This is a genomic window from Sphaerisporangium rufum (assembly GCF_016863395.1).
In the GTDB taxonomy this organism is placed as follows: domain Bacteria; phylum Actinomycetota; class Actinomycetes; order Streptosporangiales; family Streptosporangiaceae; genus Sphaerisporangium; species Sphaerisporangium rufum.
The window spans coordinates 1-55,991 of the sequence record NZ_BOOU01000059.1 but is presented as its reverse complement, the minus strand read 5'-3'; the positions used below and the strand labels follow the sequence as shown (position 1 = coordinate 55,991).

Below are 55,991 nucleotides of genomic sequence, written 5' to 3'. Positions count from 1 at the left end.
CGCCCGCGGTGGCCGGGCACCTGCGCGGCGCGGACGCCATCCTGCACGCCGGGGACGTGTGCACGGCCGGGGTGATCGAGGAACTGGCCGGCTACGCGCCGGTGCACGTGGTGAAGGGCAACAACGACGGCCCGGACGTGACCGCCCCGGAGACCCTGGAGCTGGACATCGGCGGGCTCAGGGTGGCCATGATCCATGACAGCGGCCCGCGGACGGGCCGGTGGGCCCGGCTGCGCCGCCGCTTCCCGGAGGCGGACCTGGTGGTCTTCGGGCACTCGCACATCCCGCTGGACCACCACGAGGACGGATTGCGCATCTTCAACCCCGGCTCGCCGACCGACCGGCGCCGGCAGCCGCAGGGCACCGTCGGCGTGCTGCGGATCGCCGGTGGCCGGCTGCTGTCCGCGGAGATCGTCCCGGTGACCTGACGCCCGGCCGTTCCGAGGCGGGGGTGACGCGGATTCGGGCTCCGCCTCCCGGGGCTGAGCGGATCGGCCCGGCCGGCCTTTCTTGCGCGCGGACGCGGGGGCGGCGCCGGCCGGTCCATTGCCGGGGCCGATAAGCGCTATCGCCTCACCCGGGTTTTCCGGTAGCGGGGTGGAAGCGAGGCGATAGGGGGCGGATAGCAACCCCTAATAGCTTTGTCATCAGCAGCAGGAACACGGCACGGAAACGGGCCGCCGGCGAATGACAGGGGACAGGGAAATGTCGAAGAACATCAAGTCCGCCACCGCCAGGATCGCCCTTTTCGCCATCATCGCCACCGGCGGCGGCCTGGCCCTGGCCGGTGCGGCGACGGCCGACTCCGTGCCGGCGAACCCCGTGGTCAGCGGCGTCCCAACGCCGACCCCCACGCCCACCCAGGACTCCAACACCCCTTGGGGCTGACGGTACGGGCCGGTGGCCCGCCGCACGGCCGGAGGCGACCGCCTCCGGCCGTGCGGCATTTTCGTGGTCCTTTTCCATTCACCTTGACGGCCTTTTTTTGTTGTGCCGGTCCAATCGCCGTCCGGCCGGCCGGACGGAACTCCGATCACCGAGGATTGGCCGATGATGAAAAGCGAACGCGGCCGGGGCCTTTCGGCCACGACCGCGTTCCGCGTGTCTTCGGGTATCAGCCCCAGGGGGTGTTGCCGTACATCGTCGCGGCGGAGCCGGCGCTGACGCGGATGGCGGTCGCGGGGGCCGAGTCGGCCTGCGCGGTGGTGCCGAGGACGATGCCGCCCACGGCGAAGATCGCCATGATGGTGAACCGAGTGGCGATCTGGATGCGCTTCGTCATTGCCGAGCCCCTCGCTCTTCTGGCCGGTGCCAATGCCCGGGCCGTACTGAAAAAGCTAGAAGGCACCGCTATCCGCTCTCTATCGGTGGACATTCCCTGGTGATCTGCCTGGTCAGAGGCCTGCAGCGTGGCCGGATGCGGCCACCGGAGCGCGTGCGGCCCCCGGAGCGGCCGGCGGCGGCGCGGCGGGGGACGGCCGTCACCGTACCTTCCGCCGGGCCGGAATGGGTGCGATCATGCGGGTGCCCGGCGGGATCGGCGGCACGCGGCGGGCCCTCGCGGCCGCCCGGGTCGTGGCGCGTCGGGCGCCACCGCCACCGCCCGGGCGGCGCGGTCTCCCCGGCCCCCCGCGCGCGAGGAGGAACGATGGCACGCCTCCCATCCCCGGACGGCACCCCGGGGGACCGATCGCCCTGGCGGACGATCGGGGTCCTCTACCTGGCCGGCGTGGTCGGGGCGATGAACCTCGGCAAGTACGCCCCGGTGGGCCCGGCGGTCGCGGCCGATCTCGGGCTCTCGCTGGCCCGGCTCGGCTGGATCATCTCGGCGGCGCTCGCGGTGGGCGCCGTCGTGGGACTGCCGGCCGGATACGCCGTCCGCCGGATCGGCGCCGAGCGCTCGCTGGTGATCGGCCTGGTCCTCACCGCGCTGGCCGGCGCGGCCGCCCTGCCGGCCGGCGGCTTCGGCTGGGCGCTGGCCGCCCGGGTGGTGGAGGGCGCCGGCTTCCTGCTGATCATCGTCGCCTGCCCGGCGCTGATGATCCGGCTCGCGCACGGCCGGGACCGCGGGGTCGCGATGTCGCTGTGGGCGACGTACGTCCCGACCGGCATCGGCCTGAGCACGCTGGCCGGCGGCCTGCTCGGCGAGGCGCTGGGCTGGCGTGGCTGGATCGGGGTGATGGCCGCGCTGTCCCTGCTGGCGGCGGTCGCGGCCCGGCCGATGCTGCCGCCCCCGGCGGCGGACGGCGGCCTGACCCCGGCCGCCCGGCCGGGGGCCGCGGACCTGCGCGGGCCGGTGTTGCTGTCCGCCGGGTTCTGCCTGATGGTGCTGATCGCCGCCCCGGTGGTGGCGCTGCTGCCGACCTACCTGATCGAGGAGCACGGGTGGGCGGCCGGGCCGGCCGGGGCGGCCACGTCGATCATCTCGCTGTTCGGGGTGCCCGGCGGCCTGGCCGCGGGCGTGCTGCTGCGCCGGGGCGTGCGGCCCGCCGCGCTGGTCGCAGCTGGAGTGATCATGCTGCCGGCGGCCTGGCCCGCCTACGGCATCGCGGGCTCGGCGGCCGCCTCGATCACCGGGGCGGCGGTCATCTCGCTGGCGAGCGGCCTGCTCGGGGCGGTGGTCTTCGCCGTGCTGCCCATGTTGCTGGCCCGGCTGGACCACGCGGACGTGGGCAACGGGGTGGTGGCCCAGATGGGCAGCCTGGGCTCGCTGCTGGGCGCGCCGCTGTTCGGCCTGGTCGCGAACTCCTACGGCTGGCCGGCGCTGGTGCCGGTCAGCGTGCTGTGCCTGGCGGCGGCGCTGGCGTTGCTGTTCCCGCTCGCCCGCCGGGCCTCCTGACGCGGGCCACCGCCTCAGCGCGGGCCGGGCGGCGAGCCGGGCAGCCGGGCGGCCCGGGCGTGCAGGTAGCGCTGGACCGGAAGGCTGGTCGCCCGCCGCGCCGCCGCCAGGTAGGCGTCCCGGGCGCCGGCCGGGTCGCCCGCCATCTCCAGCAGGTGCGCCCGGACCGCGGACAGCCGGTGGTCCCCGGAGATCCGCCGATCGGCCGCCAGGCCGCCGACCAGGTCGAGCCCGGCCCGCGGTCCGTGCACCATGGCGGCCGCCACCGCGTGGTTGAGCGCGACCACCGGATTGTCCGAGATCTTCAGCAGCAGCCCGTACAGCGCCAGGATCTGCGGCCAGTCGGTCGCCCCGGCGCTCGGCGCCTCGTCGTGCACCGCCGCGATGGCCGCCTGCAGCTGGTAGGGCCCGGTCGGGCCGCGGGGCAGCGTCTCGGTGATCAGCGCCACGCCCTCGGCGATCCGGCCGGCGTCCCACCGGCCGCGGTCCTGCTCGGCCATCGGCACCAGCGCACCGTCGGCGCCGGTGCGCGCCGGCCGGCGGGCGTCGGTGAGCAGCATCAGCGCCAGCAGGCCCGCCACCTCGCCGTCGCCGGGCAGCAGCCGGTGCACGATCCTGGCCAGCCGGATCGCCTCGGCGGCCAGCTCGGCCCGCTGCAGGCTCGGCCCGGACGTCGCGGCGTAGCCCTCGTTGAAGATCAGGTAGAGCACGTGCAGCACCGCGCCCAGCCGCTCGGCGCGCTCGGCGCCGGTGGGCAGCCGGAACGGCTCCCGGCTGTCCTTGACGCGCTGCTTGGCGCGGGTGATCCGCCGGGCCATGGTCTCCTCGGTGACCAGGAACGCGCGGGCGATCTCCGCGGTGGTCAGCCCGCCCACCGCGCGCAGCGTGAGGGCGATCTGCGCTGCGGGGGCCAGCGAGGGATGGCAGCACATGAACAGCAGGACCAGCGTGTCGTCGGATCCGGCGGCCGGCGCGTCCGCGGCCGGCGCCGCCCACTCCCGCGGCAGCCGCCACCGCGCGACGGTGTCCTCCCGGCGCCGGCGCGCCTGCTCGGCGCGCAGCAGGTCGGTCAGCCGGCGGGCGGCCACCGTGATCAGCCAGGCCCGCGGGTCGTCCGGCACGCCGCCGGCCGGCCACTGCGCGGCGGCGGCGAGCAGCGCCTCCTGGACCGCGTCTTCGGCGAGGTCGAAGTTGCCGTAGCGCCGGACGACCGCGCCGAGGACCCGCGGCGCCAGCTCGCGCAGCAGGTCCTCGGGAACGGGGGTGGCGCCGGTCACATGCCCAGGTCGGCGGCCTCGTCGGCGATCGGCCGCACGTCGGCCACCGCCGTGCTGGTGATCTCGGCCGGGCCGGGGCACCCGGCGAGCCGGCCGGCGATCTCGGTCGCCCGATCGAAGTCGGCGCACTCCACGATCCAGTAGCCGGCCAGCACCTCCTGGGTCTCGGCGTAGGGCCCGTCGGTGACCACCGGGACGCCGTCCCGGTTGCCCACCCGGCGGGTGTGCACCGGGGCGGCCAGGCCGCGGGTCTCCACCAGCTCGCCGGACTCGGCCAGCTCCTGGTTGAGGGTGGTCATGAACTCGTGCATGGCCGCGAAGTCCTCGGCCGACCAGGGGGTGCCCTCCGGGTCGCCGGCCATGGCGTCGTAGTCGCGCTGCGAGGCATAGGTCAAGATCATGTACTTCACGGGTCTCTCCCTCCGGCGGCGCCCCGGTGGTGCCGCACATCCGCGACGTCGAAACCGGCCGGCGGATCCGGACGGCCATCCCGGCGGCTTTCTCAGATTAGGACAACGTTTACCCGGATATATGCGGACACCAAGGTCGAAATGGCCATTCGGTCGGCATGCTGGCTTTACTTGGTGCTTCACCGGCAGTCGCGAAGAGCGCTCAGGTTCAGGGCGTAGGCCGCCTCCGACGCCTGAGGAGACTCGCATGTTCCGACGATCCGGCCTGACGGCACCGATGCTGCCGGCCATGGCCCTGGCGGCCGGCGCGGCCATCATGGCCATCGCGGCGCTGCCGTTCCCGGCGGCCCGGGCCGCCGGCCCGGCCGCCCGCGCGCCGGCCGCCGCCGCGCCCCTGGCGACCGGCACATACCCGGTCGCCGCCACGTCCCCGGTTGCCCCCACCTCCCCGGTTGCACCCACGTCGCCGGTCGCCGTCGCGTCGCCGGTCGCCGTCGCGTCGACGGTCGCCGTCGCGTCGACGGTCGCCGTCGCGTCGCCGGCCGCCGTCGCGTCGACGGCCGCCGCGCGGCGGGCGGCCGTCATCGTGGCGCATCGCGGCGCCTCGGCGTACGCCCCGGAGAACACCATCGCGGCGTTCCGGCTGGCGGCGCGGCAGGGCGCCGACCGGTTCGAGCTGGACGTCCGGCAGACCAGGGACGGCAGGCTGGTCCTGATGCACGACGCGACGCTGACCCGCACCACGAACGCCGAGCGCGTCCTGCCCGGCCGGGCGCCCTGGCGGGTCCGCGACCTGACGCTCGCCCAGATCCGCAAGGTGGACGCCGGCTCCTGGTTCGCCGCCAGGTACCGGGGCGAGCGGGTGCCCACGCTCGGCGAGGTGCTGCGCGCGATGCGCGGCCGGGGGATGGGGCTGCTGCTGGAGATCAAGGATCCGGCCCGGCAGCCGGGCATCGAGGCCCGGGTCGCCGCCGAGCTGCGGCGTGACCCCTTCTGGCTGGCGCCCGGCCGGCTCACCGTGCAGTCGTTCGACTGGGTTTCGATGCGCCGGTTCCACCGGCTGCTGCCCCGCGTGCCCATCGGCCTGCTCGGCACCCCGGCGCCCGCCCGGCTGGCCGGTCTGGCCCGCTTCGCCGACCAGATCAACGTGCCCTACCGCCACCTCGGCGCGGCGTACGTCCGCCGGGTGCACCGCCTGCACATGCAGGTCCTGGCCTGGACGGTGGACGACCCGCGGGCGATCCGCCGCCTGCTGTCCTACCGGGTGGACGGCATCATCACCAACCGGCCCCGGGCCGGGATCGCCGCCGCACGATGGGGCCGGGCCTCGGCAATGGTCCGCGGAGGGAGACCGGTAGGCGGGTCCCGGCAAGGAGGTCGGCCCCCGGGGACTGAGACGGGCGGGCCGGTTCCCCGGGGGCCGAGACCGGCGGGCCGGTTCCCCCGGGGGGAAGGAGCCGGCCCGCCGGAGCGCGGGCGCCGGTCGGCCATCCAGCCGAAATGACCGTGCGTAGCCAATGATTACACAAAGTCACGGCCAGGGTGCGGGAAAGCGGCACCTGGCCGGGCCGGCGGATGGCCGTTTCCGGCCGGCCCGGCCGGCCGCCGGGCGCCATCCGGCCAGGACCGGCCAGGACCGGCCAAGACCAGGCCGGTCCGGTCCGGGCCGGCCCGGACCGGATCCGTACCCCCGTTCCCGACCCCGGGCGAAGAGTTCACCGTCCCGTTGCGCGGCGATGCCGCCACCCGGAACGTCCATCGCTCAACCTGGCGAATGTCCGTACCTCTGCCCGTACCTCGTACCAACCAGCAAGGAGGCACCGTGCCCGCACCGCGACGCCCCCGCCCCTCGTGGCCGGTCCGGCTCATCACCCTGCTCACCGCGCTCAGCACCCTGACCGGCTTCGGGGGGATCACCCCCGCGCGGGCGGCGGTGTACGACACCTGCTCGCTGTCCCGGTGCGCCGACGCGCGCTACGCCGACAGCGTCTGGGCCGGCAAGGGATACCCGACCGGTGCCGGCTGGTACTCGTGGCCGGACGGCCGGTACAACTACACCGGAGGCCGCTTCTACAACCGGGAGGGACAGCTGCCGGCCGGCCGCACCTACTACGAGTACGACGTGTACTCGCGAGCCAAGGGCGCCGCGCGGGACGCCTACCGGATCGTGGTGGACCGCGCCGCCGGCGTGACCTGGTTCTCGCCGAACCACTACACCGACTTCTACCGCCTGTGAGGATCCGCCGATGACCACGGCCGCGCGCCCGTCGCCGTCCTGGCTGACCGTGTCCACCGGCCCGGTGCCGGTGGTCCTGGACGGGCGCGCGTGCCGCACCCGCGCCGCCTTCTTCACCGAGGCGGCGCGGGCGCTCCGCCTCCCCGGCTACTTCGGCCACAACTGGGACGCCCTCACCGACGCGCTGCGCGATGTCGCCGCCGGCCAGGGCGTTCACCTGGTCGTCGCGCACGCCGAGGAACTGCTGGCCGCCGAGCCCGCCGACCGGTTCGCGATGCTCCTGGACGTCCTCGGCGGCGCGGGCCTGCCGGTGACGCTGCGCACCGACTCCGCCCACGAGCCCGCGCTGCGCGCCCGCGTCACCGCCGCCCTCGGCTGATCCCGCGCCCGGGACCCCGGGCGCCCGTCCGGCGATCCACCGCTCGCCGCACCGGCTGACGTCCGTCCCCGGGGCAGGTCGATGGCGGCTGAATCGAGTGCCGTATATCGAGTGTCGTGCCCGGTTCCCGCGCTCATTGCGGTGCCGCGGACGCCTGGGTTACGGTTGTCCCGGCGCCGTCCCGCGCCTCACCTCCATTCCGGTGCTCACGCCACCGGCGCAGCGGAGGCAAAGGGAGCCGCGAGCTCTCGGGACGCCGGCACACACGACCTTTCCGGCGGGGTCGACGGGAGCGTGGGTCCCGCGGCCGTGCCATAAGGGAAAGCCGTGATGACGAGCCGAAAGTCGTTCAAGTCCCGGGTCCGGGCGCGTGCCGCGAAGACCGGCGAGAGTTACACCACGGCCCGCCGCCGGCTGCTGGCCGACGGCGGTGCGCCACCCGTCCGTCCGGCCGGAGCCGAGGTCAGGCGGAGCAAGGTGTCGGAGGCCACCATCCGGGCGCGGACCTCGCGCGGCTGGGACGAATGGTTCGCGCTGCTGGACGCCTGGGGCGCCACCGGACACTCGCACACCGAGATCGCGCGCCGGCTGCGCGAGGAGCACCAGGTCGACAGCTGGTCGTCGCAGAACATAACGGTGGCCTACGAGCAAGAGCGCGGCATGCGCGTGCCCGGCCAGAACGCCGCCGGTCACTACGGTGTCTCCGCCGGTAAGACGATCCACGTCCCGGTGGAGGTCCTCTACCGGGCGTTCGCCGACCCCGAGATCCGCGCGCGGTGGCTGCCCGTCGACGTCGACGTCCGAACCGCCACCGCCGCCAAGACGTTCCGGGCCGGCTGGCCGGACGGCTCGACCCGGGTCGTCGCCGGTTTCACCGCCAAGGGCGAGTCCAAGGCCGTGGTCGCGGTGGCGCACGAGAAGGTGACCGATCCGGCGGACGCCGCCCGGCTCGCCGCCTTCTGGCGCGAACGCCTCGCCGCCCTGAAGGCGCTGCTCACCCCCTGAGCACCCGCGCCCGCCGCCTCCCCGGCCGGACCTGGCGCGGACGACCTGACGCGGAAGACATGACGCGGAGGACGTTCGCGAGGGTGCCGGCGCGGCGGGTCCTCACTTGGCCGAGAGCCGCCTGCCCGCCTGGAAGCGGGCGGGACGAGATGGCCGGCCGCCTCTTACCGGCCCGGCCCGGGCGCCCCGCCGCGGCGACCTCAGGCGGTGCCTTCATCTCACCCGGCGATCCGCCGGGCACTCATCCCTGCGAACTATGGAGACAGATCTCATGGACATCGCCCCCTGGGCCCTGGCCGCGGCCGTCGCCGCCGCCTTCCTGATCAGCGCGACCTGGTACGCCGTTCTCGACCGGCCCGCCACCGGCGGCGAGGCGAGCACCGGTGCCGCCATGCCGATCTGGAAGGTGGGCGCCGAGCTGGGACGGGGCCTGGTCGTCGCCCTGGTGATCGCCTGGCTGGCCACCCGGCTGCAGATCACCGAGTGGCGCGCCGCCGTACTGCTCGGCCTGGTGCTGTGGGCCGGGTTTCCGCTCGTGCTCATCACCGGCTCGGTGCTCTGGGACGACGCGCCCAAGCGGCGCGCCGTCCTGCACGCCGGCGACTGGCTGCTGAAGCTGGTCGCCGTGGCGCTGATCACCGCGCTCTGGCGCTGACGCCGCCCTGGCCGCACCGGAGAGGCGGCCGGTCACGGCTGATCCCGCACCCGGGTCCGGGTGCGGGAGGCCGGAGCCGGGGCCGGGCGTTCCCCCTGCCCCCGGCCGCGGGTCTCAGACGGTGATGACGATCTTGCCGGCCGGGTGGCCCTCGGCCAGGTGGTGCAGCGCCGCCGGCGCCTCGGCCAGCGGATGGACCCGGCCCACCGCCGGGGTGACGTGGCCGGACTCGATCAGCCGGGTCAGCTCCGCCAGCACCTCGGAACGCTCCAGGGCCATCAGCATGCGCAGCCGGTGGCGGGTGAAAGGGCTGAGCAGCAGCGCCCGCAGGCCGCGCTCCATGCCGCCGAGCAGGGGGCCGGTGGCGTGCCCGCCGCCCACCAGCACCAGCGTGCCGCCCGGTGCCATGGCCCGGCGTAGCGTCGACAGCGGGCGGCAGCCGGCGGTGTCGACGACCACGTCGTAGACCGGCCCCTCGCCGTCCACCTCCTGCCGGGTGTAGTCGACGACGCGGGCGGCGCCCAGGGAGCGGACCAGGTCCGCCTTGTCCGGGCCGCACACCGCGGTGACCGTCGCGCCGTACGCCCTGGCGATCTGCACGGCGAACGATCCGACGCCGCCGGCCGCCCCGATCACCAGCACCCGCTGCCCCTCCCGGACCCGGGCGACGTCGCGCAGGGCCTGCACCGCGGTCTGGCCGGAGACCGGCGCCGCCGCGGCCTGCTCGAACGTCAGGCCGGCCGGCTTGGGCGCCAGCCGGTCCGCCCGGGCCACCGCGTACTCGGCGTACGCGCCCCTGGTGGTGGTGCCGTACACCTCGTCGCCGGGCCGGAAGCGGGTGACGCCGGCGCCCACCGCCGTCACCACCCCGGCGACGTCCCGGCCGCGTACCCGCACCCGGGGCCGGCGCAGCCCGAGGCCGGCGCGCACGATGTAGGGCCGGCCGGTCATGAAGACCCACACGCCCGGGTCGACGCCGGCGGCCCGCACCTGGACGAGCACCTCGCCGTCCCCGGGCACCGGCCGGTCGATGTCCCGCAGCCGTAAGACCTCGGCCGCGCCGTACCTGTCCTGGACGATCGCTTTCATTTCTCCCCCTCCGGGGTCTCGGGATACTGGAACACGTCGTCGAGCGGCACGCCGAACACCCGGGCGATGCGGAAGGCCATCTCCAGCGAGGGGGAGTACCGGCCCTGCTCGATCGCGATGATGGTCTGCCGGGTCACCCCGATGTGGTCGGCGAGTTCCGCCTGGGTCATCTCGCCCTGCCCGAAGCGCAGCGCGCGGATGCGGTTGGTGACCCGCGTCGGCTTCACCACTGCGGGACGCTCCTGCGGTAGAGGACGACCTTCGTGACCGAGCCGAGGATCGACGCCAGCACGAAGCACAGGTAGACCACGTTGGCGATCCAGAACCGGTCCCAGCCGGCCACCGCCATGAGCATGGCGGCGACCGCGCCGATGACCACGAACGACTGGCCCACGTGCTCGCCGTACCGCCCGATCTCCCGGTCGCGCACGTCCACCGCGCGGGACGCCCGCGGCTGGATCACCGCCATCCCGATCTCGGCCGCCATCGACGCGACGATGGCGCCGCCGATCGTCCACAGCAGGGCGGCCGCGTACGGGACCTCGGGTAACGGGCGCCCCTCGGCGCGGCCGGTGACGACGATCACGTAGCCGGTGTACGCCAGCACCGTGACGACCAGATGGATCCACGAGCGCTTCTCTTCATGCGTCATGACGAGCCCTTCGATGTACAGAATCCTTTACATCAGCAATGTAACCCATCCTTGACCCGATGTACAGATTCTTTTACATCGCCGCCATCGAGGAGGCCGCTCGTGGGGGAGCGCCCGAATAACCGGCGGGGTGCGGTGGTTGCACGGAAGGCGCCGTCCGGCGCGTACCCGCAGCGAAAGGCCGGTTCCCCATGGCTCCCGCACTGTCCATCCTCGATCTGGCCGTCATCGGGCCCGGAGAGACGGCGGGGGACAGCCTCCAGGCCAGCGTGGCCCTGGCCCGCCGCGCCGAGGAGCTCGGCTACCGGCGCGTCTGGTACGCCGAGCACCACAACATGGACGGCATCGCCTCCTCGGCGACCAGCGTGCTCATCGCTCACGTGGCGGCACACACCCGGACGATCCGGCTGGGCGCCGGCGGCGTCATGCTGCCCAACCACGCCCCGCTGACCATCGCCGAGCAGTTCGGCACCCTTGCGACGCTGCACCCCGGGCGCATCGACCTCGGCCTCGGCCGGGCGCCGGGCAGCGACCAGCAGACCATGCGCGCGCTGCGCCGCGATCCCGCCGCCGCCGACACCTTCCCGCAGGACGTCCTGGAACTGCAGGGCTATCTGACCGGCGAGACCCGGATCCCCGGGGTGAACGCCACCCTGGGCAACGGTACCGGCGTGCCGCTGTACATCCTCGGCTCCTCGCTGTTCGGCGCCCGGCTCGCCGCCGCGCTCGGCCTCCCGTACGCCTTCGCCTCGCACTTCGCGCCGGACGCGCTGGAGGAGGCCGTCGACCTCTACCGGCGCGAGTTCCGCCCGTCCGCGCAGCTGGACCGGCCGTACGTCATCGCCGGCGTCAACGTCATCGCCGCCGACAGCGCCGAGGAGGCGCAGGAGCAGTTCCTGGCGGCCAAGCGGCTGCGGGTGAGTCGGTTCATCGGCCGGGGGCGGACCTTCACCCCCGAGGAGGCCGACATGATCCTAAAGTCGCCGGCCGGCCGGCAGATCGCCGCGATGACCAGGCACTCCGCTGTCGGCACCCCGCCGGAGGTCAAGGAGCATCTCGACCGGTTCGCCGAGCTGGCCCGGGCGGACGAGCTGATCGTCGCCTTCATGGCGCCGGACCGCAAGGTCTGGTTCCGCTCCGTCGAGCTGCTGGCCGGCGTCGCCCTGCCCCGCCCCTCCTGACCGGCCCGGCCGGGATTTACGGAAGGGGGTGCAAACTCATGCAGGGTTGTGTATACAATTGAGACGTGTCCAAGGTGCTCACCTCTCTTCCGGTCGGTGAACGTGTCGGCATCGCCTTCTCCGGCGGCCTCGACACCTCGGTGGCGGTCGCGTGGATGCGCGAGAAGGGTGCCGTGCCGTGCACCTACACCGCCGACGTCGGCCAGTACGACGAACCCGACATCGCCTCGGTCCCCGGGCGCGCCACCGCGTACGGCGCGGAGATCGCCCGGCTGGTCGACTGCCGCGACGCCCTGGTCGAGGAAGGGCTGACCGCCCTGGCCTGCGGGGCGTTCCACATCCGGTCCGGCGGCCGCGCCTACTTCAACACCACCCCGCTCGGGCGGGCGGTCACCGGCACCCTGCTGGTCCGCGCCATGCTCGAGGACGACGTGCAGATCTGGGGCGACGGCTCCACCTTCAAGGGCAACGACATCGAGCGGTTCTACCGGTACGGCCTGCTCGCCAACCCCTCCCTGCGGATCTACAAGCCGTGGCTGGACGCCGACTTCGTCAGCGAGCTCGGCGGCCGCAAGGAGATGTCGGAGTGGCTGCTCGCCCACGACCTGCCCTACCGGGACAGCACCGAGAAGGCGTACTCCACCGACGCCAACATCTGGGGCGCGACCCACGAGGCCAAGTCGCTGGAGCACCTGGACACCGGCATCGAGATCGTCGAGCCGATCATGGGCGTCCGGTTCTGGGACCCGGCCGTCGAGATCGCCGCCGAGGACGTCACGGTCGGCTTCGAGCGCGGCCGGCCGGTGACGATCAACGGCAAGGAGTTCGCCTCCCCGGTCGACCTGGTGCTGGAGGCCAACGCGATCGGCGGCCGGCACGGCCTCGGCATGTCCGACCAGATCGAGAACCGCATCATCGAGGCCAAGAGCCGGGGCGTGTACGAGGCGCCGGGCATGGCCCTGCTGCACGCGGCCTACGAGCGGCTGGTCAACGCGATCCACAACGAGGACACCCTGGCCACCTACCACGACCAGGGCCGCCGGCTGGGCCGGCTCATGTACGAGGGCCGCTGGCTGGACCCGCAGGCGCTCATGATCCGCGAGTCGCTGCAGCGCTGGGTGGGCACGGCGGTCACCGGCGAGGTGACGCTGCGGCTGCGGCGCGGCGAGGACTACTCCATCCTGGACACCTCCGGGCCGGCGTTCAGCTACCACCCCGACAAGCTGTCCATGGAGCGCACCGAGGACTCCGCCTTCGGGCCGGTCGACCGCATCGGCCAGCTCACCATGCGCAACCTCGACATCGCCGACTCCCGGGCCAAGCTGGAGCAGTACGCCAAGGTCGGCATGGTCGGCCACCCGGCTCCCGCGCTGCTGGAGGCGGCCCAGGTGCCCTCGACCGCGCTGATCGGCGAGCTGCCCGAGGGCGGGGCCGAGGCGATCGCCTCCAGCGGGCAGGTCCCCGGCGAGGACGACCAGCTGCTCGACCACGCGGCGATCGAGTCCGGCACCGACTGAGCGCCCGCCCCGCCGGCCGGCCGGACCCGGCGGGCCCGGGTCAGCGCCGGGGCGGCTCGCCCGCCTCGCTGAGCCGGTCGAGGCCGGTGGCGGGCCCGGCAATAGGCCCGGCAATAGGCCCGGCGGTGGGCCCGGTGGCGAGTGCGGCGGCGGGCCCGGCGGTCCGCGGCCGGCCCGCCCGGCCGCGGCGGATGAGGAACTCGGCGGTGCCCAGCGCGGCCGCGCCGAGCAGCACCTCGCCGATCGTGCAGACCAGCCGGCTGGCCAGCGCCACCACCGCGGCCGCCGGGGCGGGCAGCACCAGGCTGAGCGCGGCGGTCAGCACCGCCTCCCGGACGCCGATGCCGTCCGGGACGAACACGCTGGCGATGCCGGCCGAGGTGGCCAGGGTGAACGCGCCGACGCACAGCGCCAGCGAGCGGGACGGCGGCGCGCCGACCGCGACGGCCAGCGGCCACAGGTGCAGCCCGGTGACCACCCACGACAGGGTCTGCCAGCCGATCGCCAGCCGCACCCCGCGCACCGAGGCGGCCCGCTCCGCGGTGGGGCGGCGCAGCAGCCGCAGCAGCAGGGCCGAGCTGCGGTTGATCACCTGCGGGCGCACCAGGACCACCACGATCAGCACCGCGGCGCCGGCCAGCCACACCGACCGGGCGCCCAGCATCTGCACGCCCGCCAGCAGCCCGACGGTGAACCCGCTGAGCAGCACCAGGCTCATGACGAGCGCCGCCGTGCTCATCAGTCGGCCGAAGCCGACGCCGTTGGCCGCGGCGACCCGGGTGATGGCGATCATGCCGGGCACCCGCCCGGGGACGTACTTGGCCAGGAAGCCGACGAAGAAGATCCGCACCAGCCGCGGCTCGCTGACCGGCGGGCCGGTCTCCAGGAGCACCACCCGCCAGGACAGGAACCCGAACGACAGCCCCGCCATGCCGGCCAGCAGCGCGCCGCCCAGCAGCAGGGCCATCCGCCCGGGGTCGGACCGGGCGAACAGGACCGGCAGCACCGACCAGTCCAGCCGGGACAGCGTCAGCGCGATCGCCGCCACCACGGCCAGGGCGAACGCGGCGGCCAGCGCCCGCCGCACCGGCCGCGGCAGCCGGGGGAGCCGGACGGCCCGCAGCCGCCGGACGGCCCTCACTCGCCGGCCCGGCCGGCCGACGGCACCGGGGACATGCCGGTCCGCACCGGCTCGCCCCGCCCGCGGCCCAGCGTCCAGGCGGCCCGCACCAGCCCCACGCAGGCGCCGGTGAAGAAGGCGGTGTGGAAGCAGAGCTGCATCCAGGCGACCCATGACGCGAACCCGGCGCCCCGGTGCCGGCGGGCGAACCCCAGGAACCCGCGGTTCTTCCACAGGAACACCCCGAGCGTCGCCGCCGGCACGGCCGACAGCCAGGGGGAGGCGAGCACGAGCGGCAGGGTCAGGAAGGTGGCGGTCGCCGACGCCGAGGAGACCCGGGGCGGTTTGCGGCGCCGGTGCTGGCCGGTCCCGATCATGTGGAGCTGGAAGCCCACCTTCCCCTCCTCGCGGAGCCGGCGGGCCCGCACCATGATCACCGGAAGCGTGGTGGACCGGACGAACCGCTCGGCCAGGCACCCCCAGAACCGGTCCTCGTCGTCGGCCCTGGTGACGACCGCGGTGGACACCACCAGCCGGTAGCGGGCCGGGACGCGGGTGCCGAACTCGAAGTCCTCGCCGTCGCGCAGCCGCTCGTCCAGCCCGCCCGCCTCCTGGAAGACCCGCCGCGGGACCAGCGTGCAGGACAGGAACGTCGCGGTGGTCCGGCTGCGCTCGTAGTGCTCGCACAGCACCCGGTACCGCTCGACCGGGCCGTCGTCGTACAGCGGCTCGGCGGCGTAGATGCCCTGCACCATGCCGCAGTCCGGCGTCGCGCGGTACTCCCGGACCGCGTTGGCGATCGCGTCCGGCGCCAGCGCGGTGTCGGAGTCGACGAAGAACAGCAGCGGCGCCGAGCTGCGGGCCACGCCCAGGTTGCGGGCCCCGGCCGGGCCCTGGTTGCGCGGCGACTCGACGATCGTGCACGGGAACTCCCGCGCGATCTCCAGCGAGCCGTCGGTGCTGACGTCGTCCACCACGATGACCTCGGCCGGCCGGTAGGTCTGCGCGTACACCGACTCCAGGCAGGCCCGCAGCGTCTTCCTCTTGTTGTAGTTCGGCACGATGACCGCGACGTCAGGCTGCCAGGGCGACTCGTCAGGCATGTCCATTCCCTTCGTAGGTCAGGTCACCGGCGGGGCCCGCGCCGGTCAGGACAGCGACATGATCACACGCTGGGCCCGGTGGTCGGACAGTCCCGCGGGGTCGAGCAGCTCGTACCGGTGCACGGCCACCTCGCGGCTGGTGTAGACCCAGTCGATCCGCCAGAGCACGGTGCCGCCGGCCGGGTACGTCGCCGGGTACAGGGACGACAGCTCGGGCGTCCGGTCCACCAGCCGCTCGGGGAGCAGCCGGCGGATGCCCATCGCGGGGGAGGTGTTCAGGTCGCCGGCGAGCACCACGGGGTTGGGGTTGGCCGCGACGTCCGCGCCGATCGCCCGGAAGCTCGCCTCCCGCCGCAGCGTCCGGGCGCGGTCGATGTCGCGGGACTCGGCGCGGTCCAGCCGCCACTCCAGCGGCGGCTGGGCGACCTGCCCGTCGTAGAAGGAGACCACCCGGCCGTTCACCTCGATGTCGGTGCGCAGCGTCTCGACGGTGTAGCCCTCCGGCCAGCCGCGCAGCTCCCCGGGGATCTCCCGCTGGTCGGCCGGCAGCCAGGGGCGCAGGTCCAGGCCGCGGTGCCCGGCGATCGGGAACCGGGACAGCGTGATCTGCTCGCCGGACACCGCCACGTGGTAGCCGGGGAACGCGCGGCGCAGCTCGGCCAGCCGGTCGATGCGCATCGCCAGGCCGGCCGTCCAGCGCTGACGGCGCATGTCCCCGGCCCGGGTGTCCACGTACAGGTACTCCATCAGCAGGTAGACGTCGGCGCGCAGGCCGCGCAGGTGGTCGTAGAACTCCGGCGAGTACCGGTCGCCCTCGGCGGTGCGCCAGTCCTGGTCCCAGAACTCGGTGTTCCAGGCGACCACGGTGATGGCACCCGGGCGGACCGGTGGCGGGCTGTGCCACAGCGCGGCGTAGTTGACGCCGCTGCGCCCGGCGCCCAGCACCAGGGCGACCGCCAGCACGGTCATGATCCGCCAGCGGACCGGCCGGGCCAGCGGCGCCACCACCATCAGCAGCGCCGGCACCGCCAGGAACAGCACCGGCGGGATCAGGTCGAGCGGCGCCCACAGCGGCGTCCGCCCGCTCGCCAGCAGGTGGCAGAGCACGAAGGCCAGCCAGCCGGCCGAGGCCGCCACCACCAGCCTGGTGCCCAGGCACCAGCGGCGCCGGGGGCGACCCGCCGGCCCGGCGGGCGGCGGCACGGCGGCGGTCCGCGTGCCGGCCGGGGCGTCCCGATCGCTCATTGGTTCCGTCCTCGGTCAGTGGGCCGGCGCCGAACGTACCGAGCGGGCCTTGTCGGGTCCTTGTCGACCGGCCCACGCCGCGAGTACGGCCCGCCTTGCGAGTACCGCGCCGCGAGTACGGCCCGCCTTGCGAGTACGGCGCCGCGGGGCGGTCCGCGCCGGGGCCGCGGCCGGGCCGGCGGGCGCGACAAGAATGGGACAAGCCGTGGTGCCTAGCGTGAGCCGGACACGAGGTCCGACAGGGGTTCGAAAGCGACCTCCAGCCACTGGAGCACATCATGAGCCGGGAGCATCCGCCAGTCTCCGTGATCATCCCCAGCCACGACCGGTCCGACGTGCTGCGGCTGTGCCTCGCCGCGCTGCGCGAGCAGACCTACCCGCACCTCGAGATCATCGTGGTGGACGACCACAGCACCGAGGACGTGGCCCAGGTGGCCAGGTCCGCCGGGGCCAAGGTGGTGCGCACCGAGGTCAACGGCGGCCCGACCCCCGCCCGCAACCTCGGCGCCGAGCACGCCACCGGGGAGATCTTCTTCTTCCTCGACGCCGACATCGCCCTCGACCCGGACGCGGTGGAGAACGCGGTGCGGATCCTGCAGGACCATCCGGAGATCGGCGCGCTGGGCGGCGTGCTGCGGCCGGAGTCGCTGGTGTGCCAGAGCCTGGCCGCGCAGTACCGCGCCGTGCAGATGCACCGCTGGTGGATGCCCGCGCACCGGCCCACCCTGGAGCTGCACGCGGCGGTGCTCGCCGTCCCGGCCAAGATCTTCGCCGAGATCGGCCCGTTCGACCCGGCGCTGCGCGAGACCGTCTCCTCCGACTACCGCGTCCGGGTGACCCGGCACTACCGGGTGAAGCTGAGCGACGCGATCCGTGGCCGCAAGGACCACGACCCGACCGTGCGGACCATCCTGCGCAAGGTGTTCCGCCGCGCCCGCATCAGCGCGATGGACTGGCGGCGCGGCGAGACGCCCGGCGACTCGGTGCCCCGCGCGCTCGGCGGCGTCCTGCTGCTGGCCGCGGTGCCCGCGCTCGCGCTGCCCCTGGTGGCCGGCCGGACCGGCGCGCTGGTCCCGGCCGGGCTGGTCGCCGCCGCGATCGCGCTGGACGGCGGCACCCACCGCTTCGCCTACGCCCGGCGCGGCGTCCCGTTCGGCCTGTACTTCTCCGGCGTCCACCTGGCCGTCACCTTCACCGGCGCGCTCGGCGGCGCGCTCGGCGTCCTGCAGCGCCTGGCGGTCTCCCGCCTGGAGAAGCCCGCCCGCACGCTCGTGGCGCAGGACTGACCGGCGATGCGGATCATCGGCACCGGCTTCGGCCGGACGGGAACGCTGTCGCTGAAGACGGCGCTGGAGCGGCTCGGCTTCGGGCCGTGCCACCACATGGTGGACGTGTTCGCCGACCCCCGGCAGATCAGGGGATGGCTGGCCGCCGCCACGGCGCCCGAGGTGGACTGGGACCGGCTGCTGCTCGGCTACGAATCGTGCGTGGACGGCCCGACCTCCGTGCACTGGCGGCGACTCGCCGAGCACTACCCCAAGGCCAAGGTCATCCTCACCACCCGCGACCCGGACCGGTGGGTGGCCAGCATGCGGCGGACGCTGTTCGCCCAGCGGCGGCGCATCGAATCGGTGCCCGGCCGGGCCGCCGTGCTGCTGTCGTCGCTGCTCGGCACCGACCTGGCGGCCTTCGTCCGGATGGTCGACACCACCCTGGACGCGCGGACGTTCGCCACCGCGGCCGACCGGGAGCCCGAACGGGCCATCCGGCTGTTCCACGAGCACACCGCCCGGGTGGTCGCCGCCATCCCGGCCGGGCGGCTGCTCGTCTTCGACGTGGCCGACGGCTGGGGCCCGCTGTGCGAGTTCCTTGAGGTGCCGGTGCCGGCCGAGCCGTTCCCCCGGGTGAACGGCGCCTCCGACTTCACCCGCAGCGGCCTGGGCCGGCCGCTGCCGCTGCTGCTGCGCCGGACCAGGGACCGGGCCGGGCACCGGACGGCGGACCGCACGAGAGAAGGGAGCCGCCGATGACGCCGCAGCCACGACCGCTGGTGTCGGTCATCGTCCCCAACCACAACTACGCCCGCACGCTCGGCCTGTGCCTGGCCGCGCTGGCCCGGCAGACCTACCCGCGCATCGAGGTCATCGTGGTCGACGACCGCAGCACCGACGACTCGGTGGAGATCGCCCGCCGGCACGGGGCGCGGGTCGTGGAGACCGCGACCAACATCGGCGCCCCGGCGGCGCGCAACCTCGGCGTCGAGCACGCCCGCGGCGAGGTGCTGTTCTTCGTCGACTCCGATCTCGCCCTGGCCGAGGACGTGGTGGAGTACGCGGTGGACCTGCTCGCCGCCGACCCCACCCTGGGCGTGGTGTGCGGCACCTACGACCCGGAGCCGCTGATCCCCGACAGCCTGGTGGAGCGGTACCGCAGCCTGCAGCTGCACCACTGGATCTCCGGCGACGAGGGCGAGATCACCACCATCTACTCCGCGCTGTTCGCCATGCGGGCCGAGGTCTTCCGGGAGGTCGGCCCGCTCAACCCCGCGCTGCGGCACAGCGAGAACGCCGAGTACGGCCACCGGGTCACCCAGCGGTACCGCATCGTGCTGGACAACCGGATCCGCGGCCGGCACGACCACGACGACCGGCTCGGCGTGGTGCTGTCGAAGTTCTTCCACCGCGCCCGGCTGCACATCCCGCTGTACCTGCGCCGCCCGGACTTCAACGGCGGGCCCGCCGACAGCAGCCGCGGCTGGGGGTCGCTGGCCGCGCTGTTCGCGGTGCTCGCCGTACCCCTGCCGGTGCTGCTCGGGCCGGCCTGGCTGGCGGCGCCGGCCGCGCTGCTGGCCGCCTCCATCGCGGCGGACCTCGGGATGTACCGCTTCGTCCGGCGCTACGCCGGCATCCCGTTCACCCTCTACTTCACCGCGGTCCACTTCCTGGTGAACGTCACCGTCGCGGTGGCGGTGTTCGCCGGGGCGGCCCAGTGCCTGCTGTCCCGCCGGTTCCGCCACACCTACGACCTGCCCGCCCGGCCGGCGCCGGCGGAGGTGTGAGGGATGACCGGACAGCCGCCCCTGGTGTCGGTGATCGTGCCCAACTACAACTACGCCACCTCGCTGGAGCTGTGCCTGCGCGCGCTGCTCGCGCAGACCTACCGGCCGGCCGAGCTGATCGTCGTGGACGACGGCAGCACCGACGGCTCGGTCGAGGTCGCCCGGCGGCTCGGCGTGCGGGTCGTGCGCACCGGGCGCAACCTCGGCGTGGCCGGGGCGCGGAACCTCGGCGTCGAGCACGCCCGCGGTGAGATCCTGGTGTTCGTGGACTCCGACGTGGCGCCCTATCCCGACGCCGTCGAGGTGGCGGTCGGCATGCTCGCCGCCGACCCGGGCCTCGGCGCGGTGTGCAGCGTGCACGACCCCGAGCCGCTGATCCGCGACAGCCTGGTCGAGGAGTACCGCGCGCTGCAGTACCACCACTGGACGGCCGGCTCGGAGGGGCCGATCTCGTTCCTGTTCCCGGCGCTGATGGCGATGCCCCGCCGGGTCTTCGACGACGTCGGGCCGTTCAACACCCGGCTGCGCGAGACCGAGGAGGTCGACTACGGGCACCGCCTCACCCAGCGGTACGGGATGGTGCTCACCACCGCGGTGCGCTCGCGGCACGACCACGACCACCGGCTGGGCCGGCTGCTGCGCAAGCTGTACCGGCGCGGCCGCGACCGGGTGCCGCTGTACGCCCGGCGCCGGCGGTTCGCCCAGGGGTTCGAGACCGCCGGCCGGGCCGGCGGCAGCCTGGCCGCGCTGGCGGCGGTGGCCACGCTGCCGGCGGTGGTGCCGTTCGGCCCGGCCGGCGCCGCGTTGCCGCTGCTGGCGCTGGCCGTCTCGCTGCTGGCCGACCTCGGCATGTACCGCTTCGTGCTGCGCCGGCGCGGCCCGCTCTTCCTGCTCTACTTCGGCGCCGTGCACTTCCTGGTGAACGTGACCATCGCCGCCGGGGTGGCCGCCGGGGCGGTGCGGTGGCTGTGCTCGGCGCGGTTCCGCCGGCTGTACGACCATCACCTGCCGCTGCGCGCCGCGGCCACGGGGGAGCCCGCGTGACGGGGTGCGGCGGATGACCGGCGGCACCGGGACGGCGACCCGGCCCCGGGACGCCCGGCGCGCCGCCCGGGCGGGCCGGCGCGTCCCGGTGGTGCTGCCGGCGGCGGCCGGCTGGCTGGCGTTCGTCGCGCTGCACCGGGTGCTGTCCGGCCGGGTGTGGTGGTGGCAGGTCCCCGAGCTCGTCCCGCCGCTCGCGTTCGTGGCCGTCCCGGTGCTGCTGCTCGCGGCGGTCGCCGCCGCCCGCCGGGCCCGCCGGACGGCCGCCGTGACGGCCGCCGTGATGGGCCTGGCGTCGCTGGTGCTGGGCGGGGGCGCCGGCGGGCTCAACCTCGCCGCGCTGTGGCACCGGGCCGCCCCGGCCCCGCCGGGCGCGATCACCGTGTTCTCCTGGAACACCTGGTACTGGGACCAGCCGGCCGCGGGCGGCCGGTCGATGCCCCCGCCGGCCGGCACGCCGGCCCGGGACGCCGACGCCTTCTACCGCTACCTGCGGGACCAGCACGCCGACGTGCTGCTGTTGCAGGAGTACGTCTACTTCGGCCCCGACGCGCGGCCGATCCGGGTGGACGACCGGGACCGGCTGCGCCGGGAGTTCCCCGGGTACCAGATCGCCACGGCGAGCGAGCTGGTGACGCTGTCGCGGTTCCCCATCGTGCGGCAGCAGGGCATGGACCTGCGCCCCTGGGCGGCCGACCCTCGGGATACCCCGGTGCCGCCCGGCGCCGGCTGGCCGGAGTTCTACACGGTCAAGACGCTGCGCACCGACGTGCGGGCCGGCGGCCGGACCATCTCCTTCTACAACGCGCACATCAACTCGCCGGTCGACCCCTCCTCGCGCGGCCTGAGCCCCGGGCGGCTGGACCGGGTCCAGCACGAGGCGCGCCGGGCGAATCTGCGCGCGCTGGCGGCCGACATCCGGGCGAACCCGCTGCCGGCCGTGCTGGCCGGTGACTTCAACGCCTCGCCGGCGATGGGCATCATGCGCCTGGTGCCGGAGCGGATGGCCGACGCGGTGCCCGCGCTGCCGTCGCTGTACCCCGCCACCTGGGACGAGCGGTGGCCGTGGTGGCGGATCGACTGGGCGTTCACCAGCCCGGAGATCGCCGTGCACCGGTACCGGCTGGTCCGCTCGCTGGGCCGATCCGACCACAGCGGCCAGCACCTGGTCATCTCCCTGGCGCGCTGACCTCGGCGAGCACCCGCCGGCGCGCCGGGCGCGGCGGGGTCCCGGCGTCGCCGCGCAGGATCATCATGTGCAGCGCGCGCAGCCCCGGCCCCGGCTCGATGCCCAGCCGGTCGGCGAGGTACCCGCGCAGCCGGGCGTACAGGGCGACCGCCTCGGCGGCGCGCCCAAGCGCCCACAGGCCGCGCATCAGCATGTCCGCCAGCGGCTCGGCGAGCGGATGGTGCGGCACCAGCGCGGCCAGCTCGGCGACCACCAGGTCCGGGCGGCCCAAGCGCAGCTGCGCCTGCGACCAGGTGACGACGCCGTCGAGGAGCTGCTGCTCGATGCCGTACCGCATGCGGGCGGCCCAGTCTCCCGGGACGCCCGCGAGCGGTACGCCGCGCCACAGCTCCATCGCCTCGGCCAGCAGGGCGGCCCGCGCGGCGTCGTCGCCGGTGTCCCGGGCCCGCCCGGCCAGCCGGCGGAACCGGTGGGCGTCCACCCGTTCGGGGTCGACCTCCAGCGCGTAACCCCCGCCCCGGCGCCCGATGCCGGCCCCGGTCACCGCCAGCGCCCGCCGCAGCCGGGCGATGTGCGCGTACAGCGAGTCGGTCGCCCGGTCCGGCGGCTCGTCCCAGACCCGCTCGATCATCGTGTCCAGCGGCACCGGGCGACCGGCGTCGACCGCCAGGGCGGCCAGCACCGCCCGTCGCTGCGGGGGGCCGAGGGGGACGCGGCGACCGTCGCAGGTCACCTCGACCGGTCCCAGTAGTCGGACGTCCATCGCCTTCCTTCCGTGTCGCCGCGGGGGCACCGCGGGCACTGCGGTTGGTCACTGCGGGTGGTCACTGCGGTTGGTCACTGCCGGGGGCACCGCGAAGGGGCACCGCGGCGCCGTCGCGGGACGGCCGTGGACCGCGGGCTCACCGGGGGACGGCGGCCGCCAAGGCCGGGTGGTGGACGAGCACGAGCGTCACGCCCAGGGTGACGGCCCACAACGCCGAGTTCGCGACCATGACCCGGTCGCGCAGCAGGATGCGGACCGGGTCACCGTCGCCCTTGCCCACCGCCTGGATCTGCAGGTACCGGAACAGCGCGAACAGCGCGAACGGCGTGGACAGCATCATCGCCGTCTGGCCGTGCTGCGGGCCGAACGGCCCCTCGTCCCGCAGGTACATCAGGCCGGAGACCAGCGCGAGCACCGCGGCGATCTGCAGCAGCCAGTTGGTCAGCTCCATCGAGTAACCGCGCAGCGCGGGCCGGTGCACCGCGCCGATGTCCAGCAGCTCCTGCCGGCGCTTGCCGAGCAGCAGCAGCAGGGACATCGAGAACACGGTGATCAGCAGCCAGGCGGGCGCCCGGCCGCCGGTCACCGCGTACCCTTGCATGACGCGCAGCACGAAACCGGTCGCCACCGTGCCCACGTCGATCAGCGGGATGTGCTTGAGGGACCGGCTGTAGGCGACGTTGAGCACCAGGTACACCAGCAGCGGCCAGTACGACGCCGGCGACCGGGCGACGATGGCGGCCAGCAGCGCCAGCAGGCCGGCGCAGCAGGCGCCCGCCGTCACCACCCCCACCCGGCCGGCCGCGATGGGACGGTGGCGCTTCACCGGATGGTGGCGGTCGCGGTGCCGGTCGGCGATGTCGTTGGCGATGTAGACGGCGGCGGAGGCCACCACGAAGGCCACGGTGGCCGAGACGATGCCGAGCAGCTCGGCCGGGCGGTAGGCGGGGGCGCCGACCAGCGCCACCGGCACCAGCAGGACCGCCTTGACCGCGTGCGACGGGCGTACCAGGCCGGCCAGGTCCGCGAGCAGCCGGCTCGGCGGCTCCGCCGGCCGATCCGGCGCCGGCTCCGGGCGCTGCGGGCTGTCTGGTACGTCTGCCGATTCGACGACGTGCATGCTTGGGTCCCGTCAGCTCAGAAGAAGACTTTCGCCAGCGACAGCGCGCCCTGCCGCCAGGCGTCGCGGCTGGTCCGCCCGGCGCCGCGCGCCGCTCCGGCGGTGCGCCGTTCCCGCCACCAGGCGTAGGTGCGCAGGATCGCGTCCCGGTTGGACAGCCGCGGGCGGAAGCCGAGCCGGTCGCGGGCCTTGTCGATGCTGACGTAGGAGTCGGCGAGCAGCTTGTGCACCAGCCGCCCGTACACCGGGGACAGCCGGCCGCGTTCCAGCAGCCGCAGCCCGGCCAGCGCCGGGCCGGCCGGCACCGACCGGACGCGCCCGCCGTGCCCGGCCGCGTCCAGCACCGCCTGGAAGTCCTCGCGCAGCGTGCCGAACTCGGCGGCCGCCAGGTTGTAGGTGTCGTTGGCCACCTCGGCCGGCGCGTCCAGCACCCCGGCCAGCGCGTCCACCAGGTCCTCGACGGCGAGCATCTGGATGCGCTTGTCCCCGGCGCCGAGCACGGGAAAGTCGCGGCCCTCCTCGGCCCACTCGAAGAGCATGGCGAACAGGCCCATCCGGCCCGGGCCGAGGAAGGTCTTGGGCCGCAGGATGGGCACGCACATGCCGTCGGCCCGGCACTTCTCGGCCAGCTCCTCCGCCTCGGCCTTGGCCCGGGTGTAAGGGTCGACCGGCTCGCGCGGGTGGTCCTCCGGGGTCGGCACCAGCTTCGGCAGCCCGTACACGGCGGTGGAGGAGATGTGCACCACCCGCGGCACGCCGGCCAGCCGCCCGGCCGCCAGCACGGCGCGGGTGCCGCCGACGATCAGGTCGTGGATCTGCTCGGCCGGGTAGCTGGGCAGCGCGCCGGCGCAGTGCACCACCGCGTCCGCCCCGGCCATCACCTCCGCCATCAGCGACAGATCGCGCACGTCGCCCACCCGGTGCCGGCCGGCCGGCAGCGGGTCGGCCGGCGGGCGCACGTCCACCCCGAGCACGTCGTGCCCCTCGCGCAGCAGCCGGCGGGTGAGGTTGCCGCCGAGCATCCCGGCGCTGCCGGTGACTACGACCCGGAGGACCATCGCGATCCCACCTTCTCCCGGACGAAGCCGGCGAGCAGCCGGGGCAGGCCCTTGGCCAGCGTCTGGTCCAGGGCGTCCAGGAAGTACTCCAGGTCCGCGGGCTCGATGGCGAGGGTCGGCGCGACGACCAGCGGGTTGTCGGCGTTCGGGCTGTAGTAGGAGACGATCCCGTGCTCCCGGTACAGGTGGGCGATCACCGACAGGGTGATGAGCTTGGTGCGGAACCGCGGGTCGTGCGAGAAGCCGGGCGCCAGCCTGGCCGCCAGGTCGAGCACCTTGGGGCCGCCGTCCAGGAACACCCCCCACAGCGCGCCCACGCCGCTCACCCGGCCGACCACGTCGGGGTGGCGCTTGTGGACGTTCTCCAGGCCGGGCCGCAGGACGCGCTCGATCTGCCGTGCCCGGCCGGGATAGTCGTCCTCGACGGCGATGTTGACGGCCTCGATGGCGGTGACGGTCTCCTCGCCGAACCCGTAGTAGGTCGTGCTGTGCAGGATGACGTCCGACAGCCGGTCGTAGGCCTTGCGGAAGACCGGTTCGCGCGCGGTGTACCCGGAGATCGACGCCTTGCCGCCGCCCAGCGACTTGGAGTACACCAGGATGTCGGGCAGCAGGTCGGGATATCGCATGAAATAGAAGAGGCTGCCCGTCTTGCCCCATCCGGTGTAGACCTCGTCGAAGACGAGGATGATGTCGTTCGCGTCGCACAGCCGCCGCAGCTCGTACAGGTCGGGCTCCGACCAGCAGCGCATGCTGGACGCGCTGTACGGCTCGGCCATGATCGCGTAGATGTCGCACCCGCCGTCCGGGGTGCGGGCCGCCTCGACCGCGGCCCGGACCGCCGCGATGTCGCCGTAGGGGTACACGACGATGCCGGGCAGGCCGGGGAAGCGGAACGAGTTCTCCGCCGAACCGGTCAGGCTGCCCGCGCCGAGGGTCTTGCCGTGGAAGCTGATGTCGGAGCGCAGGATGGTGCCGCGCCGCCCCTCGTGGTACTTGTACGCCAGCTTGACGGCGCCCTCGTTGGCCTCCGCGCCGGAATTCGGGAAGTAGGAGATGTTCAGATCACCCGGCAGCAGCTCGGCGATGTTGTGGCTGAGCGCGGCCACGTAAGGCGAGAAGAACGCCTTGTGCACCTCCATCCGCCGCAGCTCGGCGAAGCGCTGCCGCGCCCGCAGGATGCGCGGGTGGTTGTGGCCGTGGTTGAGCACGCCCACCCCGCCGGTGACGTCCAGGATCCGGCGGCCGTCCCGCAGCCGTATCCAGGCGCCCTCCGCGCTTTCGACGAGTTCGCGGCCGAAGCCGAAGGAGGTCATCAGGTTGACCTGGCTACGGCTGACGTACTTTCGGTACAGGTCCTGGACCTGTTTCACGGTGAGGTTTTCGCACTCGTCGACGCCGATCAGCTCAGACACGTCCGCCCATCCCTTTAGGTGTTGGCGCGAATTTCGCCGGATGCCGGCCTTCTCCGCGGTGCGGAGAAGGGGTGACACCCGTCAATGGTGTTGAACGCGGCTACACCCCGTGCCATACAAATCCGTGTAGGTCCCGCACCGGGCGGCGGCGGTGAAGAAAGAAAGCGCACGACGGCGGCCCGCCGTGAATGAACCGGTGGATGCCGCGTTATTCGCGAAGGATTTCCGGGAGCGGAGGTCTCAGTGGACCGCCGTCGCTGCCGTCGCACAGGTGGCCGGCGTGCTGGCGCGGGCGACCGGCGCGGGCGCGGCCTCCGGCGCGGGCGGCTGATCGCGGATCACCCGCCGCAGCGCCCGGGCCCGGTCCTCGGCGGTCTCCTCCTCCCGGACCCGCTCCCGGGCGAACAGGCGCACCAGGTCGTGCATGCCGTACCGGTCGTGGTCGAAGGCCTCGACGAGCCGGGCCTCGACGAGGCGGTCCAGCAGGTCGGTGGCGGCCGGCCGCGGGCGGCCGGCGAGCGCCGCGGCGGTCGCCACGGTGAAGGAGAAGGCGCCGAGCAGGCCGAGCAGCCGGAACACCCGGGACGACTCGGCGTCCAGGCTCCGGTAGCTCATCATGAAGCACGGCCGCACCGCCCGGTCGCCGGCCTGGAGCTCCGACAGGCGGTGCTCGGCCACCGCCAGCCGGTCGGCCAGCGCGCGCAGCGACAGCCCCGGCTGGGCGGCCAGCCGGGCGGCGGCGATGCGGATCGCCAGCGGCAGGCCGCCGCACAGCCGCACGATCGCCCGGGCCGCCCGCCGGTCGGCGGCGACGCGCTCCGCCCCGGCCAGGCGCTCGAGCAGCGTGGCGGCCTCGTCCTCGGCCAGCAGGCCGAGATGCAGGTGCGACACCGCGTCCAGCGAGGTGAGCATCCCGCGGGCGGTGATCAGCACCCGGCAGGTGGGGCTGGCCGGCAGCAGCGGGCGCACCTGCGCGGCGTCGCGGGCGTTGTCCAGCAGGAACAGCAGGTGCCGGCCGTCGGTCAGCGAGCGGAACCGCGCCGCGGCCTCGTCCACGCCGGCCCGGCCGGCCAGGTCGTCGCCGAGGGAACGCAGCAGGCGGGCCAGCACGTCGGCCGGGTCCAGCGGGGCGACGCCGGGGGTGAAACCGTGCAGATCCACGTAGAACCGCCCGTCGGGGAACCGGTCGGCGACCTGGTGGGCGACATGCAGGGCCAGCGCGGACTTGCCGGACCCCGCCGCGCCGGTGATCGCCGCGACGGTGGTCGCCTCCGGGCCGGTCGAGGTCAGCGCCCGGCGCAGCCCGGCGACCTCGGTGGTCCGGCCGCTGAAGGCGGAGTGGCCGATGGGCAGCTCGGCCGGGGCGACGGCCCGGCGGGCGGTGCCGGTCTCCGGCGGCGCCAGGCCGGGGTCGTCGGCGAGCACCCGCTGGTGCATGCGCCGTAACTCCGGCCCGGGGTCGATGCCGAGCTCGGCGGCCAGCAGCCCGCGCGCCCGCTGGTAGACCTCGAGCGCGTCGGCCCGGCGGCCCGAGCGGTAGAGGGCGAGCATGAGCTGCTCGCGCAGCCGCTCGTTCAGCGGGTCCCGGCCGGCCAGCGCCTCCAGGTCGGCGAGCATCTCGCCGTGCCGGCCGAGGGCGAGCCGGGCCTCCAGCGAGGCCTCCACGACGGTCGCGCGCAGCCGCTCCAGCCGGGCCGCCTCGCCGCGCAGCGGGGCGGGCAGCGGCAGCCCTTCCAGCACCGACTCGGCACGCCACAGCCCGAGGGCCCGGGTCAGCCGGTCGAGCGCCAGGTCGTGGCGGCCCTCGGCCAGCGTCCGGCGGCCCTGCGCCGCCAGCTCCTCGAACTGCGTCACGTCGATCTCGCCGGGCGCGACCCGCAGCACGTACCCGGTGGAGCCCGCCTCGATCCGGGAGGGCGCGCCGAGCGCCCGGCGCAGCGCGGAGATGTAGGTGTAGAGGTTGGACTCGGCGGTGGCCGGGGCCCGCTCGCCCCACAGCCAGTCCAGCATCCGCTTGCTCGGGATCGCCCGGCCCGCGTTGAGCAGCAGGGCGGCGAGCAGGACCCGCTGCTTGCGCCGTCCCAGCGGGATCGGCCGTCCATGGGAGGTACGGACCTCGATCGGACCCAGGATCTTGAAATCCATGCCCACCACCCTTACCGCGCCGGCGTTCACCGCGATGAAACGTACAAATGCATATGTTTACTGATTTGCCGGACTTATGGTCCGGGGAGCCGGCGCCACCCGGTACTCCCCTCAAGGGAATATGAGCCTTACTGATAAAACCCGCCTGCGCGGTGGACAATTGACGTGACAGTCGCCCGGCCCCTGGACAATGCCCATCGAAACGTTTTGACTTCGGCGGCGGAAGCGGTCTTCGGGCCGAATGTCAATTAAGGGCGGGGTGCGGGGAAATGTGAATTCCAAAGCCGTGATACCGGCGGCGACAGGCCCGGCCGGACCGGGTGGACGGGCGCGCGACGGGCCGATCCCGGACGCGCGCCGAAGCTGCACCGGCGCCCACCGGGCGCCGAGTTCTCCGGCCGGCCGCTTCGCCGGCCCGCCGTGTCTTGATTGTTAGCGGTGGGTATGGAGTGAACGTGGAATGAAAATGTAATCTGTCGTCCGGCCCGCGGCCGCCCGGGAACCGCGATGGAGGAGTGGAACTATCGCTGACTCGCTTTCCGGGGCGCCGGCGCGATTCGACGTCTTCGGCCCGGTGGAGGTCCGGCATCGCGGCCGCCCCGTCGAGCTCGGCCACGCCCGGCAGCGGACCGTGCTGGCGCTGCTGCTGGTGGAACCCGGCGTGGTGCACCCGACCGGTCACCTCATCGACCTGGTGTGGGACGGCGCGCCGCCGCCGACGGCGCACAACGTGCTGTACGGGTACATCGGCCGGCTGCGACGGTGCCTGGCCGGCATCCCCGACGTCGCGCTGGGCCGCCGGTCCGGCGGCTACGTGCTGGACCTGGACCGGGACCTGGTGGATCTGCACCGGTTCGAGCGATTACTCGGCGAAAGCCGGGACCGCGCCGGCGACGCCGAGATCTCGGCCACCATCCGCGCGGCGCTCCGGTTGTGGCGCGGCCGGCCGTTCGCCGGGCTCGACTGCCGGCGGCTGGCCGCCGTGGCGGTCGCCGCCGAGCGGGACCGGCTGGCCGCGCTCCGGCGCTGCCACGAGCTGGAACTCCGGCTGGGCCGGCACCATGAACTGGTCGCCGAGCTGGAACTGCTGGCCGAAGAACACCCCACGGACGAGATCACCGTCCGGCACCTGATGATCGCATTGGAGCGCTCCGAGCGGCGGGCCGAGGCACTCGACCGATACGCGCGCACCCGCCGGATCCTCGCCGAGCAACTCGGCATCGGCCCGAGCGGCGAGCTCGAACGGACCTACCTGACGATCCTGCGCGCCGACCCCTTGCGCGAGCCGCGCACCGCGGCCGCCCTGGCCGGCCCGGCGGCCCCGCCGCGACCGGCGCAGCTGCCCGCCGGCCCCCGCTGCTTCGCCGGCCGCGACGACGAGCTGCGCGCCCTCGACCGCCTCGTCGGCGGGGACGCCGCGGCCCGGGTGGTGGTCATGCAGGGCCTGCCGGGGGTGGGGAAGACGGCGCTCGCCCTGCACTGCGCCCACCGGCTGGCCGCCGGCCACCCCGACGGCCAGCTCTACCTGGACCTGCGCGGCTACGACGAGGAACGGCCGCCGCTGCCCCCGGCGGACGCGCTGGCCACCCTGCTGCGGTCGCTGAACGTGCCGCCGCACCGGCTGCCGGCCGAGCCGGGCGAGCTGTCGGCGCTGTTCCGCTCGGTGACCGCCGGCCGGCGGCTGCTCCTGCTGCTGGACAACGCCGCCACCGCCGACCAGGTGCGCCCGTTGCTGCCCGGCAGTGCGTCCTGCCTGGTCCTGGTGACCAGCCGGACGCGGCTCACCGGGCTGGTCGCCCAGGACGGCGCCGCCATGCTCTCGGTGCGCCCGCTGACCGCCGCGCACAGCGTCGCCCTGCTGCGGGCGGTCCTCGGCGACCGGCCGGTGGAACGGGAGCCGCGGGCCACCCGGGCGCTGGTCGAGCTGTGCGCCGGGCTGCCGCTGGCCCTGCGGATCGTGGCCGCCAACGTCTCGGCCACCGCCGGGCGCGGCCTGGCGGGCGCCGTCGAGGACCTGGCCTCCAGCGACCGGCTCACCGCGCTCGCCACCGACGACGAGGGCCTGGCGATCCAGCGCGCGTTCGACATGTCGTACCGGGTGCTGGACGAGGCGTCCCGGGAGCTGTACCGCACTCTCGGCCTGCTGGTCGGCCCGGATTTCACCGTCCGCCACGCCGCGGTGCTCGCCGACCTGCCGGAACCGCGGACGCGGGCGTTGCTGTCCCGATTACAGGCCGCCAACATGATCGAGCAGCACACCGACGGGCGTTACCGCCTGCACGACCTGCTGCGGCTGTTCGCGTTGCAGCGGCTGCGCGAGCAGGAGGCGCCGGACCGGGCGGCCGCCGCCCGGGACCGGCTGCTGTCGTGGTATCTCGACACCAGCGGCGCCGCGGCGTCCGCGCTGCGCACCGGGACCGGCCGGCCGCGACCGGCGGCGGGCGGCCCGCGGGACGGCCGGCCGGCGGTGCCGACGGTGTCGGACGCGCTGCTCTGGTTCGAACGGGAACGCGCCAATCTGCTGGCGACGGTGCACGAATGCGCCGACCACGGCCCGTACGAGGCGGCGTGGCGCATCGCGGACACCATGGGCGGCTACTTCCGCGTCCGGCCGTTCGGCGGCGACTGGCTGGCCGCCGCCGAGGCGGGCCTGACCGCGGCCCGCCGGGCCGGTGACCGGAACGCGATCGCGTCCATGCGTCTCAGCCTGGCGCGCGCCCGGCGGCACGCCGGCCAGGACGAGGCGGCCCGCCGGCACGATCCGGAGGCGCCGCGCCCGCGCTCCCGGCCGCCGGAGCCGCCCGGCCCGGTGGAGACGGTTGTCCCGGGTCCGGCGTCGGGATACCTCAGCCGGCCGTGATCCACCGGAAAGTTTCAGATCCCCGGGACTTTTCGCGGTAGGACCGAAAACCCCGCGGGGCGGACCCGGCATCCGATGACATGCGACGCCGCCTGGCCGGGGGACGCCCGGCGGGGGCGGATACGCCCGGACGTAATGGACGTGTTCATTGACGAGCCATCCGCCGGACACCTAGCGTTCCCCACGCCCTCCCGAAAGTTTTGTGGATGGCATGAAATTTTCGCGACACTCATGCGTACCCCCATGCCGGCGAGCGGGTGGTGCTCCGCCGTCGTCCGGCAACGGCTCAGGAGGAACGACGGTGATGTCACAACTCGTGCTGTTCGCCCTCGACATCTGCGCGGTGACGCTGCTGGTGTTCGGGCTGTACTTCCCGCGGCACCGCCGCCGCGACCTGGTCGTCGCCTACCTCGGGGTCAACGTCGGCGTGCTGGCGGTGGCCGGCGCGCTGAACTCCGGCGCCGGCGGCGGCGGGCTCGGCCTCGGCCTGGCGCTGTTCGGCGTGCTGTCGATCATCCGGCTGCGCTCCACCGAACTCGACCAGCACGAGGTCGCCTACTACTTCTCCGCGCTGGCCCTGGGCATCCTCGGCGCGATGGGCACCACCTCGACCTGGCTCGGCGCGGGCCTGATGATGTTCATCCTGCTGGTGATGTACCTCGGCGACCATCGCCGGCTGTTCCGCGACTACCGCCACCAGATCATGGTGCTGGACTCGGCGTTCACCGACCAGGTCGCGCTGGTGGCGCACCTGGAACGGCTGCTCGACGCCCGGGTGCACGCCGTCACCGTCCAGCGGCTGGACCTGGCCAACGAGACCACCGTGGTCGACGTCCGGTACGCGCTCACCCGGCGCGACCGGGCCGCCGAGCCCGGCCGGCCCGTCCCCTCGGCGGCACGCCGATGACCGCGACGCCCACCTGGCCGGCCCTGGCCCGGCTGGACCCGGTCGGACCGGCCGAGCTGGTCGCGCGGGCCGCGCTGCAGACCCGGGTGGACCGCAAGTACGTCGTCCCGGTCGCCGCGCTGCCCGGCCTGCTGGAGCGGCTCGTCCCGCACGCCCGGGCCCTGGACATCGACGGCGCCCGCGCCTTCCGGTACCGGTCGGTGTACTTCGACACCCCGCTGCTGGACAGCTATCACGCCGCGGTGCACCGGCGGCGCCGGCGCTTCAAGGTGCGCACCCGCACCTACCTCGACTCCGCCCGCTGCTGGCTGGAGGTGAAGATCAGCGGAGCGCGGGGGAGCGTCACCAAGCACCGGCTGGACTACCACCCCGACCACTGCGACTCGGTGCACCCGGGCCGCGACTTCGTCGAGGACGTCCTGGCCCGCGAGTCGCTGGTGCCGCCCGCCGGGCGATCCCTCGACCCGATCCTGGTCACCGAGTACCACCGGGCCACCCTGCTGCTCCGCCCGGCCGCCGGCCGGGTCACCATCGACACCGGCATCACCTGGCGGGCCGGTGACGCCACGCTGAGCCTGCCCGGCCTGGCCGTGGTCGAGACCAAGACCGCCTCGGCCGCCACGATGGCCGACCGCATGCTGTGGCGGGACGGCGTCCGGCCCGCCCGCATCTCCAAGTACGCCACCGGGCTCGCCGCGCTGCGCCTGGACCTGCCCGACGTGCCGTGGCGGCGGACGCTGCGGCGCCACTTCCGTGACCGCCCCGCCGGGCCCGCCGGGCCCGCGCCCGCCGTTCTCCACCGACCCGAACAGGAGGCATCGTGCGTCTGACCCATCGCGGTGCCGGCGCGACGAGCCGCCGCAGCCCCCGGGGCCCGGTCGCCGCCGCGCCGCATGCCGCGCCACCCGCCGTGCGCCCCACCCTGCCGCTCGCGGTCCGGCCCACCCCGCCGCCCGCCGTGCGGCCCCGCCTGCTGCTCACCGTGCCGACCGTGCTGACCGTGCTCGCCGTGCTCGCCGCCGTGCTCGCCGCGCCGGCCCCGGCGTCGGCCGGCGCGGTGCCCGGACGCCACGTCCGGCCCGCCGGGTCGACCGCCGCCGCGGCGGACACCACCTCGACGACGGCGGCCGCTTCGGCCGCTTCGGCCGCTTCGGCCGGTGACGCCGCCGCCGCGGCGGCAGATCTGACCGGTGACATCGTCTTCTCGGTGCCGAGCGGCACCTTCCAGGGCCAGGTGACGGTATCGCTGAGCACCGCGGTCAGCGGGGCGCGGATCCGGTACACCACCGACGGCCGGCCGCCCACCGCCCAGTCGGCCCTCTACCAGGACACGCCGCTGCAGTTCACCCGCACCACCCAGCTGCGCGCCCAGGCGTTCGCCGGCGACGCGCCCTCCGGCGCGCCCGGCACCGCCATGTACGTCGCCCGCGACACCGACGCGGCGCACGACCTGCCGCTGATGGTGATCGACTCCTACGGGGCCGGCAAGCCCGGCCGGGAGTACCTCGACGCCGCCATCATGATCTTCCAGCCGGGTGCCGGCGGGACGACGTCGCCGGCCGCGGCCCCGGCGGTCGCCACCCGTGCCGGGTTCAAACTCCGCGGCCAGTCGTCGGCCACCTTCGAAAAGACCCCCTACCGCCTGGAGTTCCGCGACAACGCGGACGACGACGCCGACCTGCCGGTGCTCGGCATGCCCGCCGACTCCGACTGGGTGCTGCGCGGGCCGTTCACCGACAAGGCGCTGATCCGGGAGGCCTTCGTCTACGACCTCGCCCGGGAGATGGGGCTGAAGGCCCCGCGCTACGCCTTCGCCGAGGTGTACCTCAACACCGACGCCGGGCCGGTTGGCGCGAGCGACTACATGGGCGTCTACATGATCGTCGAGACGATCAAGAACTCCAAGAACCGGCTGAACCTCAAGCAACTCGACGAGGACGACCTCACCCTGCCGAAGATCACCGGCGGGTACATCTGGAAGTTCGAGTGGATGGCCGCCGAGGAGCCGACGCTGCCCTGCACCGGGCCGGCCGCCACCTGCTGGAACTACCTGGAGGTGGCCGACCCCTCGCCGCTGGCGCCCCAGCAGCGCGACTGGCTGCGCGGGCACGTCCAGGCCTTCCACGACGTGTTGCGGGCCCCGAACTTCGCCGACCCGGCCACCGGCTACCGGGCCTACATCGACACCGGTTCCTTCGTCGACATGCTGATCGTCAACGAGCTGAGCCGGGAGATGGACTCCTACATCCGCAGCGCCTACTTCTACAAGGACCGGGATACCAAGATCTTCGCCGGGCCGGTGTGGGACTACAACCTCTCGTTCGGCGTCGGCGGGTTCTTCCAGAACGACCAGACCTCGGGCTGGCAGTACCAGCAGACCCGCCAGCCGGTGGCCAACGACTGGTTCAACCAGCTGCTGCGCGACCCCGCCTTCGTCAACGAGGTGCGGACGCGCTGGCAGGCCCTGCGCCGCGGCCCGCTGTCCGACACCGCGCTGCAGAACCGGATCGACGCGCTGACCCGGCCGCTGGCGGCCGGCGCGCAGCGCAACTTCCAGCGCTGGCCGAACCTGGCCACCCGGCAGATCGGTTTCTTCGTCACCCCGACCGCGCCCACCTGGCAGGGCCAGGTGCAGTACATGCGGGACTGGATGCTGCGCCGGGCCGCCTGGCTGGACTCCACCGCCGGCTGGGGCGGTCCCATCGCCACCCCGTCCCCGAGCCCCACCCCCACGCCCACGCCGACTCCGACCCCCACCCCCACCCCGACTCCGACACCGACACCGACGCCGACGCCCACGCCGACCCCCACGCCGACTCCGACCCCCACCGGCGCCGCCCGGTGCACCGCGACCTACACCGTGGTCAACCAGTGGCCCGGCGGGTTCCAGGCCGAGGTCCGGGTCACCGCGGGCGCCTCGGCGATCGGTAACTGGACCGTCTCCTGGTCCTTCACCGGCGGCGAGACGATCAGCCAGGCCTGGAACGCGACCGTCACCGGCCAGGGCGCGATCACCGCCCGCAACGTCGCGCACAACGGCTCGCTGGCGGCCGGTGCCAGTACCACCTTCGGGTTCCTCGGCTCGACCACCGGCACCCCCGGCCGGCCGGTGCCGGCCTGCACCGGAAGCTGACCTCCGCCCGGGACGCGCCCCCGGCCCCGCACGGTGCCGGGGGCGTGCCGGCCGGCGTCCCGGTGGTCCACCATCGGACCGCCGGGACGCGGCACATGATCAGTACGGGTCCGCCCCGCTGGTGACCCGCCGGTCGCGGTTCCGCCACAGGCCGTCGGCGGCGAGCAGCCCGCCGCCGGAGTAGGCGATGGCGAGGGACGCGGCGCACAACGAGAGCACGAACTCGTAGCCGCCGTTCTCCAGCCACAGGCCGTTCGGGCCGTGCACCCAGATGATCGCCCCGATCATGTCCAGCGCCAGCAGCGTGCCGGCCACCGGGAGCAGCAGCCCGAGCACCAGGGCCGTCCCGGCGACCATCTCCAGCACCGAGATGCCCGGTGCGGTCAGCGCGGCGAACGGCACGCCGGCCGTCTCGAACATCCCGGTGATCCGCTCGGTGCCCAGGGTGAACAGCTTCTGCCAGCCGTGCGCGATGAAGATCAGGCCCACGGCGACCCGGGCGACCAGCAACGCCGCCGGCCGTAACTTCTCGATCATGATTACCTGCCATCGGTGGGGTCGGTGTGTTCCCCAAGCTTCACCAGGACGGCTCGAGAACCGCTCGAACCGCGGCGCGCCGGACCGCCGGGGGACGGGCGACCGGTGCGCCGCCGGTCGGCCGGCCGTGGCGAGCGGGACGGGCCGGGGCGGGCCAGGCGGGCCGGACGGGCCGGGGAGGCCGGGGCGGGCTCAGCGCGGATCGCCGGGGACCGTCAGGCCGGTCTCGTAGGCGGCGATCACCGCCTGTACCCGGTCGCGCAGCCCCAGCTTGGCCAGCACGTTGCTGACATGCGTCTTCACCGTGTGCTCGCTGACCACCATGGCCCGGGCGATCTCGGCGTTGGACAGCCCGCGGGCGACCATCCGCAGCGTCTCCCGCTCGCGCGGGGTCAGCATGGCGAGGCGCTCGGCCGGCGGCGCGACCGGCGCCGACGCGGCGAACCGGGCGATCAGCCGGGTGGTGACCGAGGGCGCGAGCAGGGACTCGCCGGCCGCCACCACGCGTACCGCGTGCACGAGGTCGTCACGGCGCACGTCCTTGAGCAGGAACCCGCTCGCCCCGGCGCGCAGCGCGTCGAAGACGTAGTCGTCCAGGTCGAACGTGGTCAGCATGAGCACCCGGCAGTCGCTGCCGGCGCACACCACGCGGGCCGCCTCGATGCCGTCCATGACCGGCATGCGGATGTCCAGCAGAAGCACGTCGGGGCGGTGCGCGCGGACGGCGGCGACCGCCTGCGCGCCGTCCCCCGCCTCGGCGACCACCTCGATGTCCGGCTGGGCGTCCAGGATCATGCCGAAGCCGGCCCGCACCAGCTCCTGGTCGTCGGCCACCACGACGCGTACCGTCATGCCGGCCGTCATGCCGGCCGTCATGCCGGCACCGCCCGGCCGGGCCGCGGCAGCCGGGCGCGCACCCGGAAGCCCGGCCCGTCGGTGCGCGGACCGGCCATCGCGGTGCCGCCGCAGGCGGCGGCCCGCTCCCGGATGCCGATCAGGCCGTTGCCGCCGGTGCCGCCGGCCGGCGCCGGGCCCCGGCCGTCGTCGGTGATGTCGATCATGATGCTGTCGTTCTGCCAGGCCAGCCCGACGTCGGCCCGGGTGGCGTGCGCGTGCTTGACCACGTTGGTGAGGGCCTCCTGGGTGATCCGGTAGGCGGCGATCTCGGTGTCCGGGGACAGCCGCCCGGGCTCGCCCGAACTGGAGTACGTCACGGTCAGCCCGGTGGCCCGCACCTGGTCGGCCAGGGTGGCGAGCGCCGCGATCGTCGGCTGGGGCGAGCGGGGTCCGTCCTCCTCCTTGAGTACGTCCAGCAGCCGGCGGAGCTGCGTCATCGCGTCGCGGCCGGCCGCCGCGATCGCGTCGAACGCGGCCGCCGCCCGCGCCGGGTCGCGGGCCACCACCACCGGCCCGGCCTCGGCCTGGACCACCATGAGGCTGACCGCGTGGGCGAGGATGTCGTGCATGTCGCGGGCGATCCTGGCCCGCTCGCGCTCGGCGGCCCGCTCGGCCTCGACCTGGCGTTCGCGGGCCAGCTGGGCGGCCCGTTTCTCCAGGGCCGCGGCGTGCGCCCGGGAGGAGGCGGCCGCCCGGCCGACGGCGTAGGCGGCGACGAACTGCACGATGCCCCGCATGGCGGTCTCCGATGAGCCGACCATGGACAGGCCGCCGACCACGGTGACGGCGAGCATGATCATCCGCGGCCATCGGGCGGAGTGGGCGGCCACGGTGTAGAGGGCCACCAGCCCGATGTACCAGACCGGCTGGGCGGCCACCTCCTCGACGGCGTCGTAGGACGCGGCGGCGACGAGGGCGATCAGCAGCACGGTCACCGGCGCCCGCCGCCGCCACACCAGCGGGACGGCGCCGGCGATCACCACCGCGAAGCCCCACCAGTGCCAGGGGCCGCCGCGGGGATTGTCCCGGCTCAGCAGCGGCCACAGCTGCGCGACCAGCATCAGGGCGGCGAGCGCGGCGTCCGGCCAGGCCGGCGGCAGCGCTCGCACCCACCGGCGTAGCCGGTCCAGCGATCGGCCGGCGTCCAGGGGCCGGATCCCGCCGGTCACGCCGGACGCGGCCGGCGACGGTCCGGGAGCCCGCGGTCCGAGAGCCCGCGGTCCGAGAGCCCGCGGTCCGGGAGCCCGCGGCCCGGCGGGCGTGGTGCGGCATCCGGTCCGGGCCCGGGCGCGGCGGGCGCGCTGCGAAGGTCCATACCCGAGATCCTGCTCGCTGCCCGGGATGTCGGGCATCGCCGGTACGAAGGATATTCCGGGTCACCCGTCCGGAGGAGTACGGATCGCCCGCACCGGCGATCCGCCGCGGCCCGGTGATCGGCAGGATGGGGCGCCTGCCGACCGAACCCGCTGACCTGGAGATGTCCCGATGAAGCCAGCCGTGGCCTGCCTCGCACTCGCCACCATCGCCACCCTCGTCACCGGCCCCGCCGCGCCCGCCGCGGCCGCGCCGGCCGCCTGTCCCACCCCGACGGCCATCCCCTCCGACGCCCCGGCGCCCGTCCCGCCGGTTGACCCGGCGGCGCTGGCGAAGACGATCGGCGGCCTGCCCGCCCCCGACGCCACCGCCGCGATCGTCCGGGTCGGCGGCGGCGGCTCCTGGCAGGGCGTGACCGGCGTGGCCGACATCGCCACCCGCCGCCCGGCCTCGGCGCGCGTCCGGTTCCGGGCGGGCAGTGTGACCAAGATGTTCACCACCGCGGTCGTGCTGCAGCTCGTCGCCGAGGGCCGGCTCTCGCTGGACGACACCGTGCAGGGCCGGCTGCCCGGCCTGCTGCCCGCCGGATACCCGGAGATACGCGTCGGCCAGCTGCTGAACCACACCAGCGGCCTGCCCACCCCCGACCACCCCGACGGGCTGGAGTGGGTGTACCAGACGCGGTTCCGGACCTGGACGCCCCGGGAGTTCGTCGCGGAGGCCGTGCGGAACCCGATCGAGTTCCGGCCCGGCACCCGGCAGCACTACCTGAACATCAACACGTTCGTGGCCGGGCTCCTCATCGAGAAGATCACCGGACGGTCGTACGAGCACGAGGTCACCACCCGCATCCTGCGCCCGCTCGGCATGCGCGACACCTACCTCCCCGGCGTCTCGCCGCGCATCCGCGGCCCGCACCACCAGGGGTACCAGACGGTGCCCGCCGGCTTCCCCGACGCGGTGCCCTACCAGGGCGGTCACGTGGTGAACATGACCGAGATGAGCGTCACCTCGACCTGGGCATCCGGAGATCTCATCTCGACGGCGGCCGACCTGGAGACCTTCATCAGGGCGCTCTTCCGCGGGAAGGTGGTGCCGAAGGCCCGGCTGGCGCCGATGTTCACCGTCCCCGCCGTGCCCATGTACGACCCGTCCGGCGGGTGCGGCGCCGGGCCCGCCGTCTACACCTCCGGAATGGCCCGGATGGAGCTTCCGAACGGCGTCGTCGTGTACGGCAAGACCGGCGCCCGGTACGGCTACGCGGCCGGGGTCGGCGCGACCCGCGACCTGAGCCGCACCCTGGTCTACTCGGTCAACTCCACCGACGCCAAGGCGTCCGGTCAGAACGAGCGGACCCTGCGCATCGCCCTGGCCGCCTTCTCCTAGCCGGCGGGAACGGTCCTGCGGCCGGCTCATGGCCGGCGGGACCGTGCCGTTCGCCGCGCCCGCGGGCGGCGGCAGGGCACTGGCGACGCCTCCCCGGCGCGGGGAGAATGAGCGGCGCGCGACCACTTTCCGGCTCCGGCGGTGTCCATCCAGTCGAGAGGGACCACCGGGAAGAAGGAGCCACCATGCGAGGGAACCCACCGGAGGCCTCCCCGGCCCGCGGGCGGCGGCCCGCCGGGGAGCTGGCGGCGCTGGCCCGCGCCGGGGACGGCGCGGCGTTCCAGGAGCTCGTCGAGCCGTACCGGCACGAGCTGCAGGTGCACTGCTACCGCATGCTCGGCTCGGTGCAGGACGCCGAGGACCTGCTTCAGGAGACGCTGCTGGCGGCCTGGCGGGGCATCGGCGGCTACCAGGAACGCGCCTCGGTCCGGACCTGGCTCTACCGGATCGCGACCAACCGATGCCTCAACGCGCTGCGGGCCGGCGCCCGCCGGCCGCCCGAGCAGGCGGCCTACCGAGCAGAGGTCCCGTTGCCCGAGCCGTCGCACCGCCGGGCGGAACCGAGCTGGCTCGAGCCCTACCCCGACGTGCTGCTGGACGAGATCGCCGACCGGGAGCCGGGCCCGGAGGCGCGCTACGAGGCCAGGGAGTCGGTGTCGCTGGCGTTCCTGGCCGCGCTGCAGCACCTGCCGCCGCGGCAGCGGGCCGTGCTGGTGCTGCGGGACGTCCTCGGCCTGCGGGCGCCCGAGGTGGCGGACATCCTCGACACCACCGAGAACGCGGTGACCGGGGCGCTGAAACGTGCCCGGCGCGCGCTGGCCGGCGAGCCGCCGGGGCCCGGCCGGGAGGGCGCTCCGCTGCCGAACTCCGCGCTGGAACGGCGGATCGTGAACGACTTCATCCGCGCGTTCGAGGCCGGGGACGTCGAGGCGATGGTGTCGCTGCTGACCGACGACGCGCTGCTGACCATGCCGCCGCTGCCGCTGGAGTACCAGGGGCTGGACGCCGTCGGCAACTTCCTGGCCACCGTCGCGCTGCGCGAGGGCGTCCGCCACGTGCTGATCCCGACGCGGGCGAACGGCCAGCCGGCGTTCGGCTGCTACCTCCGCGATCCGCACACCCCGTTCCTGCGCGCGCACGGCGTGCTGGTGCTGACCCTGGCCGGTGGCCGGATCGCGGCGATCACCCGGTTCGTCGACAACTCGCTGATGCGGACGTTCGGCTTCCCCCGGTCGCTGCACGCCTGACCGGCCGGCCGAGCACCGATCCGAGCGGCCGCACGCCCCGCGGGCGTGCCGCTCGGTCGTGCCCGTGGACCGGCCACGACCCGCGGCGCGACCGCGGACATCCCACCGGGGACGGCGCCTGCCCGCGCGGTCCTCGCCGCACATCGATGAGGAGGAACCGTTGAGTTCCGACGCAGGACGGATGACCTCCAGGCAGGCCTGGGGATTGGGCCTGGCGTCATTGGCATCGTTCATGATGGCGCTGGACAGCCTGGTGGTGACGACGGCGCTCGGCACGATCCGGCGGGAACTGGCGGCGTCGGTCGAGACCCTCGAATGGACCGTCAATGCCTACAACCTGACGTTCGCGGTCCTGTTGCTCACCGGTGCCGCGCTGGGCGACCGGTTCGGCCGGCGCCGCGTGTTCACCGCCGGGCTGGCGGTGTTCACCGCCGCCTCGGTGGCCTGCGCGCTGTCTCCAGGCATCGGGGTACTGATCGCCGCACGGGCGGCGCAGGGCGCCGGCGCCGCGATGGTGCTGCCGCTGTCGCTCACCCTGATCAGCGCGTTGTTCCCGCCCCCGCAGCGGGGCAAGGCCATGGGGACATACCTTGGCATCACCGGCCTGGCGACGTTCAGCGGGCCGTTCATCGGCGGTGTCGTCGCCGAGGGACTGGCCTGGCAGTGGATCTTCTGGCTGAACCTGCCGGTCGGCATGGCCGCGATCCTGCTCACCCTGCGCCGGGTCGAGGAGAGCGCCGGCCCGAACGGCCGCTTCGACCTGGCCGGCACGGTGCTGGTCACCCTGGGCGCGTTCGGCATCGTCTGGGGCCTGGTCCGGGGGAACGCGGCGGGCTGGGCCGCCGCGGAGGTGCCGGGCGCGCTGCTGCTCGGCGTCGCGCTGGTGATCGCCTTCGTGTACTGGGAGCGGCACACCGCCACCCCGATGCTGCCGATGCGGTTCTTCCGGCTGCGGGCGTTCGCCACCGCCAACCCGGCGAACTTCCTGGTCTTCGCCTCGCTGTACGGCACGCTGTTCTTCCTGGCCCAGTACTTCCAGATCATTCTCGGCGTGGGACCGCTCGGCGCCGGGCTGCGGCTGATGCCGTGGACCGCGACGCTGATGATCTGCGCGCCGATCGCCGGCCGGCTGGCCGACCGGGTCGGCGAGCGGCGGTTCGTGGTCGCCGGGCTGCTGCTGCAGGCCATCGGATCGGCCTGGATCGCGCTGGTCGCCGGTCCCGGCACCGGCTACCTGGAGATCCTCCCGGCACTGATCATCGGTGGGGGCGGGGTGACCATGGCCATGCCCGCCGCCCAGAAGGCGGTGGTCGGCGCGGTCCGCCCCCAGGAGATCGGCCAGGCGTCCGGCGCGTTCATGATGCTCCGCATCTTCGGCGGAGTGTTCGGCGTCGCGGTCTCGGTCGCCGTCTTCGCCGGCGCCGGCGGTTACGCGTCGGCCCAGGAGTTCGGCAGGGGGTTCACCGCGGCGATGGGGGCCGTCGCGGCGTTCGCCTTCACCGGCATGCTCATCGCCCTCGGCATGCCGGCCCGTCGTCCGGCCGCCCCGGCCGCCGCGCCGCCGATGACGGGCACCACCGCCCCGGACGCCGCCGGCCCGCTCGCCAGATCCTGACCGATGACCGGCCGGCGGTCGCGGGTCGTCTCCCTCCCCGCCTACGGGGAGAGCGGACGGCCCGCACGCGGCCGTTCGCCGCGCCGGCGCGCGGAAAGGGAGCCCCAGGCCGCCGCGACCGCGACGGCGAGGCCGAGCAGGACGAAGCTGCCCGCCACGTCGAGGACGTAGTGGTTGCCGGTGGCGAACACCACCGCGATCATGCCCGCCGGGAAGAGCCACGGCAGCAGGGCCCACCGCGGGTTGCCGACCCGCAGCGCGGACCAGGCGGCGTAGGCGCACCACAGCGACCAGGCCGTGTGCATGCTGGGCATGGCCGAGTAGACGTTCTGGCCGGCGGTGATCTCCTTGGAGACGTGGGCGCCCAGGATGTCGTTGGCGGCGATGACGTCCACGACCCCCGGCAGCGCGAACCGTGGCGGTGACATGGGCACCGCCCAGTAGACCGGCAGCACCAGCAGGCACATCGCCACCAGCGTCCGGCGGACGTGCCGGTAGACCTCGGCATGCCGGACGAAGACCCACACCAGCACCCCGAGGACGACCGCGTAGTACAGGCGGTAGTAGTACACCGCCGGCTTGACGAGGGCAGGATGCTCGACGAGCCACCGGTTCATCCCCGGCACGATGTCCAGATGTAGGGCGCTCTCCACGGCCTGCAACGCGCGGGCGTTGGCGGTGGCCACCGCGGCGTCGGTGCCGGTGGCGGCGTGCACCCGCTGGAAGACGAAGAGCGTCAGCAGCAGGATGGCCAGCTCGGCGAGCACAGCGGGACGCCCGCGCCCGCCTCCGCCGGGCAGGACCGGGCGGACCCGGCCGGCCAGGCGCTGAGCCCGGCCGGCGGCCGGTCCCGGCGGGCGCGCCGTCTCGCCGGGTAACGCCGGGGACGGGTCGTCGCCCTTGGATGATGAGGCCACGTGATCAATCTAACCGCCGGAGTTCCGGTACCGATCACGTGATCGTGCGCGGCCGTCGTCGGCGGTTCGGCCAGGTTCGGTGCCGAATCATGCTTCACCCGGCCGCGGGCGGGTGTGGTTTCCCGCACCCCTGGACGGATGGGTACCTCATGGCGCCCATGCCGGATCGTCCATACCCTGGGCCGCGGGCCGGTCATGCCGGCCTTGCCGGCGGATGCTCCGCCGGGCGGTGCGGAGAGCGTATGCGGTCGGTGTTCAACGGGTTGAAGCTGGTCGGGGCGGTGACCGCGGGCGCGGTGACCGCCCTGGTCGGCCTGCTCTTCGTGCTGCTGGCCGCGCCGTTCGCCGGCCGTCCCGCGGTCCGCCGGGCGGCCGGGTGGCTGACCCGGCTGGAGCTGTGGCGGCTCCGGCTGGACCTGCCGGACCGCCGTGCGGACGGTGAACCGCGCTTCCTGGCCGCCCGGGCGCCGGTCGGCCTGCTCGGTGGCCTGGTGCTGCTGGTACTGGTGGTCGGCGCCGGCACCGCGATCCGGCTCGGCTGGGCGTGGAGCCGGGGGGAGCCGTTCGACGGCATGGCGCCCACCCTGCCGCTGCTGGCTTACATACTGGTCGTCGGCGCTGTCGCGGCGTTCCTCGTGCTGTCCGGCCTGGTGGGGGTCGAGACGCTCGAACGGCGGCTGGCGCTGCGCCTGCTCGCCCCCGACCCGGCCGAGGCGCTCCGCCGGCGGATCACCGAGCTGACCGAGAGCCGCGCCGGGGTGGTCGCCGCCGTCGACGCCGAGCGGCGGCGCATCGAGCGCGACCTGCACGACGGGGTGCAGCAGCGGCTGGTGGCGCTGTCCATGCTCGCCGGCCGGGCCCGCCGGGGCCGTCCCGAGTTGCTGGCGGACCTGCACGAGCAGGCCCGGCAGGCACTGATCGAGCTGCGCGAGGTGGCCTGGCGGGTGTACCCGTCCGGGCTGGACGCGCACGGGCTGGCCGAGGCCCTGGCCGGGGTGGCCGAGCGGGCCCCGGTCCCGGTCACGGTGGCCTGCGACCTGCCGGAACGGCCCCCGCCGCCGGTGGAGACCGCCGCCTACTTCGTGGCCGGCGAGGCGGTGACGAACGCCGTCAAGCACGCCGCGGCCACCCTGGTCGCCATCGAGGTCCGCCAGGAGGGCACCATGGTCGTCGTGCGCGTCCAGGACGACGGCGCGGGCGGCGCCGACCCCGCCGGCGGCGGGCTGACCGGGCTGGCCCGGCGGGTGGCCGCGCTGGACGGCCGGTTCACCGTGACCAGCCCGCCCGGCGGGCCCACCCTGATCGAGGCGGAGCTGCCATGCGGGTGACCCTGGCCGAGGACTCGGCGCTGCTGCGCGAGGGCCTGGTCCGGCTGCTGAAAGAGGAAGGCCACGACGTCCTGGCCGCGGTGGGCGACGCCGCCGCACTGCTGGCCGCGGTGGACCGCGACCCGCCGGACGCGGTCGTGGTCGACGTGCGGATGCCGCCCACCCACACCGACGAGGGCCTGCGCGCCGCGCTGGAGATCCGCCGCCGCCGGCCGCGGGTCGCGGTGCTGGTGCTGTCGCAGTACGTGGAGAAGAAGTACGCCACCGAGCTGCTGGGCGGCAGCGTCGAGGGCGTCGGGTACCTGCTCAAGGACCGCGTGGCCGAGGTCGGTGACTTCCTGTCCGCGCTGGAGCGGGTCGGCGCGGGCGGCACGGCGTTCGACCCGCAGGTGGTCCGCCAGCTGCTCGCCCGCACCAGCCACACCGATCCGCTGGCCCGGCTCACCGCCCGCGAGCGCCAGGTGCTGGAGCTGATGGCCCAGGGCCTGACCAACGCCTCGATCGCCCGGTCGCTGCACGTGTCGCTGAGCGCGGTGGAGAAGCACGTCAACGCCCTGTTCGACAAGCTCGACCTGTCGCACGCCACCGGCTACAGCCGCCGCATCCTCGCCGTCCTGCGCTACCTCGGCTCCTGAGCGGCCTGAGGTCGACCGCGCTCGCTCACCCTCTCGGTGAACCCGGCGCCCGCACCCCCGGTACCGGGGAGATCATGGCCATCGCCGTCAAGACGCTCCGCGGGTGACCACCGGGGGCTATCCCGGCGGCCGGGTGCCGGTCGCGGACAGGCCCTGTTCGGCTGCGTAGCCGGCCAGGCGCTCGGCCAGCTCGGCGGGGCGGCTCAGCGCGGGGGTGTGCCCGCCGTCGATCTCGTCGGGGGTGATGCCCAGGCGGTCGCGGGCGACCCGCCGCACGTAGGGCGCGGGGAACATGCGGTCGTCCCGGCAGAGCAGGACCTTGGTGGGGACGGCGGGCCAGGCCGCCAGCGGCGACGGTTCGGCCATCCGGGCCTCGGACTGTCCCGGGGACCGCTTCAGCGCCTCGGCGGCCAGCTCGGGCGGGACGTCCTGGTAGAAGACGGCGATCGGGTCGTCGTACCGCTCCCGCGGCTCGTCGTCGTACCCGGTGGCGGCCGTGTAGCCGGCCGGGGGCTCGCCGGGTGCGGGGATCATCGGCGCGACCAGCACGAGCAGCCGCACCGGCAGCCGGTCGCAGACCAGCGGTGCGACGAACCCGCCGAGCGACTGGCCGACGACGATCACGTCGGGCCGGCCGGCGAGCGCGCCGGCCATGGTGTCGGCGTATTCGGCGAGACCGGCCGAGTCGTCGGTGCAGGGCAGATCCGGCGCCACGCTGTCGTGGCCGCGCCGGGCCAGTTCCGCCTGCACGAGATGCCAGTACCAGCCGACGTCTCCGGCGCCGTGGATCAAGCCGAACGTGGCCATGTGTACTCCTTCGCTCCGACCGGATCTTCGTGGCTATTGTGAGGGCTTGCACCGACATTTGGCGGCTGCCGGGGAGCTGGATACGGGCCGTCCGGATCGTGAGGGGTGAGGGGCGATCAAGCGGGGACTGTATCTGGCGCCGTTCGACCGGCTGGCCGACCCGCGGCTGCTGGCGGACCTCGCCGGCCGCGCCGAGCAGTGCGGTTGGGACGGCCTGTTCCTGTGGGACCGGATCGCCTACCCGCCGCCGGGCCGCGCGGTGGCCGATCCGTGGGTGGCGTTGAGCGCCATCGCCATGACGACCGAGACGCTGCGGATCGGGCCGATGGTCACCCCGCTGGCCCGCCGCCGGGCGCAGAAGGTGGCCCGCGAGACGGTCACCCTGGACCACCTCAGCGGCGGCCGGCTGACCATGGGGGCCGGGCTGGGCGACCCCGCCGACCTCGGGCCGTTCGGGGAGGTCGTCGAGCCGCGCGAGCGGGCGCGCCTGCTGGACGAGAGCCTGGACCGGCTCGACGGGTTCTGGCGCGGCGGGTTCCACCCGCTCCCGGTCCAGCGCCCGCGCATCCCCGTCTGGGTCGCCGCGAGCTGGCCGCATCGCCGGCCGGTGCGCCGGGCGGCGCGGTGGGACGGGCTGTTCCCCATCGGCCTGCCCGGCCCCGAGGAGCTGGCCGTGCTCGCCGAGGAGGTCGCCCAGGCGCGTGAAGACGAAGGCCACTTCGACCTGGTGGTGGAGGTGCCCCCCGGAGCCGGCGTCCAGCGGTGGGCGGCCGCCGGCGCCACCTGGGTGCTGACGAGCTTCGACCCCCAGCCCCCGGAGAGCGTGGTGCGCGAGGTCATCGAGGCGGGCCCGTGACCGGGCCGGTCGACTACGACGCCGAGCTGGCCGCCTACCACGCGGTGCTGTGCCGGGCATGGGACGTGCGCCCCGGTGACCGCGTCCTCGACATCGGCTGCGGCGCCGGGCGGACGACCCGGGACGCCGCACGCCTGGCACTCCCGGGCGGCGCGCTCGGCGTGGACGCCTCCGCCGCCGCCGTCGAGCGCGCCCGCGGGCTCGCCCGGGCCGAAGGCCTGCGCAACGTCACCTTCGAGCACGCCGACGCGCAGACCCACCAATTCGCGCCGGGCCACTTCGACCTGGCGATCAGCCGGTTCGGCACGATGTTCTTCGCCGACCCGATCGCCGCGTTCGGCAACATCGGGCGGGCGCTGCGCCCGGGCGGACGCCTGGTCATGCTGGTCTGGCAGGCCGCCGCCCGCAACGAGTGGGACGTCGCCATCCGCCGGGCGCTCGCCGGTCCCGGCGACCCGGCGCCGGACGCCGGCGCCGGACCGGACCCGTTCTCGCTGGCCGACCCGGCGACCGTGACGGAGATCCTGCGGGCCGCCGGGTTCGCGGGCGTGGACCTCGCCGACGTCCGCGAACCCGTCCACTACGGCCCCGACCCGGCTGCGGCCCTCGAGTGGGTACGCGGCTTCACCTGCACGAACGAGGCCCTCAAGCACCTCGACGGCGCCACCGCGGCCGGCGCCCTGGCCCGGCTGCACGACGCCCTCGCGGCGCGGATGACCGGCGACGGCGTCCGCTTCGACGCCCGCGCCTGGCTGGTCACCGCGCATCACCGCTGACCCGGGGGAGACGCGGTGTGCGAGGAGAAGGCCGGATCAGCCCGGATCGTCGAGAAGCCGCCAGGCGGTGAGGGCGAGCATGGCCCGGATCAGGCCGGCGGGCTCGGTGACGTCGATGCCCAGGCTCTCGCCGATCCGGCCGAGCCGGCGGGCGACGGTGCTGTGGTGCAGGTGAAGACGGCCGGCGACCCCGCGCAGCGAGCCGGTGGCGCAGTAGGCGTCCAGCGTCGCCAGATCCGCCGGGTCGCCGGCGAGCCGGGCGATCGCCGCCACGTCGGCGTTGCCGCGCACGGCGTCTTCGGGCGTCTGGGCGAGCAGCGCCAGCGCCCCCAGCTCGTCATAGCGGACCACCGGCTGCCGTGGCGTGGTGAAGCGCAGCGCGATGCGGGCCTCGGACCAGGCCTGGTCCGGACGTTGCGCGGCACCGACGCCCGCGCGCACGCCGGAAGGAAAGCGGCCCGGATCCATGGCGGCGGCCAGGATGACGCCGGCGTCCGCGAGCGGTGCCGCCTTGACCGGCCGCGCCGGGCAGATCAGGCCGCCGATCCGGTCGAGCGGTAACCGGGAGCGCACGGCGGCGACCCGGACCGGCCGGCCGGCGGCGAATCCCAGCAGGCGCAGTGCCCGGGCGCGGGCCGCCTCGTCGCCGCCGGAGGCGATCACCAGTTCCACCAGTGCCGGGTCGGCCATGGTGGTACGGGCCGGGCCGTACCTCTCGGCGAACGCCGCGGCGGCGATGGCGAGCCGGTCCAGCAGCACCTCGTCGAGCGGATTGGCCGGTCCGGCGCGCTCCAGCCACACCGTGCCGATCTCCTCCTCGTCGAGCATGACGCGGGCCGTGCCGGACGCCGGTGCCGGCGGGGCGCCGGCCGGCCTGCCCTCCGGGGACATCCGGATGACCTGCCCGTCACCGGGCAGCCGGATGCCGGCCACGCATTCGGCCAGGCCGGCCGAGGCGCGGGCGAGCGCGGTGAGATCGAGCCGCCGGCGCATCAGCGTGTCGTAGAACATGACGACGCGCAATGCCCCTTCGGCCTGCCTGTCCAGGTGCGACAGCCGGGCGGCCAGTGCCTCCATGGCCCGAGGATAGGTCCCGCGGCGGCGGGAACGAGGCGCCGATCGGTGCGGGATCCGGGCCGGATGCCCGACGGCTGGCGGATGACCGCGACGCCGGGGCCGGTGAGGATGATCGGCATGGATCCCGAACTCGAAGCGTTCATCCCGTTGTTCCCCAAGGCCGACCTGACCGACCCGCTCGCCGAGCGCGAGAACTTCGCCGGTCTGGCCGCCGCGATACCGGCACCGGACACCACCGGAATGGAGATCGAGGAGCGCACGGTCCCCGCCGACCCGGAGGTGGCGGTACGGATCTACCGCCCGAACCAGGCCCGGGGCGCCATCGTGTGGTTGCACGGCGGCGGGTTCGTCATGGGCGACCTGTCCACCGAGCATCCGTGGGCGGCCCGGATCGCCGGCACCGCCGCGGCGGTGGTGATCTCGGTGAACTACCGCCTGGCGCCCGAGAACCCGTTCCCGGCCGCCCTGGACGACGCCTACGCCGTGCTGACCTGGACGGCCGAGCACGCGGCCGACCTCGGCCTCGACCCGGAGCGCATCGCGGTCGGCGGGCACAGCGCGGGCGCGAATCTCGCGGCCGCGGTGGCGTTGCGGGCGCGTGACCGGCAGGGGCCGCCGATCCGCTTCCAGCTGCTCAACCAGCCCCAACTCGACGACCGGCAGGAGACCTGGTCGCAGCGGAACTTCACCGGCACCCCCTGGATGACCCGCGAGAAGGCCACCGCGGCGTGGCGGCACCTGCTGGGCTCCGAGCCGGCGACACCGTACGCCGCTCCGGCGCGGGCCGCCGATCTGTCCGGACTGCCGCCCGCCTACATCGCCACCGCGGAGTTCGACCCGCTCCGCGACGAGGGCATCGCCTACGCGATGCGCCTGCTGGAGGCGGGCGTATCGGTCGAGCTGCACCAGTGGTCGGGCACCTTCCACGGGTCGCAGGCGCTGCTGTCCGCCGAAGTCTCCCAGCGGCAGAACGCCGAAGTGGCCGCGGCCCTGCGCCGCGCCCTGTCCGGCTGACCCGTCGCCGCGGTGTCGCCAGGGACGAAGCGCGCAGCGGTCCGCCCGAACCGCCGGACCGGCCTACGCCGGCGAGCGGTGGGCCGCCCAGGCGGCCAGGCCGGCCTCGGTGAGGACGTGGTCGAGCGCGGTCACCACCGCCCCGTGCAGCGGCCCGTCGCGGCCGAGGGCGGCGGCGACCACGGCGGGCGGGTCCGCGCGGCGGAAGCGCATCAGCCCGCCGGCCAGCGTCCGGCCGAACTCCGGTTCGGCGGCGGCCCGCAGCGACTCCGCCAGGCCGCCCAGGGTGACCACGGCGGGATCCAGCGCGTTGACCAGTCCCGCGATACCGCCGGCCAGCCCGCGCGCGGCGGCGCCGACGGCGGCCCGGGCGGCCGGGTCGGCGGGTGCCCGGGCGAGGACCCGCTCGGCGTAGCTGCGGGGGTCGGCCGGCGGCGGGTCGCCGAGATGGCGGGCGATCGCGCGGCCGTCCACCTCCAGGTCCCAGCAGCCCCGGGCGCCGCACGGGCAGCGCAGGCCGGGATCGCCGAACGGCAGGTGGCCGAACTCCCCGCCGGCCCCGCCGGCGCCGTCCACCGGCCGGCCGTCGACGACCAGGGTCCCGCCCACGCCCACCTCCACGGTGATGTGCAGGACGGTCGCCGCTCCCGCGGCGACGCCCCGCCGGGCCTCGGCCAGGCCGGCGAGGGTGGCGTCGTTGCCGATCAGCAACGGCAGCCGCGGATCGGGTGCCAGCGCCGCCAGGTCCACCGCGTCCCAGCCGAGCACGGAGGACTGCACGACGCGGCCGTGCCGCACGGTCGCGGCGATCGCCACCGAGACCCCGACGACGCGGTCGCCGTGCCGGCGGTGCAGGTCGCGCACCGCCCGCCCGACCGTGCCGGCCACCCGCGCGGGGTCACGGCTGTGGTGCGTGCCGGCCGCCGCGACCTCGGGCCGCCCGTCGAGCGGCGCGACCGCGCACCGCCAGTCCTCCTGCCGCAGGTCCACGGCGATCACCAGCGGACCGTCCGGGTGCGGGGTGAGCGCGGTCGTCGGGCGGCCGCGGCCCGCCGCGGCGACCGGCGTCTCGGCGAGCAGCCGAAGGTCGCGCAGCCGGGCGGTGATCTCGGTGGCCGAACCGGTGCTGAGACCCAGCCGGCGCGCGACGGCGGCCCGGGTCACGCCCGGCTCGCGGCGCATCTCCTCCAGCACGGCCAGCGCGCCGCGCCAGCGGACGTCCCTGGCGCGCGGGGACCGGGGCCGGCCCGCGGGGCTTGCCATGCTCGCCTCCCTCTCCTTTATGCTCGTGGCACGAGTTTAATCGAAGGGGGCGCGGTGCGGCGGCAACGGCTGGATCTCGGCACGATCGAAGCGGTCCTGCTGGACATGGACGGCACCCTGGTCGACTCCGACGCCGCGGTCGAGCGCGCCTGGACGACCTGGGCGAAGGAGTACGGGGTCGACACAGAGCAGGTGCTCGCGATCGCGCACGGCAACCCGGCGGCGCACACCGTCCGGCGGCTGCTGCCGCACCTCGTCGAGGAGGCGGTCCAGGCGGCGGCGCGCCGGCAGCACGCCCTGCAGTACGACGACCTCGCCGGCGTCACCGCCGCGCCCGGCGCCCATGCGCTGCTCGCCGTGCTCGACCGGCTCGGACTGCCGTGGGCCGTGGTGACCAGCGCCGACGGCCGGCTGGCCAAGGCGCGCCTGCACGCGGCGGGGATCGACCCCCCGCTGCTGCTCACCTACGACGACGTGGCGGCCGGCAAGCCCGACCCGGAGGGCTACCTGGCGGCCGCGGCCCGGCTGGGCATCGCCCCGCCCGCCTGCCTGGTGGTGGAGGACTCCGAGCCGGGACTGGCCGCCGGCCGCGCGGCCGGGATGCCGGTCGCGGCGCTGCGCGGGCTGCCCGGCGAGCTGTCGCCGCCCGACCTCGGCCGGCTGGCCCACCTGCTGGACCGGTCGCGGGTCCGGCCCTGGTGGCGGGACGCCGTCGGCTACCAGGTGTACCTCCCGTCGTTCGCGGACGGCGACGGGGACGGCTGGGGCGACCTGCCCGGGGTGAGCGCGCGCCTGGACTACCTGGCCGGGCTGGGGGTGGACGTGGTCTGGCTGACCCCGTTCTTCCGATCTCCGATGCGCGACCACGGCTACGACGTCGCCGACCACCGTGCCGTCGATCCGTCCTTCGGCGGGGAGGACGCCCTGGCGGAGTTGCTGGCGCAGGCGCACCGCCGCGGGATGCGGGTGATCGGCGATCTGGTCGTCAACCACACCAGCGACGCCCATCCCTGGTTCGCCGCCGCCGCGTCCTCGCCGGCGGACCCGCACCGCGACTACTACATCTGGCGGGATCCGGCACCGGACGGCGGCCCGCCCAACAACTGGCTGTCGCACTTCGGCGGCCCGGCCTGGACGCTGAGCCCGGCCACCGGCCAGTACTACCTGCACCTGTTCCGCCGGGAACAGCCCGACCTGAACTGGCGCAATCCCGCACTGGTCGCGGAGATCGACGCGGTCATCGAGTACTGGCTCGCCCGCGGGCTGGACGGCTTCCGCATCGACACCGCCGCCTACCTGATCAAGGACGCGGACCTGCGGGACAACCCGCCGCTGCCCGCCGGCGAGCTCCTCCCGGCGCGCGGCGTGACCCTGGACTGGCGCCGCCAGGAGCATCGCCATGACATCCACCAGCCCGGCGTGCACGCCGTCCACGAGCGGTGGCGGCGGATCGCCGACCGGCACGACGCCTTCCTCGTCGGCGAGGTCTACGAGCTCGACCCCGTCGCGCTGGCGCGTTTCGTCGAGGACGAGCGGCTGCACTCGTCGTTCTGGTTCGGCCTGGTGGAGACCGGCTGGGACGCCGACCGGATCGACACCATGATCGAGGCCGCCGTGGCGGCGTCACCGCGGCTTTCCTGGGTCCAGGGCAACCACGACCGCTCCCGCGCCGTCACCCGGTTCGGCGGCGGGCCGCGCGGCCGGCGGCGCGCGCTGGCGCTGCACGTGCTGATGGCGTTGCTGCCGGGCACGTTCTGGCTCTACCAGGGTGAGGAACTCGGCCTGGGCGACGGGCGGGTGCCGCCCGGCCACGGCGCCGACCCGCTGGGCGCCGCCCAGCCGGAGGAGAGCCGCGACGGCGCGCGCACCCCCATGCCCTGGCGCCCCGGCCCCGGCCTCGGATTCACCACCGGGCGCCCCTGGCTGCCGGACGGCGCCCGCGGCGACGGCGACACCGTGGCGGGGCAACAGGACGACCCGACCTCCCATCTGAACACCGTCGGCCGGTTGCTCTCCACCAGGCGCCGGCTGGCCCACCTGCCGGCCGCCACCGACCGGCTGGACCGGGTCGCGCTCGGCGCACCGGTCACCGCCTACCGCCGGGGGGCGCTGTGGTCGGTGGTGAACCTGCGGGACACCACGGTGGCCGAGCTGGAACTGCCCGCCCCCGCGGTGTTCGACAGCGACGACCCCGCGGTCACCCCCGACCGGCCGCGGACCGGCCGCGTCCGGCTCGCCCCCCAGCAGGCGCTCCTGCTGGCCGGGGGATCGACGGCACCACCAACGCCGGACGCCGCGACCGGGCCGGCCGGCGACGCTCCGGCCGGGAGGACGGCATGACCGGCGAGGTGACCCCGTTCCGGCTCGACGTCCCGGAAGCCACGCTGGACGATCTGCGGGAACGGCTGCGGCGCACCCGGTGGCCCGAACCGCAGACGGTCGAGGACTGGTCGCAGGGCGTCCCGCTGGACTACCTGCGGGAGCTGTGCCGGTACTGGGCCGAGGACTACGACTGGCGGGCCACCGAACGGCGCCTGAACGCGCTGCCGCAGTTCCGCACCACCATCGACGGGCTCGGGATCCACTTCCTGCACGTCCGCTCGCCGCACCCGGACGCGCTGCCGCTCGTCCTCACCCACGGCTGGCCCGGGTCGGTCGTGGAGTTCCTCAAGGTCATCGGCCCGCTCACCGACCCGGTGGCCCACGGCGGCGACGCCCGCGACGCGTTCCACGTCGTGTGCCCGTCGCTGCCCGGGTACGGCTTCAGCGACCGGCCGGCCCGCGGCGGCTGGGGGGTGGAACGCATCGCCGGCGCGTGGATCCGGCTGATGGACCGCCTCGGCCACCACCGCTACGGCGCGCAGGGCTCCGACTGGGGCACCACCGTCACCACCCTCGTCGGCCGCCAGGACCCCGATCACGTGGCCGGCATCCACCTCACCCCGCCGCTCGCGGCCCCCGACCCGGCCACCTTCGGCGACCTCACCCCCGCCGAGGCCGCCGCGCTCGCCGACCTGGAAAGGGCGCAGCGGACCGAGGACGGCTACTCGCTGGAGCAGTCCACCCGGCCGCAGACCATCGGCTACGGGCTGGTCGACTCCCCGGCGCTGCTGGCCGCGTGGATCGTGGAGAAGTTCCGCTCCTGGACCGACTGCGACGGCCACCCGGAGAACGCCCTCACCCGCGACGAGCTGCTGGACAACCTGATGTTCTACTGGCTGCCCGGGACCGGCGCGTCCGCCGCCCGGCTCTACTGGGAGAGCTTCACGGAGGTCCAGCGGATCTTCACCGCCGGGACGCCGGACGTGGTGACCGTCCCGGCCGGCTGCTCGGTCTTCCCCAAGGAGAACCCCCGGCCCTCCCGGCGCTGGGCCGAGAAGCGCTTCACCGACATCCGGTACTGGAACGAACCGGATAAGGGTGGACACTTCGCCGCCTTCGAGCAGCCCGACCTGTTCGTCCAGGACCTCCGCGCCTTCTTCCGCCTGGTGCGCTAGCTGACCACCGCCCGCGCCGGTTGCCGGCGCACGGCGAGGGGCGGTGGCCCGGCCGGGCCGGTGTCCGCCCTCGCCTGGCGGTCCCGCGACCAGAGGGACGCCATCGCCGCCGCCCGGATCCGGCGGGACCCGGGCCGGTGGGGACGCGGCTCAGGAAGCGACGTACGCGCCGGCGTACTCCCCGGTCGCCGGGATCGGCGTGATCACGTCGATCAGGACGCCGTCCGGCCCGGCGACGATGAAGTGGCGCTGGCCGAACTCCTCGTCGCGTAGCGCCAGCTCGACCGGGAGCCCGCCGCGGACGACCAGCCGGTCCCATTCCGCGTCGACGTCCTCGACCTCGAAGTTGAGCAGCAGGCCCTGAACCGGCCGCCGGTAGCCGGCGGGCAGGGTCGGGTGGGTGTGGTCGAGCAGCGCCAGCTCGTACCCGGGCGGGCCGGGGTGGCGCAGGCTCACGTACCAGTCGGCCTCGAACGTCGTCTCGAAGCCCAGCCGGTCGGTGTAGAACGCCCGCGACTCGGCCGGCCGGCTCGTACAGATCACCGGATAGAACCCGGTCAGCAACATGATCGTCCTTTCGCATACCATCGGTATGCGGGAACGGTAGTTCGCGTACCATCGGTATGTCAATGGAGGTGTGATGCCCAGCAGGATCGAACAGCGGGAACGGACCCGGCGTGATCTGGTCCGGGTGAGCCGGCGGCTGTTCGCCGACGTCGGCTACGCCGACGTCGGGCTGGCGGAGATCGTGCGAACCGCCGGGGTCACCAAGGGCGCGCTCTACCACCACTTCGACGGCAAGGAGGCGCTGTTCCGGGCGGTCCTCACGGAGGTGCAGCAGGAGGTGGCGCAGCGGGTGGCCGCCGCCGCCGACGCCGAGGACGATCCGTGGGAGCAGTTCACCGCCGGCTGCCGGGAGTTCCTCGCCGCCGGCACCGCACCGGACGTACAGCAGATCATGCTGATCGACGGGCCGGCCGTACTCGGCTGGACCGAGTGGCGGGCGATCGACGAGGCCGCCGCCGGCCGCCACCTCGCCGAGGCGCTGGCCGCGCTGGTCGACCGGGGGCTGATCCCGCCGCAACCGGTCGCCCCGCTGACCCACCTGCTGTCCGGCGCCATGAACGAGGTAGCGCTCTGGCTGGCGCGCACCTCCGACCCGGCCGCTTTCCCCGACGCGGTGGCCGCCCTCACCACCGTCCTCACCGCCCTGCGCGCCCCCGCACCGCCTCGATGACCCCGGACGCGCGCCGGCGATCCACCGGCGACCCCGCCCCGGCCGTCGGCCCGCCGCCGAACGGGACGACGCCGCCCCTCCTTCAGCGAGGCGAGCATGTCCCGCACGGGTCGGCGCGCAATGACGATCTCTGATAGGCAGGTCAGTTGCTATCGGCTGGGCAATTGGTTCCGCAGGCGGAATCAATT

The 55,991-nt window shown here is 74.6% G+C and carries 52 protein-coding genes (1 of these 52 running past the window's edge); 30 read left to right on the top strand and 22 right to left on the bottom strand.

Features of this window, described 5'->3' with window-relative positions:
- Both Sru01_RS22500 and Sru01_RS22495 read left to right on the top strand, forming a co-directional pair.
- On the top strand, positions 1-428 hold the 3' portion of the coding sequence (locus Sru01_RS22500) for a metallophosphoesterase family protein (protein WP_239137650.1). It extends 64 nt beyond the left edge of the window; only the last 428 of its 492 coding nucleotides appear in the window; its start codon lies off the left edge, out of view; its stop codon occupies positions 426-428.
- Positions 429-705: 277 nt separating this feature from the next.
- On the top strand, positions 706-888 hold the full coding sequence (locus Sru01_RS22495) for a hypothetical protein (protein ID WP_203989607.1): 183 nt from the start codon (positions 706-708) through the stop codon (positions 886-888).
- A 226-nt stretch (positions 889-1,114) separates the two neighbouring features.
- Here Sru01_RS22495 and Sru01_RS22490 read toward each other — a convergent pair whose 3' ends face one another.
- On the bottom strand, positions 1,115-1,282 hold the full coding sequence (locus Sru01_RS22490; RefSeq protein WP_203989605.1) for a hypothetical protein: 168 nt from the start codon (positions 1,280-1,282) through the stop codon (positions 1,115-1,117).
- Between the two features lie 366 nt (positions 1,283-1,648).
- Between Sru01_RS22490 and Sru01_RS22485 the strand changes: the two genes are divergently transcribed.
- Positions 1,649-2,839, top strand: a complete 1,191-nt coding sequence (locus Sru01_RS22485) for an MFS transporter (protein ID WP_203989603.1) — start codon at positions 1,649-1,651, stop codon at positions 2,837-2,839.
- Positions 2,840-2,853: 14 nt separating this feature from the next.
- Here Sru01_RS22485 and Sru01_RS22480 read toward each other — a convergent pair whose 3' ends face one another.
- Both Sru01_RS22480 and Sru01_RS22475 read right to left on the bottom strand, forming a co-directional pair.
- Positions 2,854-4,116 (bottom strand): RNA polymerase sigma factor, encoded by a 1,263-nt coding sequence (locus Sru01_RS22480; RefSeq protein ID WP_203989601.1) that lies wholly within the window; start codon positions 4,114-4,116, stop codon positions 2,854-2,856.
- Entirely contained in the window at positions 4,113-4,517 is a 405-nt protein-coding gene (locus tag Sru01_RS22475) for a YciI family protein (protein WP_239137667.1), read from the bottom strand. Before Sru01_RS22475 ends, Sru01_RS22480 begins: the two co-directional genes overlap by 4 nt.
- A 256-nt stretch (positions 4,518-4,773) precedes the next feature.
- Between Sru01_RS22475 and Sru01_RS22470 the strand changes: the two genes are divergently transcribed.
- The 5 genes from Sru01_RS22470 to Sru01_RS22450 all read left to right on the top strand — a co-directional run bounded on the left by Sru01_RS22470 (position 4,774) and on the right by Sru01_RS22450 (position 8,801).
- Positions 4,774-6,030 (top strand): glycerophosphodiester phosphodiesterase, encoded by a 1,257-nt coding sequence (locus Sru01_RS22470; protein ID WP_239137649.1) that lies wholly within the window; start codon positions 4,774-4,776, stop codon positions 6,028-6,030.
- Positions 6,031-6,348: 318 nt separating this feature from the next.
- Positions 6,349-6,762, top strand: coding sequence for a ribonuclease domain-containing protein (locus Sru01_RS22465; protein ID WP_203989598.1), 414 nt, complete (start codon positions 6,349-6,351; stop codon positions 6,760-6,762).
- A gap of 10 nt (positions 6,763-6,772) precedes the next feature.
- A complete protein-coding gene (locus Sru01_RS22460) occupies positions 6,773-7,141 on the top strand; it encodes a barstar family protein (protein ID WP_203989596.1) in 369 nt (122 codons plus the stop codon).
- A 330-nt stretch (positions 7,142-7,471) separates the two neighbouring features.
- A complete protein-coding gene (locus Sru01_RS22455) occupies positions 7,472-8,146 on the top strand; it encodes an SRPBCC family protein (RefSeq protein ID WP_203989594.1) in 675 nt (224 codons plus the stop codon).
- Positions 8,147-8,417: 271 nt separating this feature from the next.
- The gene (locus Sru01_RS22450) at positions 8,418-8,801 is read left to right on the top strand and encodes a DUF1761 domain-containing protein (RefSeq protein ID WP_203989592.1); all 384 of its coding nucleotides are present in this window, start codon (positions 8,418-8,420) and stop codon (positions 8,799-8,801) included.
- A 114-nt stretch (positions 8,802-8,915) separates the two neighbouring features.
- On the opposite strand, the gene Sru01_RS22445 is transcribed toward Sru01_RS22450, so the two are convergent.
- The 3 genes from Sru01_RS22445 to Sru01_RS22435 are packed head-to-tail and all read right to left on the bottom strand — an operon-like array spanning position 8,916 to position 10,542.
- Complete coding sequence (locus Sru01_RS22445) at positions 8,916-9,890, bottom strand: NAD(P)-dependent alcohol dehydrogenase (protein ID WP_203989590.1); 975 nt, start codon at positions 9,888-9,890, stop codon at positions 8,916-8,918.
- Entirely contained in the window at positions 9,887-10,120 is a 234-nt protein-coding gene (locus tag Sru01_RS22440; RefSeq protein ID WP_203989588.1) for a helix-turn-helix transcriptional regulator, read from the bottom strand. The genes Sru01_RS22445 and Sru01_RS22440 overlap by 4 nt, the downstream gene beginning before the upstream one ends.
- Entirely contained in the window at positions 10,114-10,542 is a 429-nt protein-coding gene (locus Sru01_RS22435) for a hypothetical protein (protein WP_203989586.1), read from the bottom strand. Before Sru01_RS22435 ends, Sru01_RS22440 begins: the two co-directional genes overlap by 7 nt.
- 191 nt (positions 10,543-10,733) lie before the next feature.
- Here Sru01_RS22435 and Sru01_RS22430 point away from each other — a divergent pair, with 191 nt between their 5' ends.
- Together Sru01_RS22430 and argG are read left to right on the top strand one after the other, a co-directional pair.
- Entirely contained in the window at positions 10,734-11,723 is a 990-nt protein-coding gene (locus tag Sru01_RS22430) for an LLM class flavin-dependent oxidoreductase (protein ID WP_203989584.1), read from the top strand.
- Between the two features lie 65 nt (positions 11,724-11,788).
- Entirely contained in the window at positions 11,789-13,240 is a 1,452-nt protein-coding gene (gene argG, locus Sru01_RS22425) for an argininosuccinate synthase (RefSeq protein WP_203989583.1), read from the top strand.
- A gap of 40 nt (positions 13,241-13,280) precedes the next feature.
- On the opposite strand, the gene Sru01_RS22420 is transcribed toward argG, so the two are convergent.
- The 3 genes from Sru01_RS22420 to Sru01_RS22410 are packed head-to-tail and all read right to left on the bottom strand — an operon-like array spanning position 13,281 to position 16,708.
- Positions 13,281-14,381: a lysylphosphatidylglycerol synthase domain-containing protein gene (locus Sru01_RS22420; protein WP_203989582.1), complete on the bottom strand. Its 1,101-nt coding sequence runs from the start codon at positions 14,379-14,381 to the stop codon at positions 13,281-13,283.
- Positions 14,378-15,463 (bottom strand): glycosyltransferase family 2 protein, encoded by a 1,086-nt coding sequence (locus Sru01_RS22415; protein ID WP_203989581.1) that lies wholly within the window; start codon positions 15,461-15,463, stop codon positions 14,378-14,380. Before Sru01_RS22415 ends, Sru01_RS22420 begins: the two co-directional genes overlap by 4 nt.
- Positions 15,464-15,508: 45 nt before the next feature.
- On the bottom strand, positions 15,509-16,708 hold the full coding sequence (locus Sru01_RS22410; RefSeq protein ID WP_203989580.1) for an endonuclease/exonuclease/phosphatase family protein: 1,200 nt from the start codon (positions 16,706-16,708) through the stop codon (positions 15,509-15,511).
- 305 nt (positions 16,709-17,013) lie between these two features.
- On the opposite strand from Sru01_RS22410, the gene Sru01_RS22405 reads away from it, so the two are divergent.
- From Sru01_RS22405 to Sru01_RS22385, 5 genes are read left to right on the top strand one after another with little or no spacing between them, the layout of a single operon-like run.
- Entirely contained in the window at positions 17,014-17,994 is a 981-nt protein-coding gene (locus Sru01_RS22405; RefSeq protein WP_203989579.1) for a glycosyltransferase family A protein, read from the top strand.
- A gap of 6 nt (positions 17,995-18,000) precedes the next feature.
- On the top strand, positions 18,001-18,738 hold the full coding sequence (locus Sru01_RS22400) for a sulfotransferase family protein (protein ID WP_203989578.1): 738 nt from the start codon (positions 18,001-18,003) through the stop codon (positions 18,736-18,738).
- Positions 18,735-19,766 (top strand): glycosyltransferase family 2 protein, encoded by a 1,032-nt coding sequence (locus tag Sru01_RS22395; protein ID WP_203989576.1) that lies wholly within the window; start codon positions 18,735-18,737, stop codon positions 19,764-19,766. The genes Sru01_RS22400 and Sru01_RS22395 overlap by 4 nt, the downstream gene beginning before the upstream one ends.
- Positions 19,767-19,769: 3 nt before the next feature.
- Positions 19,770-20,810 carry a glycosyltransferase family 2 protein gene (locus Sru01_RS22390; protein WP_203989574.1) on the top strand — a complete coding sequence of 347 codons (1,041 nt, stop codon included), beginning with the start codon at positions 19,770-19,772 and terminating at the stop codon, positions 20,808-20,810.
- Between the two features lie 13 nt (positions 20,811-20,823).
- Positions 20,824-21,996 (top strand): endonuclease/exonuclease/phosphatase family protein, encoded by a 1,173-nt coding sequence (locus Sru01_RS22385; protein ID WP_203989572.1) that lies wholly within the window; start codon positions 20,824-20,826, stop codon positions 21,994-21,996.
- Here Sru01_RS22385 and Sru01_RS22380 read toward each other — a convergent pair.
- The 5 genes from Sru01_RS22380 to Sru01_RS22360 all read right to left on the bottom strand — a co-directional run bounded on the left by Sru01_RS22380 (position 21,977) and on the right by Sru01_RS22360 (position 28,500).
- A complete protein-coding gene (locus Sru01_RS22380) occupies positions 21,977-22,759 on the bottom strand; it encodes an AfsR/SARP family transcriptional regulator (RefSeq protein ID WP_203989570.1) in 783 nt (260 codons plus the stop codon). The two genes, Sru01_RS22385 and Sru01_RS22380, sit on opposite strands and share 20 nt — an antisense overlap.
- A gap of 139 nt (positions 22,760-22,898) precedes the next feature.
- Positions 22,899-23,882: a UbiA prenyltransferase family protein gene (locus tag Sru01_RS22375; RefSeq protein WP_203989568.1), complete on the bottom strand. Its 984-nt coding sequence runs from the start codon at positions 23,880-23,882 to the stop codon at positions 22,899-22,901.
- 17 nt (positions 23,883-23,899) lie between these two features.
- Complete coding sequence (locus Sru01_RS22370) at positions 23,900-24,940, bottom strand: NAD-dependent epimerase/dehydratase family protein (RefSeq protein ID WP_203989566.1); 1,041 nt, start codon at positions 24,938-24,940, stop codon at positions 23,900-23,902.
- Positions 24,922-26,355 carry an aspartate aminotransferase family protein gene (locus Sru01_RS22365; RefSeq protein ID WP_203989564.1) on the bottom strand — a complete coding sequence of 478 codons (1,434 nt, stop codon included), beginning with the start codon at positions 26,353-26,355 and terminating at the stop codon, positions 24,922-24,924. The genes Sru01_RS22370 and Sru01_RS22365 overlap by 19 nt, the downstream gene beginning before the upstream one ends.
- A 240-nt stretch (positions 26,356-26,595) precedes the next feature.
- Entirely contained in the window at positions 26,596-28,500 is a 1,905-nt protein-coding gene (locus tag Sru01_RS22360; RefSeq protein WP_203989562.1) for an AfsR/SARP family transcriptional regulator, read from the bottom strand.
- Between the two features lie 574 nt (positions 28,501-29,074).
- Here Sru01_RS22360 and Sru01_RS36305 point away from each other — a divergent pair.
- The 4 genes from Sru01_RS36305 to Sru01_RS36300 all read left to right on the top strand — a co-directional run bounded on the left by Sru01_RS36305 (position 29,075) and on the right by Sru01_RS36300 (position 35,400).
- Complete coding sequence (locus tag Sru01_RS36305; RefSeq protein WP_203989560.1) at positions 29,075-31,360, top strand: AfsR/SARP family transcriptional regulator; 2,286 nt, start codon at positions 29,075-29,077, stop codon at positions 31,358-31,360.
- Between the two features lie 304 nt (positions 31,361-31,664).
- Positions 31,665-32,267 (top strand): DUF4956 domain-containing protein, encoded by a 603-nt coding sequence (locus tag Sru01_RS22350; protein WP_203989558.1) that lies wholly within the window; start codon positions 31,665-31,667, stop codon positions 32,265-32,267.
- On the top strand, positions 32,264-33,097 hold the full coding sequence (locus Sru01_RS22345) for a polyphosphate polymerase domain-containing protein (protein WP_203989557.1): 834 nt from the start codon (positions 32,264-32,266) through the stop codon (positions 33,095-33,097). The genes Sru01_RS22350 and Sru01_RS22345 overlap by 4 nt, the downstream gene beginning before the upstream one ends.
- On the top strand, positions 33,088-35,400 hold the full coding sequence (locus Sru01_RS36300; RefSeq protein ID WP_203989556.1) for a CotH kinase family protein: 2,313 nt from the start codon (positions 33,088-33,090) through the stop codon (positions 35,398-35,400). The genes Sru01_RS22345 and Sru01_RS36300 overlap by 10 nt, the downstream gene beginning before the upstream one ends.
- Positions 35,401-35,499: 99 nt before the next feature.
- Here Sru01_RS36300 and Sru01_RS22335 read toward each other — a convergent pair whose 3' ends face one another.
- From Sru01_RS22335 to Sru01_RS22325, 3 genes are all read right to left on the bottom strand, one after another.
- On the bottom strand, positions 35,500-35,937 hold the full coding sequence (locus Sru01_RS22335; RefSeq protein WP_203989554.1) for a DoxX family protein: 438 nt from the start codon (positions 35,935-35,937) through the stop codon (positions 35,500-35,502).
- 192 nt (positions 35,938-36,129) lie between these two features.
- A complete protein-coding gene (locus Sru01_RS22330; RefSeq protein ID WP_203989553.1) occupies positions 36,130-36,789 on the bottom strand; it encodes a response regulator in 660 nt (219 codons plus the stop codon).
- A 20-nt stretch (positions 36,790-36,809) separates the two neighbouring features.
- Positions 36,810-38,003 carry a sensor histidine kinase gene (locus Sru01_RS22325; RefSeq protein WP_239137648.1) on the bottom strand — a complete coding sequence of 398 codons (1,194 nt, stop codon included), beginning with the start codon at positions 38,001-38,003 and terminating at the stop codon, positions 36,810-36,812.
- A 316-nt stretch (positions 38,004-38,319) separates the two neighbouring features.
- Here Sru01_RS22325 and Sru01_RS22320 point away from each other — a divergent pair, with 316 nt between their 5' ends.
- From Sru01_RS22320 to Sru01_RS22310, 3 genes are all read left to right on the top strand, one after another.
- On the top strand, positions 38,320-39,534 hold the full coding sequence (locus tag Sru01_RS22320) for a serine hydrolase domain-containing protein (RefSeq protein WP_203989552.1): 1,215 nt from the start codon (positions 38,320-38,322) through the stop codon (positions 39,532-39,534).
- A 185-nt stretch (positions 39,535-39,719) separates the two neighbouring features.
- On the top strand, positions 39,720-40,781 hold the full coding sequence (locus tag Sru01_RS22315) for a sigma-70 family RNA polymerase sigma factor (RefSeq protein ID WP_203989551.1): 1,062 nt from the start codon (positions 39,720-39,722) through the stop codon (positions 40,779-40,781).
- Between the two features lie 160 nt (positions 40,782-40,941).
- Positions 40,942-42,396: a DHA2 family efflux MFS transporter permease subunit gene (locus Sru01_RS22310; RefSeq protein WP_203989550.1), complete on the top strand. Its 1,455-nt coding sequence runs from the start codon at positions 40,942-40,944 to the stop codon at positions 42,394-42,396.
- A gap of 41 nt (positions 42,397-42,437) precedes the next feature.
- Here the strand turns inward: Sru01_RS22310 and Sru01_RS22305 are convergent, their stop codons facing one another.
- Entirely contained in the window at positions 42,438-43,313 is an 876-nt protein-coding gene (locus Sru01_RS22305; protein ID WP_203989548.1) for a phosphatase PAP2 family protein, read from the bottom strand.
- Between the two features lie 242 nt (positions 43,314-43,555).
- Between Sru01_RS22305 and Sru01_RS36295 the strand changes: the two genes are divergently transcribed.
- Entirely contained in the window at positions 43,556-44,641 is a 1,086-nt protein-coding gene (locus Sru01_RS36295) for a sensor histidine kinase (RefSeq protein ID WP_203989546.1), read from the top strand.
- Positions 44,632-45,276: a response regulator transcription factor gene (locus tag Sru01_RS22295; RefSeq protein ID WP_203989544.1), complete on the top strand. Its 645-nt coding sequence runs from the start codon at positions 44,632-44,634 to the stop codon at positions 45,274-45,276. Before Sru01_RS36295 ends, Sru01_RS22295 begins: the two co-directional genes overlap by 10 nt.
- Positions 45,277-45,393: 117 nt before the next feature.
- On the opposite strand, the gene Sru01_RS22290 is transcribed toward Sru01_RS22295, so the two are convergent.
- Positions 45,394-46,083: an alpha/beta fold hydrolase gene (locus Sru01_RS22290; protein ID WP_203989542.1), complete on the bottom strand. Its 690-nt coding sequence runs from the start codon at positions 46,081-46,083 to the stop codon at positions 45,394-45,396.
- Between the two features lie 115 nt (positions 46,084-46,198).
- Here Sru01_RS22290 and Sru01_RS22285 point away from each other — a divergent pair, with 115 nt between their 5' ends.
- Complete coding sequence (locus Sru01_RS22285; protein ID WP_203989731.1) at positions 46,199-46,939, top strand: LLM class flavin-dependent oxidoreductase; 741 nt, start codon at positions 46,199-46,201, stop codon at positions 46,937-46,939.
- Complete coding sequence (locus Sru01_RS22280; protein WP_203989540.1) at positions 46,936-47,715, top strand: class I SAM-dependent methyltransferase; 780 nt, start codon at positions 46,936-46,938, stop codon at positions 47,713-47,715. Before Sru01_RS22285 ends, Sru01_RS22280 begins: the two co-directional genes overlap by 4 nt.
- Before the next feature lie 36 nt (positions 47,716-47,751).
- Here Sru01_RS22280 and Sru01_RS22275 read toward each other — a convergent pair whose 3' ends face one another.
- Positions 47,752-48,792, bottom strand: coding sequence for a helix-turn-helix domain-containing protein (locus tag Sru01_RS22275; protein ID WP_203989539.1), 1,041 nt, complete (start codon positions 48,790-48,792; stop codon positions 47,752-47,754).
- Positions 48,793-48,909: 117 nt separating this feature from the next.
- Between Sru01_RS22275 and Sru01_RS22270 the strand changes: the two genes are divergently transcribed.
- Positions 48,910-49,806, top strand: a complete 897-nt coding sequence (locus Sru01_RS22270) for an alpha/beta hydrolase (RefSeq protein ID WP_203989538.1) — start codon at positions 48,910-48,912, stop codon at positions 49,804-49,806.
- Between the two features lie 63 nt (positions 49,807-49,869).
- Here Sru01_RS22270 and Sru01_RS22265 read toward each other — a convergent pair whose 3' ends face one another.
- Positions 49,870-51,069: an ROK family transcriptional regulator gene (locus Sru01_RS22265; RefSeq protein ID WP_203989537.1), complete on the bottom strand. Its 1,200-nt coding sequence runs from the start codon at positions 51,067-51,069 to the stop codon at positions 49,870-49,872.
- Positions 51,070-51,123: 54 nt separating this feature from the next.
- Here Sru01_RS22265 and Sru01_RS22260 point away from each other — a divergent pair, with 54 nt between their 5' ends.
- Positions 51,124-53,409, top strand: a complete 2,286-nt coding sequence (locus Sru01_RS22260; protein WP_203989536.1) for an HAD-IA family hydrolase — start codon at positions 51,124-51,126, stop codon at positions 53,407-53,409.
- Positions 53,406-54,566: an epoxide hydrolase family protein gene (locus tag Sru01_RS22255; RefSeq protein ID WP_203989535.1), complete on the top strand. Its 1,161-nt coding sequence runs from the start codon at positions 53,406-53,408 to the stop codon at positions 54,564-54,566. The genes Sru01_RS22260 and Sru01_RS22255 overlap by 4 nt, the downstream gene beginning before the upstream one ends.
- Positions 54,567-54,716: 150 nt before the next feature.
- Here Sru01_RS22255 and Sru01_RS22250 read toward each other — a convergent pair whose 3' ends face one another.
- Entirely contained in the window at positions 54,717-55,133 is a 417-nt protein-coding gene (locus tag Sru01_RS22250) for a VOC family protein (protein WP_203989534.1), read from the bottom strand.
- A 73-nt stretch (positions 55,134-55,206) separates the two neighbouring features.
- Between Sru01_RS22250 and Sru01_RS22245 the strand changes: the two genes are divergently transcribed.
- Positions 55,207-55,803 (top strand): TetR/AcrR family transcriptional regulator, encoded by a 597-nt coding sequence (locus tag Sru01_RS22245; RefSeq protein ID WP_203989532.1) that lies wholly within the window; start codon positions 55,207-55,209, stop codon positions 55,801-55,803.
- Positions 55,804-55,991 lie beyond the last annotated feature (188 nt).

Coding starts and splice junctions, on each gene's coding strand:
- Sru01_RS22470 (WP_239137649.1), top strand. CDS start 4,774: ATGTTCCGACGATCCGGCCTGACGGCACCGATGCTGCCGGCCATGGCC.
- Sru01_RS22250 (WP_203989534.1), bottom strand. CDS start 55,133: ATGTTGCTGACCGGGTTCTATCCGGTGATCTGTACGAGCCGGCCGGCC.
- Sru01_RS22335 (WP_203989554.1), bottom strand. CDS start 35,937: ATGATCGAGAAGTTACGGCCGGCGGCGTTGCTGGTCGCCCGGGTCGCC.
- Sru01_RS22495 (WP_203989607.1), top strand. CDS start 706: ATGTCGAAGAACATCAAGTCCGCCACCGCCAGGATCGCCCTTTTCGCC.
- Sru01_RS22400 (WP_203989578.1), top strand. CDS start 18,001: ATGCGGATCATCGGCACCGGCTTCGGCCGGACGGGAACGCTGTCGCTG.
- Sru01_RS22435 (WP_203989586.1), bottom strand. CDS start 10,542: ATGACGCATGAAGAGAAGCGCTCGTGGATCCATCTGGTCGTCACGGTG.
- Sru01_RS36295 (WP_203989546.1), top strand. CDS start 43,556: ATGCGGTCGGTGTTCAACGGGTTGAAGCTGGTCGGGGCGGTGACCGCG.
- Sru01_RS22475 (WP_239137667.1), bottom strand. CDS start 4,517: ATGATCTTGACCTATGCCTCGCAGCGCGACTACGACGCCATGGCCGGC.
- Sru01_RS22410 (WP_203989580.1), bottom strand. CDS start 16,708: ATGAGCGATCGGGACGCCCCGGCCGGCACGCGGACCGCCGCCGTGCCG.
- Sru01_RS22390 (WP_203989574.1), top strand. CDS start 19,770: ATGACCGGACAGCCGCCCCTGGTGTCGGTGATCGTGCCCAACTACAAC.
- Sru01_RS22485 (WP_203989603.1), top strand. CDS start 1,649: ATGGCACGCCTCCCATCCCCGGACGGCACCCCGGGGGACCGATCGCCC.
- Sru01_RS22320 (WP_203989552.1), top strand. CDS start 38,320: ATGAAGCCAGCCGTGGCCTGCCTCGCACTCGCCACCATCGCCACCCTC.
- Sru01_RS22385 (WP_203989572.1), top strand. CDS start 20,824: ATGACCGGCGGCACCGGGACGGCGACCCGGCCCCGGGACGCCCGGCGC.
- Sru01_RS22290 (WP_203989542.1), bottom strand. CDS start 46,083: ATGGCCACGTTCGGCTTGATCCACGGCGCCGGAGACGTCGGCTGGTAC.
- Sru01_RS22415 (WP_203989581.1), bottom strand. CDS start 15,463: ATGCCTGACGAGTCGCCCTGGCAGCCTGACGTCGCGGTCATCGTGCCG.
- Sru01_RS22455 (WP_203989594.1), top strand. CDS start 7,472: ATGACGAGCCGAAAGTCGTTCAAGTCCCGGGTCCGGGCGCGTGCCGCG.
- Sru01_RS22275 (WP_203989539.1), bottom strand. CDS start 48,792: ATGGAGGCACTGGCCGCCCGGCTGTCGCACCTGGACAGGCAGGCCGAA.
- Sru01_RS22490 (WP_203989605.1), bottom strand. CDS start 1,282: ATGACGAAGCGCATCCAGATCGCCACTCGGTTCACCATCATGGCGATC.
- Sru01_RS22460 (WP_203989596.1), top strand. CDS start 6,773: ATGACCACGGCCGCGCGCCCGTCGCCGTCCTGGCTGACCGTGTCCACC.
- Sru01_RS22295 (WP_203989544.1), top strand. CDS start 44,632: ATGCGGGTGACCCTGGCCGAGGACTCGGCGCTGCTGCGCGAGGGCCTG.
- Sru01_RS22245 (WP_203989532.1), top strand. CDS start 55,207: ATGCCCAGCAGGATCGAACAGCGGGAACGGACCCGGCGTGATCTGGTC.
- Sru01_RS22380 (WP_203989570.1), bottom strand. CDS start 22,759: ATGGACGTCCGACTACTGGGACCGGTCGAGGTGACCTGCGACGGTCGC.
- Sru01_RS22315 (WP_203989551.1), top strand. CDS start 39,720: ATGCGAGGGAACCCACCGGAGGCCTCCCCGGCCCGCGGGCGGCGGCCC.
- Sru01_RS22430 (WP_203989584.1), top strand. CDS start 10,734: ATGGCTCCCGCACTGTCCATCCTCGATCTGGCCGTCATCGGGCCCGGA.
- Sru01_RS22265 (WP_203989537.1), bottom strand. CDS start 51,069: ATGGCAAGCCCCGCGGGCCGGCCCCGGTCCCCGCGCGCCAGGGACGTC.
- Sru01_RS22395 (WP_203989576.1), top strand. CDS start 18,735: ATGACGCCGCAGCCACGACCGCTGGTGTCGGTCATCGTCCCCAACCAC.
- Sru01_RS22270 (WP_203989538.1), top strand. CDS start 48,910: ATGGATCCCGAACTCGAAGCGTTCATCCCGTTGTTCCCCAAGGCCGAC.
- Sru01_RS22450 (WP_203989592.1), top strand. CDS start 8,418: ATGGACATCGCCCCCTGGGCCCTGGCCGCGGCCGTCGCCGCCGCCTTC.
- Sru01_RS22375 (WP_203989568.1), bottom strand. CDS start 23,882: ATGCACGTCGTCGAATCGGCAGACGTACCAGACAGCCCGCAGCGCCCG.
- Sru01_RS22445 (WP_203989590.1), bottom strand. CDS start 9,890: ATGAAAGCGATCGTCCAGGACAGGTACGGCGCGGCCGAGGTCTTACGG.
- Sru01_RS22370 (WP_203989566.1), bottom strand. CDS start 24,940: ATGGTCCTCCGGGTCGTAGTCACCGGCAGCGCCGGGATGCTCGGCGGC.
- Sru01_RS22360 (WP_203989562.1), bottom strand. CDS start 28,500: ATGGATTTCAAGATCCTGGGTCCGATCGAGGTCCGTACCTCCCATGGA.
- Sru01_RS22345 (WP_203989557.1), top strand. CDS start 32,264: ATGACCGCGACGCCCACCTGGCCGGCCCTGGCCCGGCTGGACCCGGTC.
- Sru01_RS22255 (WP_203989535.1), top strand. CDS start 53,406: ATGACCGGCGAGGTGACCCCGTTCCGGCTCGACGTCCCGGAAGCCACG.
- Sru01_RS22350 (WP_203989558.1), top strand. CDS start 31,665: ATGTCACAACTCGTGCTGTTCGCCCTCGACATCTGCGCGGTGACGCTG.
- Sru01_RS22330 (WP_203989553.1), bottom strand. CDS start 36,789: ATGACGGTACGCGTCGTGGTGGCCGACGACCAGGAGCTGGTGCGGGCC.